This is a genomic window from Clostridium bowmanii, from assembly GCF_018861315.1.
GTDB classification, from domain to species: Bacteria; Bacillota; Clostridia; order Clostridiales; family Clostridiaceae; genus Clostridium_AD; species Clostridium_AD bowmanii.
Genome location: NZ_JAHLDL010000006.1, coordinates 1 through 57671, shown reverse-complemented (window position 1 = coordinate 57671; position 57671 = coordinate 1). Strand labels below are relative to the sequence as shown.

Sequence of the window (57671 nt, the reverse complement as noted above, 5' to 3'; positions counted from 1 at the left end):
CCCTTAGTAGTTGTGGATTTTTCAGAGGAACATTTCACCATGCTAAAGGACCCAAAACATGGATATGGTAAAAATATGAACCCATGTATAGACTGCCATGCTATGATGATGAGACATTGTGGAGACTTACTAGAGAAATTTCATGCGAACTTTATTATAACCGGAGAGGTTTTAAATCAAAGACCCATGTCCCAAAATAGGTCAGCACTAGATATAGTAAAAAATGAATCTGGTATAGGTCAAAAGATTCTAAGGCCACTATCAGCAAAGAATCTTAATCCAACTGAAATGGAGATAGAAGGCTTAATAGATAGAGAAGCTCTTCTGGATATAAAAGGGAGAAACAGGAAAGTTCAAATGGAACTAGCAGAAAAATGGGGTATTCTAGATTACCCGTCACCTGCTGGTGGATGTAAACTTACGGAACCTAGTTATTCTGTAAGACTTAAGGAATTGCTAGAGCATAAAGAAGACACATCTAAAAAAGATCTTGAATTACTTAAAATAGGAAGGCATTTTAGAATAACTAAAGATGCAAAGATTATATCGTCCAGAACAGAAGAAGAGGGAGAGTTATTAGAACAATTTTTAACAGAAGAAGATCTAATGTTTTTACCTGTGGACTATAATGGATCTACTATTGTTATAATAGGAAAAGCCACAGATAAAGATATAGAATTTGCAGCTAAAGTTTCTGGGAGATATTGTAAGGGAAAAGATGATAAGCTTATATCTATTAAATATGGAACATATGGCACGTCTTTAGATAAATCTATAGACGTGCAACCAGCAACTGGCGAAGAAATAAATAAATATATTTTAAATTAGTGAGGAGTAGGGTTATGAAGAAAAATGCAGTGATTTCAATTGTTAGCAAACAAGCTGACGGTGAAGATGATGGTGATGCAATTGAGGTGGTGACACCCGGAGAATTTTATAAAAAAGATAATTGTTACTATGCAGTATATGAAGAGACAGAAATTTCAGGAATGAAGGGGACTACCACTACATTAAAAATTGATGAAGAACATTTTACACTTATAAGGACGGGAACTACTAATACAGAAATGAAATTTAAGAAATATGGTAGAGACTTAACTTTATATAATACACCTCATGGTGCATTAGACCTAACTGTGGACACTAGGGAGCTAAAAATGAATGTAGATAATAATGGTGGGGATGTATTTATAGATTATGATATGATAATCGGCAATCAACAAATTTTAAGTACAACTTTAAAAATCAGTATTAAAGCGCAGTAGTTATAAAGGCCATGTTCTATATATAGAACATGGCCTTTATTTAAGTTATTATAGGGTTTGAAATGTTTAGATATAACTAGGCAGGAGTTATAATAGAAAATAATAAAATTAAAGGATAAATTAGACCTATAAGTATAAATATAAGAAATATTACAAAATAAAATTCTCCAAAAAAAAGAAAACCACAAAAAACACTGGTTAATGACAAAAAAGTGTGATAAGATGTTAATATTGTTTTTGAAAATAATAATACCATTATACTTTACGATCCTATTTATAGGGTAATTTCTATTATAGATTTAAAAATAACATCTGTCAACATGTTTTTAGAAAATATTCATAAAAGTTTTAAAAAGCTAGGTATTAGCAACGTTAACCATGTAATAGACATAAAATTTGCAATAAGAAATAAAGAAGTAAGATATAGGAGGAATAATTATGAGTACTAAGTACGTATTTGTTACAGGTGGAGTAGTTTCATCTTTGGGAAAAGGTATAACAGCAGCATCACTAGGTAGGCTTTTAAAGAATAGGGGGTTAAAGGTTTCTATACAAAAATTTGATCCGTATTTAAATGTAGATCCAGGAACCATGAGTCCTTATCAACATGGAGAAGTTTTTGTTACAGATGATGGTGCAGAAACAGACTTAGATTTAGGACATTATGAGAGATTTATTGATGAAAATTTAAGTAAAAGTAGTAATGTAACTACAGGTAAAGTATATTGGTCAGTTATATCAAAAGAGAGAAGAGGAGACTATTTAGGAGGCACGGTACAAGTAATACCTCATATAACTAATGAGATAAAAGAAAGAGTCTATAGAGTAGCTAAAGAAAAAAATATAGATGTTGTTATAACTGAAATTGGTGGAACCGTTGGAGATATTGAGTCATTACCGTTTTTAGAGGCTATAAGACAGGTCAAATATGAGGTAGGAGTAGAGAATGTTTGCTTTGTCCATGTTACATTAGTGCCATATTTAAAGATGGCAGGAGAACTTAAAACAAAACCTACTCAACATTCCGTAAAAGAACTTAGAACTATTGGAATTCAACCAGATATTATAGTATGCCGCTCTGAGAAGGAAATATCTGATGACTTAAAGGCTAAGATAGGTCTTTTCTGTAATTTAGAAGCAAACTCAGTAATTCAAAACTTAGATGCTGAGAATTTATATGAAGTACCGCTTATGCTTCACAAAGAAGGCTTAGATACTCTAGTATGTAAAAAATTAAAACTAAACTGTCATGAAATAGATAATGCTGCTTGGGCTTCCATGGTAGATAAATTAAAGAACTTATCTGGAAATGTGAAAATAGCACTAGTTGGAAAATATGTGGAACTTCATGATGCCTATATTTCTGTTGTTGAGGCATTAAGCCATGGAGGCCTTTATAATGACTCTAATGTAGAGATCAAATGGGTAGATGCTTGCGATGTAACTGAAGACAATGCACGCGAAATACTCGGAGATGTTGATGGTATATTAGTTCCAGGAGGATTTGGTGACAGAGGAATAGAAGGGAAAATAGAGGCAACAAGATATGCTAGAGAAAATAAAGTGCCATTCTTCGGAATATGTCTTGGAATGCAGTGTGCCGTTATAGAATATGCAAGAAACGTGGCAGGACTCAAAACTGCAAATAGTTCAGAAATTAATGCTGATACGGAATATCCTGTAATAGACCTGATGCCAGATCAAAAGGATATAGATGAAAAAGGTGGTACTATGAGACTAGGATTATACCCATGTAAATTAACAAAAGATTCTAATGCTTATGAAGCCTATAATGATGAAGTTATATATGAAAGACATAGACATAGATATGAATTTAACAACCAGTATAGAAAAGTAATAACTGATGCAGGACTTATGTGTGTGGGAACAAGCCCTGATGAAAGATTAGTAGAAATAGTTGAAATTAAAGATCATCCTTGGTTTGTTGGAGTTCAGTTTCATCCAGAACTTAAATCTAGACCTAATAAACCACACCAGCTATTTAAGCAATTTATTAAAGCATCAATAGAATATAAAAAATAGTAATAAAAAAATATCCTATATCGTGGACAAATGAAAAAAAGTCTACACTGTAGGATATTTTTATTTGCAATAAAATAAATTACCAATAAATTCAATTATAATTTAGCAGGAATTTCATGAAATATATAGAATTTAGTATTAAAGAACATAATGAAGCAAAATGAATTTGATGCTAATAGCTATTAGTTATTATAAGACAAATTTAATAAAAAATATAAAACATTGAGGTGAGAAAATTGACATTCGATACTAATATTGCTATGGCTTTAAAAGATTGTAATGGTCAATATAATGTGGTAGAAATGACTATATTTGAGTTAGAGAGCATGAACTCTAAATTCTCCTCCTTAAACGTTGAGTTGCATAGGGGTAATGAAATGCTGATTCAGGTTAAGTGCTGCCTGTGTGGAGAAAATCATTCCTATCATTATAATATTAAGGAGCTATTGAAAACAAATATGGTTATAGGGGGATGCGAGCAATTAGCCTTGCCTATATTTTTCATTGGCAAGAATGAAAAGGTTATAGAAAAAGTAAATAAACATAGACAAACTATAGAGAAACTATATGCTATGATATAGAAAAAAATCATAAAATACACATAAACCACTAGTGGCTTTGTGTATTTTTAATATAGTGGATTAAAATTATGAAATAGGATATAATTAGAAAAGTATATCATTTCAAAAAAATTCATTGGATAGTTAACACATTTTTAAATTCCTATGGTATTTATTAAATAGATATTATATGTCAACTGCCAACTACCCTAAAGGGTAGTGGCTTGTAGGAGCATTCCAAACAAGTCGGTTGAATAGCCTAAGTCTTAACAGACTACGTTAACTAAGAATATACAGGTACTTCAAGATACTTCTCTAGTGTTGAACACTACGGTCTAATTTTAAACATCTCTGATGGTAGGAGAAGTGAGTTAGATATTCAAAACCTTAATTAACATTGGCGAAGAGAACCTACGAGTTTAGTAATTCTCGAATAGATTATTTGTATCTATTACAAAAATTACTATTAAAAACTAAGACAAAGCTTACATCCACTACCCTAAAGGGATAGCGGTTTTACACTTAAATTTATAAAATACCCTTTGGAGGTGCAGATTTTTGATAAACAAAGATTTTGAAAATATGACGGTAGTTGAACTACGGGAACGTTGTAAAGAGCTTGGTGTTAAAAACATTTCTAAATTTAAAAAAAGTGAGTTAATTGAGGAAATAAAGAAAATAACACCAGTTTCATTGCAAAGGGATGGAGTTATTTTAAAAGAAAAAATAAGTCCTAAAATCATTTCTAAAGTTCAAGATAATATTGTAGAAAATTCAGAAACGCAAATCACAAGCAGTCCAATTCAAACTGAGAAAACTCCTGATAATGAAAATATTGATACAGGCTTTAAAAACCAAAATGAAAATAAAAAAGAAAAATTACAAGAAATGATAAATGAATCAGGCTCAGCAAGAGGAGTTCTAGAAATAATTGAAAATAATAGTTATGGTTTTTTAAGAGGACATAATTATTTATCAGGTGAGGATGATATTTATGTTTCACCATCTCAAATTAGAAGATTTAATTTGCAAACAGGTGATGAAGTAGAAGGTAAAGTTAGGACACCTAAAGAAGGAGAAAAATTTAAAGCACTATTGTATGTACAAGGAGTAAATGGAGAAAATCCAGATAGAGCTGTAGGTAGAAGACCGTTTGAAAAATTAACTCCTATTTACCCAACACAAAGGCTTACACTAGAAACTACTCCAACAGATTTGTCTTCAAGAATGATGGACATTATTTCTCCCATAGGTAAAGGTCAGAGAGGAATAATTGTAGCACAGCCAAAGGCAGGAAAAACAACACTTCTTAAAAAAATCGCTAACAGTATTTCTATAAATCACCCAGAAGTAAAATTAATTGTTGTACTAATAGATGAGAGGCCAGAAGAAGTTACTGATATGCAGAGATCTATTAAAGGCGAAGTTATTTATTCAACTTTTGATGAAGAACCAGATCATCATACAAAAGTTGCTTATATGGTACTTGAAAGAGCTAAAAGAATGGTGGAACAAGGTCAAGATGTAGTTATCCTACTAGATAGTCTAACTAGACTTGCTAGAGCTTACAATTTAACTATAACACCTTCTGGAAGGACTTTATCTGGAGGCCTGGACCCTAGTGCGCTTTTAATGCCAAAAAAATTCTTTGGAGCGGCTAGAAACATTGAAGAGGGTGGAAGTTTGACAATTCTTGCTACTGCACTTATAGAAACGGGAAGCAGAATGGATGATATGATTTTTGAGGAATTTAAGGGCACGGGCAATATGGAAGTTCACTTAGATAGAAAACTTCAAGAAAGAAGAATATTCCCTGCCATTGATATTTATAAGTCAGGAACAAGAAGAGAAGATTTATTGCTTACGAAGATTGAAATGGAAACTATATATAACTTAAGAAAGATAATGTATAGAGAAGGGAATGCTACGGGAGTAACAGAAAAACTCTTAAACTTAATAGCTAAAACTAAGAATAATAGAGAATTTTTAGAAATGTTAAATAAGAACTTTGAAGTATTAGCTAGATAATATGATATAAATTAAAAAATGGAAAAGATAATTAAATCTTTTCCATTAATATATTATTCTGCGTCATCTTCTACTTCAGCTTTTAAGTTGAATTTTTTCATGAATCTGTCTACTCTTCCACCTGCATCAATATTCTTTTGCTTTCCAGTGTAGAATGGATGGCAATTAGAACATACGTCTACTTTAAGTTCTTGTTTAGTAGATCCTGTAGTAAAAGTGTTTCCACATGCACATTTAACAACTGTATCATGATGGTATTCTGGATGTATTCCTTCTTGCATATTTTTCACCTCTTTCAAAAAATAAATATATACCCGTATTGTCAACTATTCAAGTTTATCATATAATTGATTATTAAGTCAATAAGAATAAAATTAAATTTGACTTTATTATATAGTATATATTTGATAAAATACATGTAGTAAGTTTTTTTTATAAAATTGGAGGTAAAATTATGTACGGACCAAAAAATCATGGTTGGGTGGAAGTCATTATAGGACCTATGTATAGTGGGAAGTCTGAAGAGCTTATACGTAGAATAAGAAGAACGAAAATTGCAAAACAGAAATTACAAGTTTTTAAACCAGAAATTGACAATAGATATAGCAAGGTAGATGTGGTATCTCACTGCGGAGAGAAGGAAGAGGCAGTTCCAGTTAAGGATAGCGCAGAACTGCTAAGCCTATTAGATGAAGATACACAAGTTGTTGCTATCGATGAGGTTCAATTTTTTGATAAAGGAATAATTGATGTAATTACTACATTAGCTGATAAAAATAAAAGAGTTATATGTGCGGGACTAGATATGGATTTTAAGGGGGAACCTTTTGGACCTATACCAGCACTTCTGGCTGTAGCGGAATTTGTTGATAAAATTCAAGCTATTTGTGTAGTGTGTGGTAATCCTGCTACTAGAACTCAACGATTGATAAATGGAAAACCAGCTAAATATGAGGATCCTATTGTCTTAATTGGAGCATTGGAATCCTATGAAGCTAGGTGTAGAAAGTGTCATATTGTTCCTAGAGAAGGGGTGTAACTAACTATGGCTAAAAATGTTAATGTTGGTGGTCAGGCTGTAATTGAAGGAGTTATGATGAGAGGAAGCACGGGCATTGCTACTGCCGTGAGAAATGAGCAAGGGGAAATTGTAGTGGAGAAAAAAAACTATACTTCCTACACTAAAAAGAATAAATTTTTAGGACTTCCAATAATAAGAGGATTTGTTTCACTAATTGAGTCCTTAATTATAGGAGTACAAACTTTAAATTATTCCGCTTCTTTTTTTGAAGAAGAGGGGGAACCTTCAAAAGTAGATAAATTTATAAAAAAAATATTTAAAGAAAAAAGTAATGATGTAATTATGGGATTATCCCTTTTTATTTCTCTAGTTATATCCATAGGGTTATTTTTTATTTTACCGACCCTTGTAGCTAATGTTTTTAGTAAAATGGGGACAAGTAACATGGGTATGAATATTGTAGAAGGAATTATTAGAGTTTTACTGTTTTTACTATATGTGTATCTTATAGGCAAAATGGAAGATATTAAAAGAGTATATGAGTATCATGGTGCAGAGCATAAAACCATATTTTGTTATGAAAGCAATGTTGAATTAACCCCAGAGAATGCAGCTAAATTTGGAAGATTACATCCAAGATGTGGTACAAATTTTTTATTCTTAGTTATGATAGTTAGCATAATAGTGTTCTCTTTAACTGGTTGGAATTCCATTGGTCAGAGAATAATGTATAGAATTATATTGCTTCCACTAATTTCAGGGGTAAGCTATGAAATTATTAAATGGATGGGGAAAAGTAGTGGTTCTTTAGCTAAAATTCTTTCTTATCCAGGACTTAAGTTGCAGAAATTAACTACAAGAGAACCTGATTTGTCTCAACTCGAGGTGGCAATAAAAGCGCTTAAGGTAGCTGAGGGAATCGAAGAGTAATAAATATGGCAATTGTTGAAGGGCGATGGAAATCAATGAATATAGGTGAAGCACTAGGTCAGGCATATGGAATTCTAAAAGAGGTTAAGATTGAGAGTTATCTGTTAGATTCACAACTTTTATTAAGTGCGGTTTTAAATAAAGATAAATTGTTCATAATGATTAATAGAGATTTTAATCTTAATGAAAAGCAGGAAGACGAGTTCTCAAGATTAATTCAGCTTAGAAAAAATAAGATGCCTGTAAAATATATTCTTGGTGAATGTGAATTCATGGGTATGAGTTTCATAGTAAAGCCTGGAGTTTTAATACCAAGACCTGATACTGAGATTTTAGTTGAAGAGGTAATTAAGCATTTAAAAGAAAAAGCTTATACTAAAGTATGCGATGTTTGCAGCGGAAGTGGAGCTATTGGTATTGCTATTGCCGAATTTATAGTGGATGCAGAGGTAATGCTATATGATATTTCACCGGATGCAATAGCAGTGTCAAAATTAAATATAGAAAGATTCCATCTATCTAAAAGGGTTAATGCAGAGTGCGGCGATTTATTACAGGATGCCATTGCAGAAAACAAGAAATTTCAAGTCGTAGTGTCTAACCCTCCTTATATAAGAGATGCAGTTATACCTACCTTAATGGAGGATGTAAAAAAATACGAACCCTACATAGCACTTAGTGGTGGGGAAGATGGTTTGGAATTTTATAAGAGAATTACTAAGGAAAGTTTATTGGTTTTAGAAAGTGGTGGACTTTTAGCCTTTGAAATAGGATATGATCAAAAGGAAGAAGTTGTGGATATTCTTTTGAAATCAGGATTTGAGAGCATAGAATGTATTAAAGATTTAGCTGGAAATGATAGGGTTATTAAAGCCATATCAGGAGATTAAGCGCCTATAGACTATGAATATACTTTAGAATGTACTAAGTTAATTTGGAAGTCTAAGCTGTTTAGGCTGCTAAGCTACATTGTGGATTCGCCACTAAAACAGAGTAATTCGTAGTTGGTTTGATTTGTATATTGTTATTAACTATGATATAGTATTAAGATGCGAAAATATATATACGGAGTGATAAAAAATGTTAGATAGGCTTGAGTTTACAGAAAGTAAATATGAAGAAATTACAATGAAAATTGGTGATCCTGAGGTTATTGCTAATCAAAAGGAATGGCAAAAGCTTTGTAAAGAACACGCTAAACTGGAAATAATTGTTACAAAATATAGAACATATAAGAAAGCTAAACAAGATATAGAAACAAACAAAGAAATGCTTAAAGACGAAGATGATAGAGAAATGAAAGAGATGATTCAAGAGGAAATTAAAGACTTAATTCAAATTAAAGAAAGTATGCAGGAAGAATTAAGAATTTTACTTTTGCCTACGGATCCCAATGATGATAAAAATGTATTTATTGAAATTAGAGCAGGTGCTGGTGGAGATGAAGCGGCACTATTTGCAGCAAATTTATTTAGAATGTATACCAGATATGCAGAGCGTAATAAATGGAAAGTTGAAGTAATGAGCGCTAATGAAACTGATATTGGCGGATTTAAAGAAGTGGTATTTATGGTAAAAGGTGACTCTACTTATAGTAAATTCAAATATGAAAGTGGAGTGCATAGAGTTCAAAGAGTGCCAGACACAGAGTCCAGTGGAAGAATTCATACATCTACGGCGACTGTAGCTGTACTACCAGAGGTTGATGATGTAGATATTGAAATTAATGCTAATGATTTAAAGATAGATGTGTTTAGGGCATCTGGTAATGGAGGACAATGTGTCAATACAACAGATTCAGCAGTAAGAATGACACATTTACCTACAGGACTTGTAGTTTCTTGCCAGGATGAGAAATCCCAGTTAAAGAACAAAGAAAAAGCTCTTAAGATACTGAAATCTAGATTGTTTGATAAAGCTGAGGCTGAAAGATCTGCAGGAATAGCTGAAGATAGAAAGAGCCAAGTAGGTACTGGAGATAGAAGTGAAAGAATAAGAACTTATAACTATCCTCAAGGAAGAGTAACAGATCATAGAATAGGGTTAACCTTGTATAGATTAGAAGCTTTTCTTGATGGAGATATAGATGAAATGATGAATACCCTAATAACTGCTGACCAAGCAGAAAAGATGAAAGCAATGGGTAATAATGAATATGAATAAAAAGTCTTATTTTTTATAAGTGAAAGGTGATTTTATGAATATAAATAAAGCCATTAGAAAGCAAAAGAAAACTTATAAAGGGTTTATGCTATCAATGTGCTTTATTTTTGTTTTATTACCAGTTATGTTAATGGTATCAAAAATTATAAATATATTCCTTATAATGTATTTAATTTGCAATGAACTACTTATTGCTTTTGTTGTTTTTCTTAGATTCAATGAAGAATATATTGATATTAAATGCGAAGGATACAAAATAAGCATATGGTGTGGAATTGCAAAAATTAAATTTATTATTATATGCAAAAAAGTTGTGTTTGTTCATACTCAAGATAATGGCAAAGATTTAAAAATTATAACAATAACGAAATCTAAATTTAGAAATAAAAAAATTCAACCTATAGATCTTAATTTTTGCAAGAAATACCCTTATGTAGAACAAATGTATAATAAAATTAAAATAGAAAATCCAGAAGAAAATTATTTCTATTTTATAATTACACAGGGTGGATTCAAAAAATATATTTTACTGGATGATTTATATAAATCGTGTGTTGAAGCAATATTTTCTGATGATGCCATAGAAATGATTAAAGAATATAGAGAAAACAGCATAAACCTCCACTGATGGAATAAAATTAGATAAAGAGAAATAAGTATAGTGAATAATTCTCTATATTTTATTCTCATATGGAATTGTAAGGTGAATAATTACAATTCTAATTAAGTGGGGGTATAAATTTGAGTAATAGAATTGTTTTAATAATCATATTCTCCGGAGTAGTAGCTTTAATTGGTACCATGTTAGGCGCTTTTTTAGGTGTTGCCATGAACAAACCTTCTAAAAGATTTTTAGGAACTATTATAGGATTTGCTTCAGGGCTTATGCTTTCAATTGTAGTTTTTGAACTTATTCCTGAGGCTATAGTTAAAACAGGATTTTTAAAAACCTTATTATTTTTAGTTTTAGGAATTATCGTTGTTGTAATAATAGATAAAATAAGTAATTTAGGCAGTAATGTAAATTCTCAATATACAAAAGTAGCTTTTATGGTTGCTATAGGAATAATGCTTCATAATTTTCCAGAAGGGCTGATAATGGGATTTGGTTTTGTTAATGGCGAAAACTTAGGACTTAAAATGAGCGTAATAATAGCAATACATGATGTGCCAGAGGGACTGGCGGTGGCGGCACCTCTCATGCTTTTAGGGACAAACAGTAAACGAATATTATTTTATGCTTTCTTAACAGCACTACCCACTGCAATTGGTGCTTGGATTGGAATTTATATTGGTAGCATATCTGTAAACATATTAGGCAGTGCTTTAGCATTTGCATCTGGTGTTATGTTATATGTTATCTACGGAGAGATGATTCCTCAGTCCAAAAAACTTTGGCCTGGTACGATAAATACTTTGGGGATACTACTGGGAATAATAGTTGGTTTGATAATGACTAATGTGATATAGCATATTTTAAGTTAAGAGGTGTAAGGATGAATACTAAGATTGCAATTTTAGACGAAAATAATATTGTGCAGAATATAATTGATGAGGCAGGACTTGTTATAGCTCAAGGCGGACTGGTGGCTTTTCCTACAGAAACAGTTTATGGACTCGGTGCCAATGCCTTAGATGAGATAGCTGTAGAAAAAATTTTTAAGGCCAAAGGAAGACCTCAGGATAATCCACTTATTGTGCATGTAGCTGACTTTAATATTGAACCTCTGGTAAAAGAAATACCTTCTATAGCAAGGCAAATTATGAAGAGATATTGGCCTGGACCAATAACATTGATTTTTAATAAGTCTGATTTAATTCCGAGTGCTACAAGTGCTGGGCTAGACACTGTAGGAATAAGGATGCCTTCAAATATAATTGCGAGGAAGCTTATTGAGGCAGCTGGAACACCTATTGCAGCTCCTTCAGCTAATATATCTGGTAGACCAAGCCCCACGGATGTAGAGAGTTGTATAGAGGATTTAAGTGGAAAGATAGAGTATATCATAGGTGGAGATAAAAGTAAGGTAGGACTTGAGTCAACAATAGTTGATTGTACTTGTACTCCGCTGTGCATACTAAGGCCAGGAGCCATAACCATTGAAATGCTAAGAGAAATTGATAATAGGGTATATATTGATAAAAATATAATGTGTAAACCAAAAAAAGATTTTAAGCCTAAAGCACCTGGTATGAAGTATAGACATTATGCACCAAAAGCCCCAGTAAAAATTATATGTGGAGATTTAGAAAAAACTGTTGCTAAAATCAATGAAATAGTGCAGAATAGTATGGGCAAGAAAAAAATAGGCATTATGGCAACAGATGAAACCAAAGAAAAATATCCTAAGGGCACTGTTATTTCTTTAGGTAGTAGAGAAAATCTAGATAGTATAGGAAGAAATCTTTTTGAAATTTTAAGAGGGTTTGATGTTATAGATGTAGATTTAATATTATCAGAAGCTTTTGAAGAAAAAGGCTTAGGTGTTGCTATAATGAATAGGCTTAAGAAATCAGCAGGTTTTGATATAACTTTCGTATAAGTAGATACTAATTTATAATTAGAATCTACTTCAAAGGAATACCAGGGGTATAACAATAATTATTGTTATCTACCCCAGAGGAATATTAGGAGGGACTATGGATATATTGTATGTTTGTAATGAAAAAATGCGAAAAAGCTATAATTTAGAAGCTATTTTCAATAAAATATTTACTAAAAATAATATTGACTCATATGTCCAGTATATTCCGACTTATTCAAAGATTCCTGGTGGATTAAAAAACAATGTATTCTTATTATTAGATAAGATAATGAAGATAATGGTATTTAAATATGTTATTTAAATGCTGATATCTTCTTTTTTTGTAATTTACTATCGTATAATAGGAAAATATTTCTTGGAGGTGTTTTATAATGAAAATAGCATTAGGTAGTGATCATGGTGGTTTCAGTTTAAAAAAAGAGATAATTATGTTTCTTGAGAGTAAACATATTGAGGTATCAGACTTTGGTACTTATACTGAGGAGTCTTGTGATTATCCAGATTATGCATTAAAAGTTGCCAAGGAAGTAGTGGCAGAAAATTTTGAATTAGGAATACTTATATGTGGTACAGGGATAGGTATAGGAATTGCTGCAAATAAAGTACCTGGAATAAGAGCCGCATTATGCAGTGATACTTTTAGTGCTCATGCCTCGAGAGAACATAATAATGCTAACATTCTTACTTTAGGTGCGCGAGTTATTGGCACTGGTTTAGCGCTAGATATTGTAGATGCTTTTATCAATGCTAAATTTCAAGGAGATAGACATCAAAAAAGAATTAATAAAATTACTGAAATTGAGAAAAAATATTCTAAATAAACATTAAAAAATTGGAGGAATTATTTATGAGTAAAGTAACACAAATAACACATCCACTTATACAACACAAATTGGCATACATAAGAGATAAAAATACAGGTTCAAAGGATTTTAGAGATCTAGTTGAAGAAGTTGCAATGCTTATGGCTTATGAAGTTACGCGTGACATACAATTAGAAGAAGTAGATATTGAGACTCCTATTTGTACTACTAAATGTAATGTTTTAGCTGGTAAGAAAATGGCTATAGTTCCAATACTAAGAGCGGGCCTTGGAATGGTTGATGGTATGCTGAAAATTATACCTGCAGCTAAGGTTGGCCACATAGGGATGTATAGAAATGAGGAAACATTGCAACCAGTTGAATATTTCTGTAAATTACCTCAAGATATCAATGAAAGAGATGTAATTATTACTGATCCTATGATTGCGACAGGAGGTTCTGCAATAGATGCAATTTCAGCGCTTAAGAAAAGAGGGGCAATAAATATAAGAATTATGTGCCTTATAGCTGCACCAGAGGGAATTGAGGCTATTCAAGAGGAGCATCCAGACGTGGATATATATGTAGCTTCAATTGATGAGAAATTAAATGAAAAAGGATATATTGTACCAGGTCTTGGTGATGCTGGAGATAGATTATTTGGAACAAAATAATTAATTATTATAATTTATCATGAGAAATTAAAAAGCAACTTACAGAAAATTATCTGTAAGTTGCTTTTAATTTTACTTAATCCAATATTATTTAAAATATCTATTAAGTAAACCCTTGAATGCTGAGCCATGACGAGCTTCATCTTTACACATTTCATGTACTGTATCATGGATTGCATCATAGTTAAGCTTTTTAGCTAAAGTAGCTAAGTCTTTCTTACCTTGGCAAGCTCCATGCTCTGCATCGACTCTCATTTCAAGGTTTTTCTTAGTATCAGCTGTCACTACTTCTCCAAGCATTTCAGCGAATTTTGAAGCATGATCTGCTTCTTCAAAAGCGATTCGCGTGTAAGCTTCTGCAACTTCTGGGAAACCCTCTCTATCAGCTTGACGACTCATTGCTAAATACATACCAACTTCAGTGCATTCTCCAACAAAGTTAGCTCTTAATCCTTCTAAAATTTCTGGATTAACATCTTTGGCAACTCCTATTACATGTTCATCGGCCCAAGTCATATCATTTTCATCTTTTTCTACAAATTTATCACTTTTTGCACCACAAACTGGGCATTTATCTGGTGCGTTATCACCTTCGTGGATATATCCACATACTGTACAAACAAATTTTTTCATATTAAATTTTCCCCCTCATATTTCTCTGGGGTAGATAACAACTACTAATTGTTATCCCCCTCGTAGTTTTCTGGAGTAACAATTAATAATTGTTAGTCCACTTGCATTCTATATAATAAGATAACAATTACTATACGTAAAATAATTAACTAGACATAATTTGGTTACCTATAACAGTAACTATACACTAACGGATAATAATTATCAAGTAAAATTTAATATTTACGATAAAATTATACTGTCGTATACAATAACATCAAATTAGTATGGTTTCAATGCCGTCTAAATCTTTTAATTGAACTAAATTTTTATTGAAATCTATTAGGCCATCTTGCTTCATATTAACAAATTCTCTTGAAAGGGATGGTCTCTGAACGCCTAGATGCTCAGCGAGAGTTTTTCTAGACATAGGAAGTATTAGTGAAGTTGTTTTTTGAATTTCGTATTGAGAAAGTAAGTAATTACAAATTTTCTGTCGTAAGGTTTCAAAAGAGAGCTCTTTAATTTTTCCGTTTAACAATAAAATTTTACTTGAGAGAAGTTGCATGAAATTATTCAATACCTTAGGGTAGGAACTACACATAGCTATGATATCTTTTTTTGAGATATAAAGTATTATTGATCCTTTAGATGATACTATAGTAGCAGGGTATATATTTGTCTCTGAAAAAGCGATAGCTTCCCCAAAAATTTTCCCTCTGTTTAATTTTGCTAGGGTAACAACTTTGCCACTAGCATAATGTTTTTGAACTTCTAGTTCACCTTGGATTACAATGCCTAAAGAATTGCATATATCACCTTCTAGTGCAACTATGCAGGTGTGGCATTCAATGCAGTTTTTACAGTTATCAGAAATAGAATAGTTAATATTCGTAATTAAATCTTGTAGTTCCTGGGAAGTTAAACCTTTAAATAAAATGCAATACTTTAAGTAATCTGTTAGTTTATCCATGAAATCACCTTCAAATTTGTAATTTGGTAACATGGGTTACATATTATCATAAGTAATTCTAATATACTTAGCACATACAGTCAATTAAATAATTAATTAGGCTTTTTAAAGTAAATATAAAACATATTGAATTGTTGTTTATTTTAATGCGTCTCAAGGTGAATATATATATAAAATTATAGGAGGAGTTAAAATGAAAAGGAATATTATTAGTATCGATGAAAATAAATGTAATGGTTGTGGAATATGTATAAGTGGATGTCATGAAGGAGCCATTGAGTTAGTGGATGGTAAGGCTAAATTAATAAGTGACGAATATTGTGATGGACTGGGAGATTGTTTGCCACAGTGCCCCACAGATGCAATTAAAATAGTGGAAAGAGATGCTGTAGAATATGACCTCCAAGCTGTGGAATTAAAAAAACAGAAAATTAGTGTAAAACCTAATCTACCTTGTGGATGTCCTGGCACAATGGAAAAGTCCATAAAGAGGAATGTTGATTTAAATGTAAAAAAAGTAGCTACTAAAATAAATAACTCAGAAGAAACATCTGGATCTTCAGAATTAAACCAATGGCCAATTCAATTGAAGTTAACTAATACTAAGGCGGCATTTTTAAATGGTGCAGATATATTAATTGCTGCAGATTGCACCGCTTATGCTTATGGAAATTTTCATAAAGAGTTTATTAAGGGAAGGGTAACATTAATAGGGTGTCCAAAGTTGGACGATAATGATTATTATAGAGAAAAAATTGCAGAAATATTAAAAAATAACGACATTAAGAGCATTACAGTGGTTAGAATGGAAGTACCTTGTTGTGCAGGTATTGTTAGTTCTGTGAAGGCAGCAATGCTTCAGGCGGGAATAATAGTATCGTATAAAGAGGTGACTATTGGTATAAACGGAGAAATAATTTAGTCGAAAAATATAGGCGAAGAGAAATCTTTGTCTATATTTTTTTGTTAAAGTAAAATGTAGTTATAATGGTACATGTTTTTTAAAATTTATAGTAAATTTATATATATGACACATTAAACACTTTAAATTATCATTTTTATAGTGTAAAATAATAGAGATTGATTATTAGATTATAAACTTGGCTTTTAATTTTGCATCTACATAATTAATAATTAATAATTAAAATATATTTATGAGAGGTATAATTGTGGGAAGAATTGACAAGCATAATTATTATTTGGATATATGTGAAACAATATCTGAGCGAGGAACTTGTATGCGTAGGAATTTTGCAGCTATAATAGTAAAAAATGATGAAATTATGTCTACTGGATATTCTGGTGCACCTAGGGGAAGAATGAACTGTTGTGATTTAGGTGTCTGTAGGAGAGAAGAATTAAAAGTTCCCAGGGGCACAAGATATGAGCTTTGCAGATCAGTACATGCAGAACAAAATGCAATTATTTCAGCTCGAAGAAATGATATGTTAGGAGCAACTTTGTATTTAGTAGGGAAAGAGGTAAATAGCGGTGAATTAGTAGAGAATGCTTCGCCATGCTCCTTATGCAAGAGATTCATAATTAATTCAGGTATAGAGAAAGTAATAATTAGAGAAGATAAAATTCAATATAAAACCGTATATGTAGAGGAATGGATAGAAAATGATGACTCACTTCAAGGTGATGGTGGATATTAATTATGGAATTCTGTAAATTACAATTGTTTATTAATTTCATAATTTTAAACCTATATTTATCAAATAAAAACACTGCTTTTGTGAAAGAAAGGTTTTTTTATGAGTAATTTTTATATTTTAGCGATAATTACAGCATTAGTTTCTTTTATAATTACTCCTTTAGTTAAGAAGTTTGCAATAAGGATTAATGCAATTGATGTTCCTAAAGATGAAAGGAGAGTTCATTGTAAGCCTGTTCCAGTCATGGGAGGACTTGCCATATACATTTCTTTTGTTATAGGTGTAATTTTATATAATGGTATCTTAACCACTTCTCAACTAGGTATAATTATTGGAGCGACTATAATAGTTATGGGTGGCATGATAGATGATATTAAGGATTTGAGTCCTAAGTATAAGCTTCTAATACAAATTATGGGTGCTGTTTGCCTTTTATTATCAGGTGTAAGGATATCAATTCTAACAAATCCTTTTAGAGAATTCTATCCTTATTTAAACATAGGATGGATTAATATACCTGTAACCATAATATGGATTGTAGCTGTGACTAATGCATTTAACTTAATAGATGGACTAGATGGACTCGCAGCAGGAGTAGCATTTATAGCCTGTGTTACTTTAATGATAGTTTCTATAATTAATGGAAGATTGGAGGCTGCATTTTTAACAGCTGTTTTAAGTGGTGCAATTTTAGGGTTTATACCATATAACTTTAACCCAGCTTCTATTTTTATGGGGGATACGGGCTCTCAATTATTAGGATTTCTACTAGCCGCAATTTCAATTGAGACCGCCATTAAATCTGCAACAGCATTTGTTATTGCAGTACCAATTTTAGCCTTTGGATTACCTATTTATGATACCCTTTTTGCTATGATCAGAAGGAAAGCTAATGGGAAACCCATTATGCAAGCAGATAGAGGTCATTTGCATCATAGGCTTTTGGATATGGGACTTAATCAAAAACAAGCTGTTATCATTATGTATTTTATAAGTGCTGCTTTAGGCGGAGCCTCAATTCTTGCAATGCAAATAAGTAACCAAAGGGCATACTTTTTGTTAGGAGTTACATCAGTTATAACTGTTTTCATAGCATGGAAATATGGAATCTTTAGGCATAAAGAGTAATTTGAATATGTTTTAAATTAATAATTAAGTTAAGTTAAATTAGGAGGTTATCTGGTGGAAAATATTAAAGTTATAGTAATATTTGGTACAAGACCTGAGGCTATAAAAATGGCACCTCTAATTAAGGAATTGGAAAAATATCCTCAAATACAGTGCATAGTATGTGTCACTGGCCAGCATAGAGAAATGTTGGATCAAGTTTTGGAGATTTTCAATATAGTGCCTCAGTATGATTTAAACATAATGAAAGAAAAACAGAGTTTAACAGGAATAACCTGCTCGGTACTTAAAGGGTTAGAGAACATTTTTGATAAAGAACAACCGGACATAGTACTGGTACATGGAGATACTACTACAACATTTGCTTCATCTCTTGCAGCTTTTTATAGAAAAATACTTGTTGGACATGTAGAAGCAGGGCTTAGAACCCATAATAAGTTTTTACCTTATCCAGAAGAAATTAATAGGAGATTAACTGGAGTTTTAGCAGATTTACATTTTGCACCAACTAATACATCTAAAGAAAACCTATTAAGAGAGGGAATAGATGAGGGCAGAATTTTTGTTACAGGGAACACAGTTATAGATGCTATGAAGTATACCATTAAAGATGATTATATTTTTGACAATAGTAAGCTAAAAGAGATTGACTATAAAAACAAAAAAGTAATAATGGTTACAGCTCATAGAAGAGAAAATTGGGGAATTGGTATTGAAAATATCTGCAATGCGCTGAAAATTGTTGTTTCTGAAAATAGTGATGTAGAAGTGGTGTATTTAGTTCATCCAAATCCGGTAGTGAAAGATATGGTGGAAGGCATTTTAAAAGGTGCAGATAGAATACATTTAATCCAATTCATCGATATCAAAGAAAGCCATAATTTAATGGAAAAATGTTATCTAGTAATGACTGATTCAGGCGGAATTCAAGAAGAAGCTCCTCATTTAGGCAAACCGGTTTTAGTGCTTAGAAAAGTCACTGAGAGAGTAGAGGCAGAGAGTGCTGGTACGGTCAGGCTCGTTGGAACAGATACACAGAAGATTGTATTTGAGGCAAATAAGCTTCTTAGAAATCCAGACGAGTATAATCAAATGAGTAAATCAATTAATCCTTATGGCGATGGAAATGCTTCTTATAAAATAGTGAATTCACTATTAAATTATTTTAATAATAATAGAAATTGAGATTTATATAGAAATTCACTTAACAAGTATTAGAAATTAGTTTTCTAATACTTTTTTTCTTTTTTTTTTGTTCGTTTTTACAAGTAATATTGTCTAAAATAACGGTTTGAAATATGAAAAAAATCATAAGCGGGAGAAATAATTAAAGGGGGTTTAATGTATTGATTATCCTGATATGAGTTATTTAAAAGCCTATGCCCATTAAAATGTTAAAAAAACTAGGTATATTATAAAGCATTAAAGATAAAAATAACCTGAATAGTAAAGAAATTATAAATAAAAATGACTTAATAAAAAATAATTTATTGCAATTGTTTATAAAAAATAAAAGATTAGTTATGATTGTATTATTTTTTATTTTTTTTGTAAATGTTTAACTAAATAAAAATTATGTTGTAAAGTTCACAAAGGCCAATGAAATCGCTGTTATTGAAATCCACGGTATGAGTATTGTGAATATTTTGAATATTGAGCATATTAAAAGAAATAGATTAATTGAATAATGGAAGCATGGATTATTTGCATAGACGCAATATATCATAATATAGAGCAATTTAGAAGAAACATAGGATATTCTATACCAAATCAACTCATAGAGGCATATACCTTGAAAAAATGAGAAATTCTAGGTTTTATTTATGAAAATTAGTAGACTATAATTGATTTTATTAGTTAAGAGCGAGGGGAATAAAAACGTGAATATTAAGTCGACGCAGATGTATAAGAAAATTAACTATTTTAATTTTTTTATTGCACTCATTGGAACTACTGTAACTTATTTTATTAATAGAGAATATGCAGTGTTTTTTTTATTGGGTCTAGTATTAGCAAGTATTAGTTTATTATGTAATTTAATATCTGTTAACTTTATATTAGGCAAAGCAAACAGTAAATATGGGGTTATTACCTTTTTTGGACTTTTTTTTAGGGTGATTATAGTGTGCACAGTAGGCTTAATGGTTTTTAATTATCTTCATTTTGCTATAATTGCGTTTATATTAGGGTATACTTCACAATTTATTTCTCTAGTACTTTACGGAATTAATATTAAAGAGTGTGAAGGGAAGTGAGTAAGTGGGACAAATTACACAATTACCTAGTGTGAATTTATTTGGGTATAATTTTCAAATTACTCTTAGTTTAATAGTGCAGTGGGTAATAGTTTTGGGACTGAGCTTACTAATAGCATTTATTAATTTAAATCTTAAAAAAATTCCAGACAAAAAGCAAAGCATAGTTGAAATTCTTGTAGAATTTGTTGGGAAAACAGTAGAAGATACTATGGGTAAAGATTTTAAAAGTTTTGTTCCATTTATAGGTACTCTAGGAATTTATCTTATAGCAATGAATTTCGTAGGGCTATTTGGAATAAAGCCACCCACTACAGATTTCAGTACAACTTTGGGAATGGGCCTTATTACATTTATGGTAATACAGGGCTATACAATCAAAAAAGTTGGTATTTTGCATTATTTTACTGGATATGCGAAACCAGTAGCTGTATTACTTCCCATAAATATAATGGAGAGAATTATGTTACCAATATCTTTAAGTTTAAGATTATTTGGAAATATGTTTGCGTCAACTATAATTATGGAATTGGCTTATAGTTCACTTAGTAAAATTACTTGGGTGGCTCAGCTGGGAATACCAATACCATTACATATGTATTTTGATTTATTTGATGGTACTATCCAAATGGTTATTTTTGTAATGTTAACAATGATTAATATTGTAATAATTTCAGAACACTAAAATAAAAATGAATAGGAGGAATTTTTTATGGATTCAGCAGGATTTATAGCAGGAATGTCAGCAATCGGAGCAGGAATAGCAGCTATTGGAGTTATAGGTGGTGGTATAGGAACGGGAAATGCTACAGCAAAAGCTGTAGAAGGTATTGCAAAACAGCCAGAAGCTAGTGATAAAATAATTAGAGCATTAGTTATAGGTGGTGCGTTATCTGAAGCAACAGCTATCTATGGTTTCTTAATAGCGTTATTACTAATTTTACTTGGTGTAAAAGGTTAAAGTGAAATAGTAAAAGGAAGGTAGGTGAAAGTCTCGGTTTGCATAAGGATAAAAGAATCTTATAAGCCGTGATTTTATATGATAGAGATGGATTTAGGTAATATTATAGCTGCGATGATAAATTTCCTCATACTACTTTTCATTGCTAAACGTTATCTGTTTAAACCAGTAAATAAGATTTTGAATACAAGAAAACAGGAATTAGATTCTTCTTTTGAAAAAGCAAGGATGGATAAAGAGGAAGCTAATAAATTAAAAATAGAAAATGGTGAAAAACTAAAGTTAGCGAAAAAAGAAGGCAAGGAAATAGTCGAAATATATAAGCAAAAGGCAGAAAAAATGTCTAGCGAATTAATTGAAGATGCAAGGCAAGAAGCTACACTTATCATTGAAAGATCTAGAGTGGAAATTGAAAGAGAAGCAGAAAAAGCACAAAGTGAAATTAAAAAGCAAGTTATAGATTTATCTTTAATATTGTCCGAAAAAGCTCTTGAACAGCATATTGATGAAAAAGAACATAGAAGATTGATTGAGGACTTTATTTCTAAGGTAGGTAGCTGATATGTATGAATACTTAGACAAAAGATATGCATTGGCACTATATACAGTTGCTGAGGAAAAAGGAAAAGTAGAAGAATACTTAACTGATCTTAGAGAAATTGTTTCACTTATGAAGAATGATGCTGAGTTTTTAAAAGTCATTAAATATCCACAAATAAGTACTTCCCAAAAGAAGAAGATGTTTATTAGGATTTTTAAGGGCAGAATTGATGAGGACCTTTTATCTTTTTTACTTATTCTTATAGAAAAAGATAGAATATTATTTACTGAGCAAAAACTTAAAGAAATGGAAAAAATCAATCTAGAACGTAATAATACTCTATTGGTAGAGGTTAAAACAGTAATACCCCTTTTGGACTTAGAAAGAGAAACTTTGCGCATGAAATTATACAAGATGTATGATAAAAAAATTATATTTGATGAAAAATTAGATAAAAATGTTATTGGTGGAGTATATATAAGAGTTGGCGATGACGTTATTGATGGCACAATAAAAAGTAGACTAGAAGATATGAAAAAACTAATGTTGAAATAGGAATAGAGGTGAGTTTATGAATATAAAACCAGAAGAAATAACATCCATAATAAAGAAAGAAATAGAAAGATATGAAAAGAAAATTGACACTGTTGACTCAGGAACTATAATTCAAATAGGTGATGGAATTGCCAGAGTGTATGGGCTAGATGAATGTATGGAAAATGAACTTTTAGAATTTCCTAACGGGATATTTGGTATGGCACTAAATTTAGAGCAAGACAATGTTGGTTGCGTACTTTTGGGACCTGAAAAGGGAATCAAAGAAGGCGATATAGTAAAAAGAACTGGTAAAGTAGTGGAAGTACCTGTAGGGGAAGCATTGCTGGGAAGAGTTGTAAATGCTTTAGGTGTACCAATAGACGGTAAAGGCCCAGTTAAGACTACAGAGTCAAGGCCAGTAGAAGTAGAAGCCCCTGGAGTTATTGAAAGGCAATCGGTTAAAGTACCTCTTCAAACGGGAATAAAGTCGATAGACTCTATGGTACCAATTGGAAGAGGTCAAAGGGAACTTATAATTGGAGATAGACAAACAGGTAAAACGGCACTAACTATAGATACTATTTTAAATCAAAAGGGTAAAGATGTTGTGTGCATATATGTAGCCATTGGTCAAAAGCAATCTACTGTTGCCCATATTGTTAATACATTATCTGAAATGGGGGCATTGGATTATACAATAGTTGTAGCATCTACAGCATCTCACTCAGCGCCACTTCAATATTTGGCACCTTATGCCGGATGTAGTATGGGTGAATACTTTATGCATAATGGTAAGAATGTATTAATAGTATATGATGATTTATCTAAACATGCAGTAGCCTATAGAGCTATGTCATTATTACTCCGTAGACCACCGGGCAGAGAAGCTTATCCAGGAGATATATTTTATATTCATTCAAGACTACTGGAAAGAGCAGCAAAACTTTCAGATAAATTGGGCGGGGGATCATTAACTGCCCTTCCTATAATAGAAACTCTTGCAGGTGATGTTACCGCTTATATACCAACTAATGTTATTTCTATAACAGATGGGCAAATATTTCTTGAGGCTGAATTATTTCATTCAGGACAAAGACCAGCTGTTAATGCGGGAATATCTGTATCAAGAGTTGGTGGAAATGCTCAAATAAAAGCCATGAAACAAGTTACCGGAACTTTAAGACTAGAACTAGCTCAATATAGGGAGCTTGCAGCTTTTGCTCAATTCGGTACGGATCTTGATAAAGATGCGAAAATGAGACTTGAAAAAGGTAAAAGATTAATCGAAATTTTAAAGCAAGATCAATATACGCCAATGCCAGTAGAAAAGCAAGTTATGATTTTCTTTGCTGGAACTAATAACTATCTTACGGATATTCCAGTACATCAAATAACTAGATTCGAAAGTGAATTTTTGGAGTACATGGATACACATCACAGAGATGTAGGCAAAACAATAGTAGACAATGGTAAGCTAGATGATAAACTAAAGGAGCAACTTATTGATGCTATAGAAGAGTTTAAGAAAATATTTTCAATTGAAAAGTATTAACCTTATTTCACAAGGAAATAGTTAACACAGCACCTTTAGGTGATAATTAATTTGCCTTCATATATTGTTTATGAAGGCTAAGGAGAGGTGAAACATGGCAGGTATGGGGCTTGTTGCAATTAAGAGAAGAATAAAATCCATAACAAACACTACAAAAATCACCAGAGCCATGGGACTCGTTGCCACATCCAAATATAAAAAAATAAAAGATAAAGTAGATATTAGCAATAATTATTTAGACGGGCTTTGCGAAACTATAATGCAAGTTAAAGATAATTATGAAGGTGATAATTTTTATATACGAGGAAATGATAGCAGCAAAAAGCTGTATGTTGTATTGACCTCAGACACAGGTCTTTGTGGTGGCTTTAATTGGTCAGTAGTAAATGAAATCATAGATACTTTAAAAGCTAATAAAGAAGAGTGTAGTGTAATTGTTGTTGGCCAAAAGGGAAGAGCTATATTTAAAAAGCTTGACATCGAAACTGTGGCTGAATACGTAGAAATATTAGAACCACCTAGCCTAAAGGAAGCTACAACTATTATTAATCATGCACTTAATATGTATACAAGTGGTGAAATAGGCGAAATTTATATTGTTTATAAAAAACTTATTTCAGCCCTTAAAAATGAAGTTAAAATCGAAAAGATACTTCCTTTAAATTCTCATAATGAAGAGAATACTAAAGATTATGTAGATATTGGAGCATTAGATAAAAAAGCAATATATGAAATTACGAACTTATATTTAAGTGGCAAGATGCTGAATTCATTGCTACATTCGAAAGCAAGTGAACACAGGGCTAGGATGGAGTCTATGGGATCAGCTACGAGCAACGCTAATGATATACTTGATAAACTTAATTTAAGTTATAATAGAATTAGACAAAGTGCAATTACACAAGAAATTTCGGAAATAGTTGGAGGAGCGGAAGCTCAAAAGTAATTTGAGATAAGGAAGCTCAAAAGTAATTTGAGATAAGGAAGCTCAAAAGTAATTTGAGATAAGGAAGCTCAAAGGTAAAAAGGAGTGAGGGAAGTGCCAGGACACATAGGAAAAGTAGTGCAAATAATAGGACCTGTTATAGATATAAAATTTGACTCTGATAGTTTGCCTAACATTTACAACTGTATTGAGATCCAAATGGATGATAGAGTTGTTGTTGCTGAGGTTGAACAACATATTGGTGATGATATTATAAGATCAATAGCTATGGAAAGCACGGAAGGTTTAAGGCGAGGACTTGAGGCTGTTGACACAGGAAATCCAATAACAGTACCAGTTGGGAATGTAGTACTAGGAAGGTTATTTAATGTTCTTGGAAAGCCTATTGATGAAATGGGAGAAGTTAAGGTTGATACATATATGCCTATACACAGGCTAGCCCCAACTTTTGAAGAACAATCCGTTGAACCGGAAGTGTTTGAAACAGGTATTAAGGTAATCGACTTAATAGCGCCATATCAAAAGGGCGGAAAAATCGGCCTTTTTGGTGGTGCGGGAGTTGGTAAAACAGTCCTTATTCAAGAACTTATGAATAATATTGCAAAAGAACATAACGGACTTTCAGTATTTACTGGAGTTGGTGAGAGAACTAGAGAAGGTAATGATCTTTATAATGAAATGAAAGAGTCAGGAGTCATATCTAAAACGGCACTGGTTTTTGGGCAGATGAATGAACCACCTGGAGCTAGAATGAGAGTTGCACTAACTGGACTTACCATGTCAGAGTATTTTAGAGATCAAGGTCAAGATGTATTGTTATTCATAGATAATATATTTAGATTTACACAAGCGGGATCAGAGGTGTCTGCACTTCTTGGTAGAATACCAAGTGCGGTTGGGTATCAACCAACACTTGCTACGGAAATGGGACAATTACAAGAGAGAATTACATCTACAAAACAAGGCTCTATTACATCTGTGCAGGCTGTATATGTGCCAGCAGATGATTTAACAGATCCAGCTCCAGCTACTACATTCAGTCATCTTGATGCTACTACGGTGCTTTCTAGAGGGATAGTTGAACTTGGTATTTATCCAGCAGTAGACCCACTAGAATCTACTTCAACTATGCTTGATCCTAGAATAATAGGTAGAGAGCATTATGATGTTACAATAAGAGTTAGACATATACTTGAGAGGTATAAAGAACTTCAAGATATTATTGCAATACTAGGAATAGATGAATTATCTGAAGAAGATAAGACAGTAGTATTAAGAGCCAGAAAGGTTCAAAGATTTTTATCTCAACCATTTACAGTAGCTGAGCAATTTACTGGAATGAAAGGTAAATTTGTTCCAGTAAAAGAAACGGTAAGAGGATTTAAAGAAATACTTGAAGGCAAGCATGATAAATTACCTGAAGCAGCCTTTATGTTTGTTGGGTCTATAGAAGAAGCAGTAGAAAAAGCAAAAACCATGGCTACAGAATAAGGTATCTTTAAGAATATGTAATATGAAAGGTCAAGGTATTTATATGGAAAATCATATGAAACTTACTATACTTACTCCTGAAAAGGAGTTTTATAGTGGTGAAATCCTAAGTTTAAATACAGAGAGTGATGATGGTAGATTTGGTATTCTTGCGAATCACGTTCCTATGGTAGCTCCACTTAAACCCACAGTTACAACGTTTATAGATTTAAGTGGGAAAGAGCTAAAAGCCTTTACCTCTACTGGGGTTTTAAGAGTACAAAAGGGTGAGGTAGAAATGTTATGCAGTGCTTGTGAATGGCCAGAGGATATAGATATGGAAAGAGCAAGACTTGCTAAAGAAAGAGCAGAAGAGAGATTGCTTCATGGAGATAGAATTGGGTTTAAAAGAACAGAGAATGCTATTCTAAGATCAATTATGAGAATGAAGACAAAAGGCTAGATATTCTAAAATGGAGATATTAATTTATCTCCATTTTTTTGCGTCTAAATTCTTTTGTGCACGTTTCTAATAAAATTTTATATATTAATAATATAGTGAAATGATATATTGTTAAATGTTTTACGAAAATACCCCTATTTATAATAAATCAAATAGCCCTCTTCACATTTGTGCTGAGGGATGATTTTATTAATAACAAATTATTAATAAGCCATAGTTTTAGAATAAAAAGATAAATTATGGTCAACAATTTAATTGAAGGGTAGGGGGATAAAATGAAAAGAAAAAACATTACGCTTTTGTGTATAGTATTGTGCCTAATTATTTTGCAAATAAATGTTAGATTATCAAATGCAAAGGATGGAGTTAATTTATTTGATGAAATATTAATCCAAACTAAAAGTAAAACTGTAGAATATGGATTAAAGGCAACATTTAAAAACCATGAGAATCCAAAAGAAGTTTGTAACAATTTAATAGATGAGTTAGAACTTAATAACAGTGAAATAAAATTAAATATTGTTGAAAATGATAATTCCTATTGTATAGATTTTTTAGGTGAAAATATTAAGGGATATATAGAATCATTAAAATACAATAATGAGGAGGTTGTAACTATAAACATAAGCAAGATAGGAAGTGAAAATGGTTTACAATCGCTTAAAAATAAGGTTAGTAATTGTATTGGTTATAGAGATGGAAATATTAAATATTTTCAATACTTAAAGGCGAAAATTCCATACAGTGCTACAAATTCAGGGGTAGAAGATATAAATGCTGTGAATGAAAAAATACTAAAAATTTTAAAATCTCATGGAACTGAAAATATTGAAACTGTAAAAATAAATAATGGATTAAGTACTGTGGCATATACCAAAAGATATGATGAAAAGTTAAACAATAACAAATTAACTGATTTTAATTATGCTGTATGTAATTATTCATCTGGAAACTACATTATTATAGGAACACCTGAAATAATTATAACTTATTAAACATTAACAATTTAATGGAGGAAAAATATGGAAAAGTTAATCATAAAAGGTGGTAAAAAATTAGAAGGTGAAGTGAATATTAGTGCAGCTAAAAATTCAGTTCTGCCTATACTTGCGGCAACAATACTAAACGGTAATAATTGTACCATTGAAAATATGCCTATGCTTGAAGATGTATTTGTAATTTGTGAGGTGCTTAAATCTCTTAAAGCAAATGTTATTATAGATAAATTGAATAATAGGGTGAAAATTAATACTGCCAATCTATTTGATAATGAGTCAAATGATGAATTAGTAAGGAAAATGAGGGCATCTTTTTTAATAATGGGTCCTATGCTTGGAAGGTTTGGAAACTTTAAAATATCTTTACCTGGAGGCTGTAATATTGGAACTAGGCCAATTGACCTTCATTTAAAAGGATTATCAGCCTTGGGGGCAGAAATAACGGTAGGCCACGGATATGTGGAAGCAAATGCAAAAAAATTAATAGGTAGCAACATATATTTAGACTATCCTTCAGTGGGTGCTACAGAAAATATAATGATGGCGGCAGCTCTTGCAGAGGGTGAGACAGTAATAGGAAATGCTGCTGAAGAACCAGAAATTGTAGATTTGGCAATGTTCTTAAAGGCTATGGGAGCACAAATAAGTGGTGAAGGAACAGATACTATAAGAATTTTAGGCGTTAAAGATTTTAAAGAAGTTGTTCATAAACCTATATATGACAGGATAGAAGCAGGCACATTTATGATAACTGCTGCAATAACAAAGAGTTTATTTAAAATTAATGGTGTTAATGAGGTTCATTTAAAACCAATAATAGCAAAGCTCACAGAAATGGGAGTAGCCGTAGAAATCAACAAGAATAGCATAATAGTTGATGGTAGGAAAAAGCTAAACCCGATAGATATAAAAACTATGCCATATCCAGGATTTCCCACTGATATGCAAGCTCAGATGATGAGTTTACTATGTACTGTAAAAGGTACAAGTATAATTACAGAGACTGTTTTTGAAAATAGATTTATGCAGGCAGTAGAATTAAAGAGAATGGGAGCAAATATAAAAATAGATGGTAGGAGTGCTGTAATAGAAGGTATAGATACTTTTACAGGCTCAGAAGTTAAAGCTACAGATTTACGAGCAGGAGCGGCATTAATATTGGCAGGTCTTACAGCTGAGGGGACAACTGTTATAGAGGATATCTATCATATTGATAGAGGTTATGTTTCAATTGAAGAAAAATTAAAGAGGTTAGGCGCAGACATAGAAAGAGTGAGTTATTGTAAGTAATAAAAAAAATGATGAAATTTACAATTATAATATAAATTTAAGAATTGGAATATATGAGTTATTAGTATATTTCAATTCTTTTAGTTTTGTATATTTTCTTTCCTGATTGAAATTAGACTTTGAAAAAAGTAATATTCTATATAATTATTTAATATGTATAAAGTAATGTTTATTTTATAAGGAGAGGAGAAAAGGATGAAAAGAGTTTTTATTACAGTGCATTTGAAGAGCATCCTTATATTAATCACTGCATTTATTGTATTTATAGTTTTAACTTCTGTTTTAATAGTGGGCATAGGAGATAATAAAATCTTAAATAAAAATAAAAACTCTGCAATTAAATCAGAGGAGTATGATATTTCAATTAAAAATATTATTAAATTTGAGTCACTCCCCAAAATTTCTAAGGTTAAAGTGTTTATATCAAAAGAAAATAAAATTAAAGAACTTACTTTAGAAGAATATGTTACTGGAGTTGTAGCTGCAGAAATGCCTGCTGCATTCGGCCTGGAAGCTTTAAAAGCACAAGCAGTGGCTTCTAGAACCTATGCATTAGCTCATGTTACTGAATTAGGTGGAATTACATGTAAAAATGCTAATGGGGCTAATTTATGCGATACAGTGCACTGTCAAGTTTATATGACTAAAGAGGAACGCATAAAATCATGGGATAAGAGTTCAGCGCAAAAAAATTGGGCTAAAATTGAAACGACTGTAAAGAGTACGGAGGGGCAAGTATTAACCTATAACAATGCTTTAGTAATGGAACCTTATTACTTTGCAACTAGCAGTGGTAAAACAGAAAATTCTGAGGAGGTATTTAGTAGTAGTATACCTTATTTAAGGAGTGTAGATAGCGGGGGCGAGGAAAGAGCACCAAATTTTAAGAGCAGTAAAACTTTTGGATACAAAGAGCTAAGTCAAATTATAAATAACAATTATAATACGGCTAAGATAACCTCATCTATCATAAAAAAACAAATAACAATAATTGACAGAACCCAGGCAGGAAGTGTTAAAAATATTAAGGTGGGAGGTATAACTATGACAGGCAGTAAGTTTAGAACTATGTTAGGACTTAAATCATCCAATTTTGAAATAGCATTTAATGCAACTAATGTAGAAATAGATTGCAGTGGATATGGTCATGGTGTGGGAATGAGTCAATGGGGTGCAGATGCCATGGCTAAAGAGGGTAAAAATTATATCCAAATATTAAGTCATTACTATCAGGGAACTGTTATATCCAAATGAGAAATTGTGTGTATTGAGTCGGTTTACCCTTTGTTTGTAGAGGATAGCCGGCTTAATTTTTTATAAAAATAAATTTATATAATTAAAATTAAATATAAAAGGTCTAAAACTTAAGTTGTAAATGATAAATATATATATATAAATTTGATTATTTAAAAATAAATAAAATAAATTTTAGGAAATATGTATGTTTTAATACAATATGGACAAAAATACAAATGGAGGTGTTTGTATGGATAATAAATCAAACAACAAAACAATAAACTTTTTCAAAAGGGAAGGCTTCTATGTAATTCTATTTATTTGTTTATGTATAGTAGCAACAGTTGCAACTATAACGGCAAGTAATAATAAAAAAGTAGCAAGCAACCAAGAATCAATAAAAAATGAACAAGCAAAGGCAAAAGTTATTTTAGAAGAGCAAGAAAAACAATACCAGGGTGCTCTTCAAGTAAAAAAAGAAAATCTAGCTAAGACTGGGGTGCTTAAAGCAGTACCAAATATTAAAAAGGTTACAACTGGAAATGTAACAGCACCAGTATCTAAATCAGTTAATCCTACATTTGTAAAACCTGTAGTTAATGGATTACTGGCAAGAGCATATTCAAAAGATATTGACCCGGTAATGTGGAAAACTGATGGAACATATAGAACAAACTTGGGTATTGATATTCAAGCAAAGATAGGTGAGTCAGTTGTAGCAGTTATGGATGGAACAGTTAAAGAAGTCGGTACTGACGTCGCTGGTCAAAATGGTCAGATGATTGTAATAGATCATGGAAATGGATTTATTACTAAATATTCTAATTTAGAAGAAAAAACATTAGTAAAAGTAAATGATAAAGTTACTAAAAAACAACAGATAGCAACAGTAGGAAATACTTCTTTAAACTCATTTAAAGAAGTCTATGGATCTCATTTGCATTTTGAAGTTTTACAAAGTAATAAGGCTATTGATCCTGCTAGATATGTAAAATATGATAAATACCAACCTGTAGTAACAAAACAATAACTAATAAACATTCCAATTAGTCAACTTTCCGAAATATATGGTTAAATGGCTAATTGGAATGGAATTTAAAAGCAAGGTATTGCATATTTATAATTAGAGAAGGGTTAAGGAGGTAACACTTTGAAAGACTATATTGAAGATCGAGTACTGGAAGTTGCTAAGTATATTATTGAGTCAAAAGCTACTATAAGAAGAACTGCCAAAGTGTTTGGAGTTAGCAAGAGCACTATACACAAGGATATGACAGAAAGATTGCCTACAATAAATCCCCAGATTGCTAACCAAGCAAAAACAATTTTGGATTTAAATAAATCTGAGCGACATATCAGGGGAGGAAGAGCAACACAACTTAAATATAAGGCAGTAGAAGGATAAAAACATCTCAAGTTAAAAAACAATAAAATTATTAAAGTTAAAAAAAGAGGATTTCTTTATAGCTTTATAGAATAGAGTTTAGTATAATTTAAATATTGAATATACTAAAGAGCGGAGTGAGTTTTGAGATGTTTTTTTTTAGAATGGGTACGGATATGGGAATAGATTTAGGAACAGCCACGGTACTTGTATATATTAAAGGTAAAGGTGTTATCTTAAAAGAGCCCTCTGTCGTTGCTATAGATAGAAATAATAATAGGGTATTGGCAGTAGGAGAAGAAGCTAGGCAAATGATAGGAAGAACACCAGGAAATATTGTGGCCATACGTCCTATGAGGGACGGTGTTATTTCAGATTATGATATAACAGAAAAAATGTTAAAGCATTTTATAAGTAAGGCTTGTGGAAAAAGAAGGCTATCGGCTCCAAGAGTTGTAATTTGTGTCCCTTGTGAAGCAACTGAAGTGGAACGAAGAGCGGTAGAAGATGCTGCTAAAAATGCCGGAGCTAAGAAGGTTTATCTTATAGAGGAACCAGTAGCAGCTGCAATTGGAGCGGGGCTTGATATTACTCGCGCAAGCGGTAATATGGTTATTGATATTGGTGGAGGGACTACCGATGTTGCAGTTATTTCTTTAGGTGGTATGGTTGTTCGTGAATCAATCAAAGTAGCCGGAGATAAGTTTGATGACGATATTATTAAGTATATTAGAAAAAAGCATAAGTTAATGATTGGTGAAAGAACTGCAGAGAATTTAAAAATCAACATAGGGTGTGCTTATAAACAAGAAGAAGAGACCAGCATGGAGATAAGAGGAAGAGATTTAATTACAGGTCTTCCTAAAAATTTAGCAGTGACATCAGAAGAAATGCGAGAAGCTTTAAAAGAGGCGGTAGGTTTAATAGCAGAATGCACGCATTCAGTTCTAGAGAAAACACCACCGGAGCTTTCAGCAGATATAGCTGATAAAGGTATAGTTATGACAGGTGGAGGTTCACTTTTAAAAGGATTAGATAAGCTTATACAAGAAATTACTAAAGTTCCAGTATATCTAGCTGAGGATCCCGTTTCATGTGTAGCACTGGGAACAGGTAAAGTACTGGACTATATGGATAAGCTAGGGAATTCATTTAGTGGAGGAGAACAATACTTGGCAGACTAGAAAGTGTAAACAAGCTATATGAATAAGCAATGCAATTATTAGATTAATTGTATTGCTTATTTTTATATTATTTAGAGTTCCTAAATTTATAAAGACAACTAAATTAAAATTAGGGATAATTATTTACATTAAGTTAATTTGAGTATCTTAAACAGGATTTGGATTATTTTTTTCATTATCTAGGGAATATAAATAATATGAGTGCAAAAGTGCTCTGCTCAAAACACTAGCAATTTCCATTACTAAACTAAGTCTTATGTTTCTATTAGTGAACAGTTCACTATCATCACTTGAATCTACTATACCTATCAATGAAACATTACCTACCTTAGGAAGCGTTTTTCCTACTCCTTTACCAGGATGAATGGGATAATTTCTAGCTTGAATTTCACCAATATTTGATATGTCTCCTAAACATGCATCCACGCCTATTATGGTGCAATTTGGGTGTAGTGCGTTTATTTTGGATAATTTACTATCAATGTTTAAGGCATGAATTGGATCATCTATAGTGCCATATACAGGTAATGGAAAGGAACTATCTTTTAAGAATGTACCCACGAGTGGGCCTAGGCAATCGCCTATACATCTGTCAGTTCCTATACAAACAATTAAAGCATTTTCGTCAATATAGTCTTTTAGAAAATTAGAAATTGTATAGTAGGCTAAAGGGTCTTTATAATGGGTTTTAGCTTTACTCAAGAAATATACCTCCTTGTATTAGGCTGGGGGATTATTTTTTTTCCAATCAATAATTTATATGAAAAAAATTTGTTTATTATTAATATAAAAGTATAAAAAAACAATTAATTGGAAAATAATCTATATATACTAATTTTTTGAGGTGATGTTTACATGAAGAAAATAAATTCGTTATTCATTATTATATTCTCAACTGTAGTAACTGTGATTACTATGGTGTATTACAGTTACTATATAAATGATTTAAATAATTATGAAGGAAATAAGTTATCTGAAAAGGTGTTATCCCAGGATAGCAAAAGGTATTTGCCTAAAGACATTATAATTAGTGAAAATCAGAGCAAGGTGGTGAAAAAAAATGATGAAGCAATTCCTAATACAAATGATTATTTAGAAAACGTTGATCTATCTAAGGGAGGATTAGTAGATACACAGAAAAGCGAAGATAAAAAGAGAACGGACAATATAAATATAAAATCATCAAACATATCTATGGAAAAAGCTAATGAACATAAAAATAGTGAAGAAAATTCTAGCGACTATACTAAAGAGGAGGAGCAATCGGTATTTAAAGTGTCTACTGGTAAAATACAAGAAAATCTGACTACTGCTGATAAAATAAAATTATTATATGTAAGTTTTAAGTTGGGTAAAGAGAGTTATAAAAAAATGGAAGAATATTTATATGCAGAGGATGCTGAACGTGGCGTAATAAAAGCACTGAAGTTATTAAAAGAAGATCTATCAATAAAAGAGTATGAAAAAGTGAGGAAAATTGCTGGAAAGTTTATAGATATGGATGCTGCAGAGAGGTTATATTAGTTGATTTTTTTGGATTGTACACGAATATACAACTACTTTTTTTATTTAAAATAATAATTTATATTAATGCTTAATATTGAGCAAATATGAGAAAAGTATAGCAATATAGAGAAGAAGTGGTTAATTCAAAATAAATGAACTTGATATTAATTATTTAAAGTTATATAATAATTCTTGTCGACAGGATAATGACATAAAAAATATAATAGGCTGGCATGGCTCAACGGTAGAGCAGCTGACTTGTAATCAGCAGGTTGTAGGTTCAATTCCTATTGCCAGCTCCATATGTGGAGGAGTTCCCGAGTGGCCAAAGGGGGCAGACTGTAAATCTGTTACGTAATGTTTCGATGGTTCGAATCCGTCCTCCTCCACCATTTATCACAATTGCAACGATTATCATAGTTATGGGAGCATAGCTCAGCTGGGAGAGCATCTGCCTTACAAGCAGAGGGTCACAGGTTCGAACCCTGTTGTTCCCACCATAACAATCTTTTTAAAATAGAACAAAAAAATGCTGGCATGGCTCAACGGTAGAGCAGCTGACTTGTAATCAGCAGGTTGTAGGTTCAATTCCTATTGCCAGCTCCAAACATGGAGGAGTTCCCGAGTGGCCAAAGGGGGCAGACTGTAAATCTGTTACGTAATGTTTCGATGGTTCGAATCCGTCCTCCTCCACCAAAAGACATCTGTAGATGTCTTTTTTATTGTTTGATTTATAAGTCAATAGGACATATTGACACTGAAAATATTATATGGTATTATTGTTAAAACTTAATATTTATAACTCTTATCAAGAGAGGTGGAGGGAAAAAGGCCCTATGAAACCCGGCAACCGGTGTAATACACCATGGTGCCAATTCCTGCAGATATACTCTGCGAGATAAGAAAGATGTTTAAAACACCTCTTCTTATATTTAGAAGGGGTTTTATTTTTTAAAAATAAAATTTTTCAGCATTAGAAAGGAGAATTATAATGAAAAGACTATTTACATCAGAATCAGTTACAGAGGGACATCCAGATAAAATTTGTGACCAAATTTCAGATGCTATACTTGATGCTATTTTAGAACAAGATCCTTATGCTAGAGTTGCTTGTGAAACAGCAGTTACTACAGGAATGGTTTTAGTTATGGGCGAGATAACAACTAATTGTTATGTAGATGTTCCGAAAGTTGTTAGAAGTACCATTGAAGGTATAGGATACACTAGAGCAAAATATGGATTTGATGCCAGCACATGTGCAGTAATTACATCTATTGGTGAACAATCAGCGGACATAGCTATGGGAGTTAATGAAGCACTAGAATCTAAGGCCGGCAAGCAGGATAAGACGGATTCGATAGGTGCTGGAGACCAAGGCATGATGTTTGGATTTGCTACTAATGAGACACCAGAGTACATGCCACTTCCAATTTCTATGGCTCATAGACTGGCAAGAAGATTAAGTGAAGTAAGAAAAGATGGTACACTTAATTATCTAAGACCAGACGGAAAGACTCAAGTTACTGTAGAGTATGAAGACAATAAACCGGTAAGAATAGATACTATTGTTATTTCAACTCAACATGGAGAAGAAGTAATGCATGATCAAATAGAAAGTGACTTAATAGAACATGTAATAAAACCAATAGTTCCAAGTGAATTATTAGATGGAAACACTAAATATTATATAAATCCTACAGGTAGATTTGTAATTGGAGGACCTCAGGGCGACTCTGGACTAACAGGAAGAAAAATAATAGTAGATACTTATGGAGGATACGCAAGACATGGCGGTGGTGCCTTCTCTGGTAAAGATGCAACAAAGGTTGATAGATCTGCTGCATATGCTGCAAGATGGGTTGCTAAAAATCTAGTAGCAGCAGGTGTGGCAGATAAATTAGAAATTCAGCTAGCTTATGCTATAGGTGTAGCAAAACCAGTATCTATAGAGGCTGAAACTTTTGGAACAGGAAAAATATCAGATGATAAGATTGTTGAAATAATTGAAAAAGTATTTGATTTAAGACCGGCTGTTATTATAAGAGAATTAGAACTCCGAAAACCTGTTTATAAGCAGACAGCAGCTTATGGACATTTCGGAAGACCTGATTTAGATCTGAGCTGGGAAAGATTAAACAAGGTTGAAGAAATAAAAAAATATTTATAAATAAAAGGGATAACAATTATTAATTGTTATCCCTTTTGCGTTGCAAATTACATATTTAACTTTAATACTATTTAAATAATTGATATTATTGTATAATATAGAATTTTTATTCATTAGGTGGATTATTAATTGCTATTTTGATAAAACTTAATATAGAGGTATACTAAAAATACTAAAGATAAAAACGTAATATACATATGATATAATAGCAGTAATACTACTAATATTATTTAATATTAATATTAGTAGTATTGCTACTATATAAATTTATTAATAGGAGAGATTTTATGCCAGAAATACAAGGAATCATCGACGATATCGTATTTCAAAATGAAGAAAATGGGTATATAATTGCGCATTTGAATGATAAAAAAGAAAAGACAACTATTGTAGGAATTGTACCCTACATAAGTGAAGGACAGAATTTAAAATTAACGGGGGAATGGGTTAACCATCCTCAATTTGGAAAGCAATTTAAAATAACACACTGTGAGGAAGTAATGCCAAGTTCTATTGCAGGTATAGAAAAATACTTAGCTTCGGGAGTTATTCAAGGAATAGGGCCAGTAACTGCTAAAAAAATTGTTCATCACTTTGGTGAAAATACTATGAATGTACTAGACAATGAAATAGAAAGATTAAAGGAAATAGATGGTGTAGGTGAAAAAAAAATTAAGCTAATTTTAGAATCTTACTCTAAACAAAGAGAAGTTAAGAATATAATGATATTTCTTCAAACCTACGGAGTAACTCCTAACCAATGTGTGAAAATATATAAAAAGTATGGAGCAGACTCTATAAAGGTAGTACAAGACAATCCCTATGTATTAACTGAAACCATTTCAGGAGTAGGATTTAAAATTGCTGATAAGATAGCACGAAGTTTAGGTATTGACAAAGAGTCACCTTTTAGAATACAAAGTGGAATTAATTATGTGGTTAATGAATTTTGCGCTATGGGAAATACTTATATGCCCTTAGAAAGATTGCAGAGGGAAGCTAAAAATATTCTTGAAGTTTCTGAGGTTGAAATTGAAAACAATATCTTTGATAGTGTAGTACAGGGAAAATTGAAAATCGAAAATATTGATGAACAAAAATGTGTTTTTACTATGCCTTTCTACTATTGTGAATTAAGTATTACTAAAAAAATTATAACTCTAGCTGTAGCTAGTTATGATTCATTAGAAATAGACATAGATGAAGAAATTGAAAAATTTGAAAATGAAAAAAACATACAATTTGCTGTGTCCCAAAAGGCTGCTATTTGTGGTGCGGTAGAAAATGGTATGGAGGTAATAACCGGAGGGCCTGGTACTGGTAAAACTACTATAATCAATTGTATTATAGACCTATTTGAAAAAGCTGGAATGAAAGTTAATATGGCTGCACCTACTGGACGCGCCGCTAAAAGAATGACAGAAGCTACTGGTAGGGAAGCTAAAACTATACATAGGTTATTAGAACTCGGAATGGGTGGAGATGATGGGTCTCAGTTTTTTAAAAGTGAGGAAGCTCCTTTAGATTGTGATGTAATTATTATTGATGAAGCATCTATGATAGATATAATGCTTATGAACAGTTTATTAAAAGCTATAAGCATAGGGACTAGGCTTATAATTGTTGGAGATGTTGATCAATTACCCTCTGTTGGGCCTGGAAATGTATTAAGAGACGTTATTGAGAGTAATTGCGTTAAAGTAGTTAAGCTTAAGGAAATCTTTAGGCAAGCAAGGGAAAGCATGATCATTGTGAATGCTCATAAAATTAACAATGGTGAAATGCCTATTTTGAATAAAAAAGATAAGGATTTTTATTTTATTGAAAGAAATGAGCCAGACAAAATTTTAGACAGTATAATTACTTTAATCAATACAAGACTTCCAAAATTTAATAAAGAGTGGGATAAAATGAAAAACATTCAAATTCTCTCACCTATGAGAAAAGGAATATTGGGTATAGAAAATTTAAATGAAAAGCTTCAAGAAATATTGAATCCCAAGTCTATTCATAAAAAAGAAAAAGAATATAGGAATACTATATTTAGAGTTGGGGACAAGGTTATGCAAATTAAAAACAATTATGCTATGAAGTGGAATAAAATGGGCGAAAAACATGACGAGGATGGTGTTGGAATTTTCAATGGGGACGTTGGGTATGTTGAAGATATTGATGAAGATAATGAAAATGTTATTGTGATTTTTGATGATGATAAACGTGTAGAATATGAAGGCATATTCTTAGATGAATTAACTTTAGCTTATGCAATTACAATACATAAAAGCCAAGGCAGTGAGTTTGAAGTTGTAATTATGCCTATGTTTATGGGACCGCCGCTTTTAATGAATAGGAATTTACTTTATACAGGAATAACTAGAGCAAAGAATATGGTTGTTTTAGTTGGGAAGACAAAAGCTATAAATTTTATGAAAGACAATAATAGAAGTTTTGAAAGATATTCTGCGCTGGGCTGGAGAATAAGACAAATAGTAGATGCGAATTTGAGCCATGATGAAAATTAGCTGAATTAAATTAAACAAATCTTTAATTGAAGAGGAGAAATTATATGTTTTTCACCGAAAAATTAAATCTTAGTGAGGAAAAAGATGAAATAAGCAAAGAAATTTTAAGATGTTCTTTAAGTGGCAAAAAAAGAATTGATGTTGTATCTGTGTTTTATAATTCCTCTGACCTATTGTTAGAAACTATAATTGCACATGCTAATGAAAAGAAAAATATATTGTATATAACTAATGAAGACCAGCACAGTATAGATATTGTTTCATTTATAAATAAATTTAGTAATATGGGCGAATATGTACATTCGCCTGAAAAGAATTTTAGTAGTGTAAATGAATATTTTCATATATGTAATTATGAAAAGGCATTAAAACTTGGGGAAAAATTTGATTTGGTAATTTATAATGATATTAGAAGTTTTCCCAAATATAATAAACAGCAGATAAAAAAAATATTGTTAAGGGCATGCAAATCTGATGGAATAGCACTAGCTTATTCAGTGGAGAATGTTTTAAGTGAAGGCTCTCCCATTATATTTCCATTAAAAAACAATAGAATTCCTATTATAGAGCCTAGAATCATAACTACAAGAATAAATCTTAATATTGATATACCTTTGGTAGTTTATGAATATTTAAATTGGTCAATTATATCTAATAGAAAGGTAATAATTTTTACACCAGATGAAGAAAAAGCTAAAGTAGTATTTCAGTATCTAAGTAATTTTAAAGAAAAGTTAAGTGAAGACTTATTTTTATATATTAGCAATAAAAGTGATGATAATATTCCACTAGAGTTTATGCATAAAGATGAGGGTATAATAGTAACTAATGATTTTGAAGAGAGTTATTTAAAGTTCAATGCGGTTGATGTTATAGTTTACTTTGCTGATAATACTAAATTTACTTATAAGCAATTATTATATTTATCAAGTAAGGTTGGAAGATATGAAACTATGCAGAGGGGCGAAGCTATATTTTTAGGTAATGTGGAAACGGTACAAATGGATAAAGCTAGAAGTATAGCTAGAAAATTTAATAAGAAAGCGTGGGAAAAAGGATTATTAAATATATAAAAAACATACTTTATTGTCTGGCTTCACTAATATATTCAGGTGATGAGTGTTGTGTTATTTGCAATGAATATAGCCAGGAGAGTGAAGCATTGTGTACTGAGTGCAGGAAAAAATTGAGGCCATGCACTGAAAGCTTTTATATAAGCCATAATGAAGAAAAATATCTGGTTTGGTCTGTATTTTATTATTCAAATATAGTAAAAGAGTTAATTATCAGGCTTAAATATAGGAATGATTTTATATGTGGAGAAATTTTAGCTAAGTATATGTTAGAGCTTGTAAAAAGCAAGGAATTACGGTTTGATTTAATAGCTTATGTACCTATGACTAAAAAGGCACTGAAAAAGAGAGGATATAATCAAAGTGAGTACTTGGCTAACTATATATCAAGGGCATTAAATATTACCTTGATCTACAATTTGATTAAAACTATGGATACTAAAGATCAAATAGGTTTAAGCGGCGAAGAAAGATGGAACAATATGGAGAAATGTTTTAGCATTGAGGATTGTAAGTTTATAAAAAATAAAAATATCTTACTGCTTGATGATGTTATAACCACTGGGGCCACGGCATTTCATTGCGCTCATACTTTGAAAGAAAGTGGAAATAACAATGTTTGCATATTGACTATAGCCAAAAGTAAGGTATAATATTTATTGTAGTAAGTTAGGTTTGTGGTTGAAAGTCGATGCCAGTCGCAGGCGAAACGATCCACGTAAGTTAAACAAAGTTTAGCGAGCATGGTGCGGCTTAGAGGTTAGTCCTGCCGTCTTAACGGGCGAGAGTGTAAGTAGTGAGAGGGTAATTCCGGGTAGCAAAAGCTCCAGCAGGCGAGTGTGGGGTCAAAGACCAGGTCAACTAACTTAATATATAAAAACTTCTAATATTATATTAGGAGTTTTTATTTTTTAGTTTATAAACTTAGGTCTGTATATACAGACCTAAGTTTGATTTTTAAACCCGTGTACTATACACTATATCATAAGAGATTGCTATAAACAATGTACAACGAATGTAAGTAAACGGTGGAATAACAAGCAATATTAAGATAAATAACTTTAAAATGAGTTAATATTGTGTAAATTCTGATTTTAGTGGTTGCTATTTAGTGCTAAAAGTAATAATATAGAAATACAACTATAATACATGCTTTATAAGAAGCGGTATATAGATATTAGAAAGGGGCTGGACGTAATGAAAGTTAAAATAATAGGTAAAAACATAGAGATAACAGAGGCCTTGAAAAATATTTTGGAAAAGAAAATATCAAGATTTGATAAATATTTTAATCCGGATGTGGAAGCTCAGATAACTTTAGTGGTTCACAAGAATAGACACACTATAGAAATTACAATCCCTTTTAATGAAGTTGTTTTAAGAGCAGAAGAACAAAATGATGATATGTATACTTCGTTAGACCTTGTTGTTGATAAATTAGAAGGACAAATTAGAAAACACAAAACAAAATTAGAAAAAAGAAATCGTGGAACTTCTCTTAAATTTAAAGGCATACCACTATATACTAATAATAATGAAGAAGATATGGAGCCTAAAATAGTAAAGACAAAGAAATTTGCATTTAAGCCTATGTCAGCAGAGGAAGCAGTGCTTCAAATGGAATTAGTTGGACATAGTTTTTTCGTATATATGAGTGATGAAACATCAGAAGTACATGTAGTATATAAAAGAAAAGATGGGAATTATGGATTGATAGAGCCAGAATTTTAATAAGATTTATCAAAAGGACTAAAGTAAGATTATCTTTACTTTAGTCCTTTTTTATCTTTGAGGATAAAATTTGTATTCTAGACAATATGACAATAGATGATTATTCATAATTAACTTGATAATTAACAAATCATATAAGTTGAATAGCGACAAATTAAGTGGTATACTTTATATTGTATATTTAGGAATTATTAAATTGTATATTAAGAATTATTAAAACGAATAGTGAGGATGAAAAATATGAAATTTTTTGATAAAATGTTTGGTAGTTATAGTGATAGAGAAATAAAAAGAATAATTTCAACTGTGGATAAGATAGAAGAATTAGACCCTAAAATGACTAGTTTAAGTGATGAGGAACTTAAGGCTAAAACAGAGGAATTTAAGGCTAGGCTAAATAAGGGAGAGACTTTGGATGATATATTACCTGAAGCCTTTGCAGTAGTTAGAGAAGCTTCATGGAGAGTTCTTAACATGAAGCATTTTAGAGTACAACTAATAGGTGGTATAATACTACACCAAGGAAGAATAACGGAAATGAAAACTGGTGAAGGAAAGACCTTAGTGGCTACTCTTCCATCATATTTGAATGCACTATCAGGAGAAGGTGTTCACGTAGTTACAGTTAATGACTATCTTGCAAAAAGAGATAGCATAGAGATGGGGAAAATACACGAATTTTTAGGCCTTTCTGTGGGTGTAATTATTCATGATATAGATCAAACTCAAAGACATGCGGCTTATGATTCAGATATAACCTACGGAACAAATAATGAATTTGGATTTGATTATTTAAGAGATAACATGTGCGTTTATAAAGAGGAGAGAGTTCAAAGAAAATTAAACTTTGTAATCGTGGATGAGGTTGATTCCATATTAATAGATGAAGCGAGAACTCCACTTATAATATCTGGAGAAGGAGAAAAATCTACAGATTTTTATAAAGTAGCAGATTATTTTGTTAAGGGACTAGTGAAAGAAGAAGATTATACTATAGATGAAAAAGCGAGTGCTGTTATAATGTCTGATGCTGGTATTGATAAGGCAGAAAAATATTTTCATTTAGAAAATTATGCTGATGCAGCAAATATGACTGTACAGCACCATGTAGTTCAAGCACTAAAAGCAAACTATATTATGAGAAAAGATAAAGACTATATGGATAAAGATGGAGAGGTTATAATTGTAGATGAGTTTACTGGAAGACTTATGGAAGGAAGAAGATATAGTGATGGGCTTCATCAAGCTATTGAAGCAAAAGAGGGCGTGAAAATTGAAAAAGAATCAAAAACTCTTGCTACAATTACCTTCCAAAACTATTTTAGAATGTATAATAAATTATCAGGTATGACTGGTACCGCACTTACAGAAGAAAATGAATTTAGAGAAATATACGGACTAGATGTATTAGTAATCCCTACAAATAGACCACTTACAAGGCTTGATAATGCAGATTTAGTATATAAAACTGTTAAGGGAAAATATAAAGCTATAGTGGATGAAATAGTTGAGACTTATAAGGTTAAGCAACCGGTTCTTGTAGGTACTGTTAGTATAGAAAAATCAGAATTATTATCTGAGATGCTTAAAAGAAAAGGAATTCCCCATCAAGTACTTAATGCTAAATATCATGAAAAAGAAGCAGAAATAATAGCTCATGCTGGCGCACTTGGTATGGTTACCATTGCAACTAATATGGCGGGTCGTGGTACAGATATTAAGCTTGAAGAAGGCGTTGTTGAATCTGGAGGACTTAAGATAATTGGAACTGAAAGACATGAATCTAGGCGTATTGATAATCAGCTGAGAGGACGTTCTGGTCGTCAAGGTGACATAGGAAGCTCAAGATTTTACATATCACTGGAAGATGACTTAATGAGAATATTTGGTTCTGAAAGGCTTCAAGGAGTGGTAGAAAAATTAGGATTAACTGATGAGGATGCTATTGAAAGTAAAATGGTAAGTGGAGCTATAGAAAGTGCTCAAAAGAAAGTTGAAGGAAATAACTTTGATATAAGAAAAAATGTTGTTCAATATGATGATGTAATGAACCAACAAAGGGAAATAATTTATAGACAAAGAACAGAAGTTCTTCAGGGAGAAAATATAAAAGGTCAAGTTGAAGAGATGATGAAAGATGTTATTTTTTCTGCAGTTGCGTCTCACATTAGTGGTGCAGAGGAAACTTTTGATGAGGAATTAGTAAAACTTATAAATTATCTTGAACCAATATACCTTCCAAAGGGTATGGTTTCAATAGAAGAACTTTCTAAAACATCTAATGAGGAAATTAAAACTACTCTTTTAGATATAGCCGAAAAAATGTATGCACAGAAAGAAGAACACTTTGGTGAGGAACAAATGAGAGAAGTTGAAAGGGTTATTCTTTTAAGAGTTGTAGATAGCAAATGGATGGACCATATTGATGATATGGAGCATTTAAAGCAAGGTATAGGACTTAGAGCATATAAGCAACAGGATCCTTCACAAGCTTACCAAATGGAAGGTAGCGATATGTTTGCTGAAATGATTGATAATATAAAGACAGAAACTGTTAAATACTTATTCCACGTGCAAATAGAAAAAGCTCCTGAAAGAGAAATGGTTGCAAAAATTACATCAACTAATCATGATGATTCCGTTAAACAAGAGCCAACTACAAAAGAAGTTAAACCAGGAAGAAATGATGATTGCCCTTGTGGTTCAGGGAAAAAATATAAAAACTGCTGCGGTAGGGGTTAATAATTATTAGTCGCCCCAGAGAAGGTTAAAGGGGATAACAATTAATAATTGTTATCTGACCCAGAGAATGGCAAATGGGTTAATAATTTAAAGGGGTGGCAATTAATTCTTGCGTGCCCCTTTTTAAGTATAATGAAAGAGGTGTAATAATTGATAGTACAAATGGAAGAAATAACAAGTGAACTAAATGTAATAAAAGTTAATGCGGAAGAAATAAGGGTGTCTCTTTGACCTAGCAACACTAGAAAAAGAGTTAAAAGAGTTTGAGTTTAAAATGCAGGAACCTAGCTTTTGGGAGGATACTTACCTAGCACAAGAAATATCTCAGAAATCTAAGGGAATTAAAGATAGAATTGATAGGTTTAATTTAGTGGTTAGTAAGATAGAGGATTTAGAAGTACTCGCTTTATTAAGTGAGGAGGAAGATGATGATTCCTCTGTAGAAGAAATAAAAAGCGAATTAAAAGATTTAGCCCATGATACTGATAGGTTCAGGATAGAAATTTTACTGTCTGGAAAATATGACATAAATAATGCCATTCTAACACTTCACACCGGTGCAGGTGGAAGTGATGCTCAAGATTGGACAGAAATGCTTTATAGGATGTACTCAAGGTGGTGCGAAAAGAAGGGATATAATGTAGAAGTTTTAGATTATCAACCCTCTGATGAAGCAGGTATTAAAGCGGTTACATTAAAAATAACTGGCGAGTTTGCCTATGGATATTTAAAGGCTGAAAAGGGTGTGCACAGGCTTGTAAGAATTTCACCCTTTAATGCAAATGGTAAGAGGCAAACTTCTTTTGCTTCTTGTGAAGTGCTACCAGAGCTAACGGAAAGTCAAGATATTGATATAAGGCCTGATGACCTTAGGATAGATACATTTAGGTCGGGTGGTGCTGGAGGACAACATGTAAATAAAACTGAGTCAGCCATAAGAATTACTCATATACCTACTGGTATAGTAGTTCAATGTCAAAATGAGAGAAGTCAGCATAGCAATAAACAAACTGCAATGAAGATGCTTATGGCAAAACTTCTAGATTTAAAGGAAAGAGCTCATAAGGATAGAATTGAAGACTTAACTGGAGATCTAAAAGATAATGGCTGGGGAAGTCAAATCAGATCTTATGTATTTCATCCATATAACTTAGTTAAAGACCATAGGACTAATACAGAAATGGGAAATGTAGATGCAGTTATGGACGGTGATATTGATATTTTCATTGAGGAGTATCTTAGGAAAAGTAATAAATAGCTCTAGGTACCTTTAGATAAAGCAAACAAAAAATCCAATAGAATAATTTTCTGTTGGATTTTTTTGTTTGCTTTATATGAAACCCTTAGCAACTTTAAATATTTTACATTTGCTTTGTTATAACTTGCACAGCTATACTAATAATTGCAACTGTAAACCAGACTATAAGACCAAGAAAGATAGGCTTAACACCATTTTTCATCATCTTTTTAAAGTCTGAAGAGAGTCCAATAGCGGAAAGAGCCATTACTATCATAAATTTACCTAGTGTATTTATGTATGAAATGCTGTTTCCTTTAAATAGTCCTAAAGTATTTAATAGTGAAGCTACTAAAAACCATAATATAAACCAAGGGAATATTTTTTTAAAACTAAAGTTAACTGTTGTATCCACTTTTGATTCTTTCTTCTTTTTTATAGCGACCACAATACTAAATATAATTGATATGGGTATAATTAAAGTAGCTCTTGTAAGTTTAACTATGGTAGCATATGCTCCCGCCGCATTGCTGAAAGCATACCCCGCAGCCACTACAGAAGAAGTGTCATTAATAGCAGTACCGGCCCAAAGCCCAAAGGCTTTATCAGAGAAATGAAGTAAATGGCCAAGGGGTGGGAAAATAAGAACTGCAATAATATTAAATAGGAATATAGTAGAAATGGAGTATGCTATTTCCATTTCGTCGGCTTCTATTATAGGAGCAATTGCAGCAATTGCTGATCCTCCACATATGGCAGTACCTACACCGATTAAGGTTTTTAGCTTTGAGGGAATGCCTAATAATTTTCCAAAGCCATAAGCTGATATAAAAGCTGCAGATAAGGTAAAAACTGTGACAGATAATGAGTCTATGCCTGTTTGTAACACCGTAGTTAAACTTAATCCCGCACCAAGCACAATTATTGACCATTGAAGTATTTTTTTAGAAGTAAATCCTATTCCTTTTAAAGTATTTTTTGGCTTCCCAAATACATTATTTATAATAATTCCAATGATGATACCAAATACAGGACCGCCAACTATTGGTAGAAGATTTCCTAGCAATGTAGCAATAAATGCTAGAATAAATGAAAATAATATTCCTTGAATATTTTGTTTAAACCAATTCATAATAAAGTCTCCTCATCTTTTATGTTTGTCACTAGGATTTTGTTTTAATGATATTTCATCTCCAAAGACGATGATTTAATTGCTTGTATTAATTTCCGCAGTGTTAATATTAGGCTTTTTATTATACTATAATGAAGAGGAGTAGTCCTGCTATTAATGGATATCCAAGAAATATACCTTTAAGAACACTAAAAATTAAAAGCGCAAATGTACCAATAAGAGCTATAATTAAGTCCAAAAGACATCACCTACTTAAAATTATTTTATTTCAAGTCTTTAAATATATCATCTACTATTATACCAAAAATAGACTTAAAAAGATTATATCAAAAATAATTTGATACAATCTTTTAGTCAGCCTATAATAATTATGTTTAATTTTTTTTGTGATAAGTAGAATACCTGGTTAAAGCACCTAACATACTGCCTTCAACCATATCATTTAAATCACCTACTACTTTTTTTGGGGGCTCTTTCATGTTATTTTTTATCCATTGTATGGTTATACCTACAAAAGCATAAGTATAAAAATCTGCAATAAAGTTTTTATCTGTGTCTGAAACTTTTATTCCAGTGGAAATATCATTTATAACTCCCATAATAAGATCGTAGGTTTTTTCAAAAAGAAATCCATCGAATGCATTTTGGCCTGGGGTACTAAGGGCATTAATATAAAAGGATTTATTATCCATAAAATATATCAAGGTTTTATACATCTCATCAGTCCAGTGACCATACTTTATAGAATTATCTATATTTTCTATAGCCTCAGTATAATAAATCCAGTTTACAAGATCGAATTTATCTTTGAAATGGTAGTAAAAAGTTTGTCTATTAATGCCACAGTTATCCACAATTTGATGAATTGACAGTTTAGCTAAGGGGATTGTTTCCATTAATTTCTTAATTGATTGAGCGAGAGCTTTTTTTGTTATCTGTGATTCTGACATTAAATTCACCTACAAACATAATTATTAATAAAAGATAATAGTAGAAAGGCTATTTTAAGTGTATTAACTTTTATTAATACGATTATAACAAAAAGTGTAATAGCATTCAACAGAAAGGATAAATGAATCCATAAAGTAAAAGATTATATCCACATCTTGTGTTTTATTTATATTGAGAAGGAATTTTATACTATTGTGTAGAAGAAATAGATTAGGAAGAAAGTTGTTATCTTATTATGATATTTTAGTGATGACAAAATAATTAATAAAAGAATAAAAATGTAACACGGGGGGATTAATAATGAAAAGAAAAACAGTAGGGTTAAGTATATTATTTTTTCTATTTTTTGCTACAATTTTCAATGTGATATTTTCAAATTTAGCATCCAAATCGTTTAAGAGAGTCTTTTTACAGGCCAATATACCTAGTAAGGACTTGGAAATTATTTCGTCAAATATAAATAGCATTTATACAAAATATAATGTAGGATTGAGTTTGGTCTTTAGCATTGTGCTATTTTGTACTATTTTAATATTGATTGTAAATATATCCCGGTCGATGAAAACTATAAATAAGCAAACTAAAAAATTAGCTGAAGGTCAATTTACTGTTAAGGTAAAAGCCAATGGAATGGGTGAAGCCATTGCTACGAATATTAATGAAATAGTGAAAAATACAAGGAAGGTTTTGTGCGAAGTTATGGGGGTTTCTCAGATAAATAGAGATCTGGCGGATACACTTCATAGTAGTGCAGAACAAACAGAAGTAACAGCAAATGAAATAGCAAATGCTATTGGAGAGGTAGCAATTGGAGCTACTACTCAATCAGAAGCTTCCATTTCTACGAAAGAAAATACTGAAAATATGTGGAAAAATGCAGATAAGATCTCTAAATTTTCAGAAAATACAAAGGATATTGCTAAAAATATGATTCAGGCAATTGAGGAAAATACTGAGATATTCGCGAAATTCAGCAGTAAAATGGGGGATACAGCCGAGTCTAATTCCAAATTAGCTTATACAATTCAGACATTGCAAGATGAGGTTCATAAGATTAATACTATTATTCAAGTTGTTACAGATATTAGTGAGAGAACAAATTTGCTTGCATTAAACGCTGCAATAGAAGCGGCTAGAGCGGGAGAGCAAGGTAGAGGATTTGCGGTAGTGGCCGATGAAGTTCGAAAACTTGCAGAGCAATCCTCAAGTTCGGTTGGTGATATAGGGAAAATAACCACAAACCTTATTGATAAAATTTCTGTGATAAGTATAGAAGCTAAAGAAGAAGTAAAGAAAATCGCAGAAAACATTGGACTTATAGAACAAGCAAAGGGGTCGTTTGACAAAGTAATTCATTCAACAAAATTAACATATGATGCAGTAGATGAGATATCTATACTAGCAGTAGAGACTGCAAAAGAAGCAGAGAATGTAAATGAACTTATGGATAAGATAAGTTCAATTACACAACAGTCTTTAGCTATAACTGAGGAAGTTTCAGCAGCAGCGCAAGAACAAACTGCAACAATGCATAATATGTCTAATGTAGTAGAGAAAATGAATAGAACTGCAGATGAAATTGATGGTCAATTAAAGAATTTTACTAATAAAATTACTTTAGGAGAAAAAGAAAAAGATATAATAAAAGAAGGGATAGATATATTGAATTCAATTGCGAAAGAATTAAGTACAAAGGGTTATTCAATCGAGCATACTTCTGAACTATTGAAGGATAGAAAAAAATCACATAATGGATTTGAGTATATTGGGGTTATAGATTCGGAAGGAAATATGAAATTTGCTACAGAACCTATATCTAAGGATAACAATAATTACTCCTTTAGGCCATATTTTAGGGCGTCAGTAGCGGGGAGTGAATTTAGTAGCGAACCCTATATATCTAATGTTTCTTATAATTATTGTATTGCTATATCTGTACCGTTTAAAGATAGTAATGGTAGAATAAATGGAGTTGTTATGGCTGACATTTGTATATAAAATTAATATAAAATGTAATTTGGTTATAAAGAAATGTAAATAAAAATCGCCTCGCTTTTTTACAAGTGAGGCGATTTTTACTCAAAATTTAGTTTCTGTACCAATTCCGAGTGAAACTGCTTTTTTATAAATAGCATCTGCGGTAATTATGTCTTGTATTGCAATGCCCACGGTTTTGAAAATAATAATTTCTTCTTCGTTTTTTCTGCCCTTGAGTTTTCCTAAAAGGACGTCTCCAAGCTCACCAGAAATTTTGTCTTTTCCAATAAGACCTTTGTCAAGGGGTATAATTAAATCACCAGCTTCAACTAAAACGGAATCTAGTGAATCTACAAAAATAGAATTTGCATTGCATACGGTGAATTCGTCTATTTCTTGCATAAATGGTGTATAGGACCCTACTCCACTTATTAGAGCACCCTTTTTTACAAGTGTACCATCAAAAACAGGTGTCTTTGAAGAAGTAACTACAGTAATGATATCTGCGTCCACTACTGCTTCATTAGGATGCTCTACCGCAATAATATTTGTTCCAAAATGACCATATAGCTTTCGCATATTTTCCGCAAATATAATTGTTTTTTTGTAATTTAATCCAGAGATTTTTAAAACTTCTAAATGCCTTGAAGTAAGCATCGCCTCTAATTGAGAAGATGCTTGACCTCCAGTTCCTACTAAAGCACCGATCTTTGCACCTTTTCTAGCTAATAAATCACAGGCTGCACCTGTAGCTGCTCCAGTGCGAAGTTGGGTTAGGTAAGTTCCATCAAGCAGGCAACATACTTCACCAGTGATAGCATCTAGAAGAATCATAGTTGCAGAAACAACACTCTTATTTTTCTCAACATTTTTGGGGAATACAGAAACAATTTTTATTCCTAAACTATTCATAACCTCACAATAGGCTGGCATAAATAAGGTTTGACCTTGCACAGGAGGTACGTTTATATTTGTTCTTAAAGGTACCGTGCTTTTTCCACTAGAATACATGGAAAAAGCCAATTTGACTGCCTCTATTGCATTTTTCATGGAAAAGCTGTTTATGATATCTTCTTTTGTTAATGATAAAATAGCACACACACCCTTTAACTAATTTTAATAAGCTCTTCCCCAAGTAACCATAGATTTAGCTGGTTTTCCACAACATAAACAAACTCCTTTGTCCTCTGGTTGTTCGAAAGGTATACATCTAGAAGATGCACCGGCAACTTCTTTAACTTTTTCTTCACAAGTGAGTTCCCCGCACCATGGAGCATTAACAAAGCCTAAAGTCTTATCTAGGATTTCTTTTACTTCTTCAACGGTGTTTGCACTAAAGGTTTTCTTGTTTTGTATACTTCTAGCTTTTTCAAGTAAGGATTTTTGAATATCTGCTAAAATCTCTGTAACCTTTGTTTCTAGTTCAATCATTGGAACAATAATTTTTTCTCTAGTATCACGTCTAACTAAAACTACTTGATTCTTTTCTATATCTTTTGGTCCAACTTCAAGCCTTAGTGGAACACCTTTCATTTCATATTGACTAAATTTCCAACCGGCCATTTTGTCGCTGGTATCCATTTTTACCCTAGCTATTTTTGACAATGTGTTTTTAAGTTCTGTAGCTTTTTCAATTACACCTTCCTTATGCTGTGCAATTGGAATTATGATAAGTTGAATAGGAGCGATAGCTGGTGGTAATACTAAACCACTATCATCACCATGAACCATGATTATAGCACCTATAATTCTAGTGCTCATTCCCCAAGAAGTTTGGTGAACATATTCAAGTTTACCTGTTTTATCAGTATATTGAATGTTGAAGGCTCTAGCAAAGCCATCTCCAAAGTTATGAGAAGTTCCACATTGCAGTGCCTTCCCATCATGCATTAGACTTTCAATTGTGTAAGTGTGTTTTGCACCAGCAAATTTTTCCTTATCTGTCTTTTGACCTTTTATAACTGGAATTGCAAGGGTATCTTCACAAAAAGTTGCATATACATTAAGCATTTTAAGGGTTTCTTCTTGAGAACCTTCCGCAGTTGCATGAGCGGTATGTCCTTCTTGCCATAAAAACTCTAAAGTTCTAAGAAAAGGTCTTGTAGTTTTTTCCCATCTTACTACAGAACACCATTGATTATATAATTTAGGAAGGTCATTGTAAGATTGAATTATCTTCGCATAATGATCGCAAAATAATGTTTCAGAAGTAGGTCTAACGCATAGTCTTTCTTGTAATAGTTCGTCACCACCATGTGTTACCCAAGCAACCTCTGGTGCAAAGCCTTTAACGTGGTCTGCTTCTTTTTGTAGAAGACTTTCAGGAATGAACATTGGCATATATACATTTTCGTGGTCTGTGTCTTTAAACATTTGATCTAATGTTTTTTGAATGTTTTCCCAGATAGCATAACCGTAAGGTCTAATTACCATGCAACCTCTAGTGCTTGCATAATCTGCAAGTTCGGCTTTTTTTACAATGTCTGTATACCACTGTGCAAAGTCCTCGTCCATAGCTGTAATAGATTCTACTAATTTCTTATTTTTTTCCATAATTATTCTCCTCTCATTTGATAAAATTTATAAAATTGAATACAAAAAAAACTCCATCCCGAAAAGGGACCGAGCATTATCGGTGGTACCACCCTAGTTGATATAGTAAAATATCCACTCAGTTTCTATATAACGGTAGAAAGCCGCTGTAACTTACTGCAAAAAAACATTTCGTACAGAACTCCAAGGTGGGTTCAAAATGATCTTTTAAAAATCTTACACCAATGATTTTCTCGCTGTGAAAAGACTCCATTTTTACTAATCCTTTTCTTTGAATTGGGTATATTCACTTTTAATGACAGTTTAATTTATACTTTAAAATTAATCATAGAATAAAAATAATAATATGTCAAGACTATTTTTATATTAATTAGAAATTTTAAAATTTAAGTATAAATTTTATTAAAATATATTTAAATAAGCGTATGTAAAGCTAAAAATAGAGAAAAATATTTAGAAAAAGAGAGAACAAGGATATTTTATATATAATTAAAGGGTTCTCTTTGTTATTTAAAAAAAAGCAAGTATAATGAAATTAGTAGAGAAATAATAAAGAAGGTGAAAAATTGGTAATTGCAGAATTATTCTATAATGTTAAAGAAATAATGAATAAAAAGTTTATAAAAATTAAGGCAAATGAAAGCATTAATGATGCTTTAAATAAAATGATCGAAGCAAACAAAGATGAAGTTCTATTAGTAGACCAGGCAGGGATTCTAATTGGAGTTTTTACTAAAAAAGATATAGCTAAAATTAAAAAAAATAAAAATGTATCTTTTGAAGAAAAAGTAATAAAATATGTGAACAGAAATGTGGTTACAATAGATATGAATGCTTCTGCTAGAGCTGCAAGAAATTTAATGATAGAAAATGGAATAGGAAGATTGCCAGTAATTGAAAATAATGTAATTAGAGGCATAATTACTAGCAATAATATAAGAGATACTTTTTATCTCAAGCTAGATGAAATGTTCGATCTTCAAAATAATATAATCGATAATTTACATGAAGCAGTATGTATTTGTAGTGATGTGGGAATAGTAAACTATTGGAATAAAAGTGCGGAACAACTCTATGGTGTAAAGGCTGAAAAAATAATTGGAAAACATATTGATTATTATTTTCCTAATGCATTAATTATAAAAACTTTAAAGGATGGTAAAAGAAGGGATAATATAGAAAATGAGCCTGTTAGAGGTAAATTTGTTATTTTAAGCACGGTGCCAATATATAATGGGGCCGGGAAATTAGTAGCTGTAGTATCTACAGATAGAGACGTGACGGAAGTGACAAGACTGGCAAATCAATTAGAAACAGAAAGAAAGAAAGTTAAATTATTGGAGCTTGCTTATAAAAGGGAAATTGCTGCAAACTATAATTTCTCTTCCGTTGTAGGCAAAAATAAAAAGATTATTGAAGCTATTGCAATGTCACAAAAGGTAGCACAAAGTTCTGCTAGTATACTAATTACTGGTGAAAGTGGTACCGGAAAAGAGGTTTTTGCAAAAGCAATTCATGAGGCTAGCGGGAGAACGGGGAATTTTGTAGCAGTTAATTGTAGTGCAATTCCAGAACAATTGATTGAAAGTGAAGTTTTTGGATATGTGGAGGGCGCTTTTACAGGAGCTATTAGAAGGGGTAAAATAGGAAAATTCGAATTAGCTAACAATGGCACATTGTTTTTAGATGAAATTGGGGATATGCCACTAGAAATGCAAGTGAAGTTTCTAAGGGTACTGCAAGATGGCATAGTATACCGATTAGGAAGTGAGAAGGGGGTTATTACAGATACAAGGATTATAGCGGCTACCAATAGGAATTTAAATGATTTAATTAAAGAAAAAAAATTTAGAGATGATTTATATTATAGGTTCGCTGTTGTTCAAATTGAATTACCACCACTTAGAGAGCGAAAAGAAGATATAAAAGAATTGGCGGATTTATTTATAAATCAAATAGCTAAAAAAGAAAATATAGACATAAATAGTATAGATGAAAGAATATATCCACTACTTTTTAAGTGCAAATGGGAAGGGAATATTCGAGAACTGAAAAACGTAATACAAAGGATGATCGTACTTTCAAATGAAGGGGAAATAACATTAGATACTCTTCCAGAATATATTTTGAATAATGGAGAGGTCAAAAAGGAGGTTCCCTTAGAGGGAAAAGATAATGAAGTTTTAGAGCAAGATCAAAATAAATATGATTTGGTGAAAATTTTGCAACGCGTAGAAAAAAGTACCATAGTAGAAGTGTTATTATCCGTGGGTGGAAACAAACAGAAGGCTGCAAAGATATTGAATTTAAAGCGAAGCACTTTGTATTATAAATTAAATCAATATGGCCTTTTAGAAAAATAAAACCACAGTGTCAGAAAGTTGACTATTTTGTCTAATTTCTGACACTAATAGTGTGCCTGTAAACCTTACCAATGGTTATTTATAGTAATAAAATAAAAAAATGGTGTCAAAAAAGCATACACATTTTTGGTTTTAAAAAACAAGAATGTGTATTGAAAATAGATATAGACTGGCAAAGCAGTATTTGCAACATCTATAGATGAATTGTGATAACAGTAAGAAATTGGCACGAAAATTGCGTATATTTAAAGTAAGAGAAATAACATGGAGGTGGTTTTATGTCAACGACCTATAAATTTCCTCTTAAAATGCATGTAGGTGCACCTTCTACTGCAATTGTAAAAGAAGGGCAAATTATAAAAAGAGGAGAATGTATTGCAAACCCAGAGGGATGTGGTGCTAAAATTCATTCTAGTGTTACTGGGAAAGTATCTAAAATTACAGAAAATGAAATCTTTATTTTAGCCGATGACAATCAAAGTATGGAATACATAAAAATCAAAAAATGTTTAAAGATAGAAGACACAGCATATGAAGCAGGTATCGTTGGTGCAGGTGGGGCTGGATTTCCTACTCATATTAAATTAAAATCACAGATTCCAGACGGATATGTAATTGCAAATTGTGTTGAATGTGAACCAGCTTTACATCACAATATGAAAGTATTAGAAAATAACCCACAAATTGTAATTAAAGGACTAAGATATGCTATGAGTGCAATAGGAGCTCAAAAGGGCTATATTGCGATTAAAGCAAAAAATAAAAATGCCATTGCATCACTTAAAAAAGCACTCTCTACAGCTTTAGATATAGAAGTGAAAGAGTTAAGAGACATGTATCCAATGGGCGAGGAAAGAGCAATGATTCATGAAATATTTGGGACCTGGCTTAATCCTGACCAGTTACCTTTGGAGGCAAAATGTGTTGTTTTAAATGGAGAAACTTTAGAAAATCTAACAAATGCTATAGAAGAAGGAAAACCAGTAATAGATAAAGATGTTACAATAGTTGGAAAGCTAAAAGGTGGAAATGGAAGTCATGTTTTCTTACAAGTGCCTGTAGGAACTTCAGTTAAAGAATTAATTGAAAAAGCTGGCGGTATTGATGGAGCATATGGGGAAATAATAATTGGTGGACCTTATACAGGTAAATCTGAAGATATAGAAAGTGCAGTAGTTACAAAGACTTCAGGCGGTGCAATTGTTACCATACCACTTCCCAAATATGAAGGGCCAATAGGAGTACTTGTATGTGCTTGTGCTGCAGATGAAGCGAGACTTAGAGATGTTGCAGAAAAAATGCATTCAAAAGTAGTTGGAGTAGCAAATTGCAAGAATATAGTTAAGGTAAGAGGTTTAAATAAATGCTTAACCCCGGGACATTGTCCAGGTCAAGCAGAGGCTATTCTTTACCTTAAAAAACAAGGTTCCAAAAGAATATTAATAGCAAATTGTAGTGACTGCTCAAATACAGTAATGTGTATTGCTCCGAAAATGGGCATTCCAGTATACCATCATACAGATCATGTATTTAGAACTATAGATTATCCGCTTACAAGAAGACTACCAATGGAAGAAAAATAAAAATACTAGGAGGAAAACAATTAATGATTGTTTTCTACTCCAGAGAAATACGAGGAGGTTATGTTCATGTCAATGAGTGATGAACACGCAGCAGAATTTAAAAATGAAGTCGCAGTTGTATGTTGTAGAACAGAAGAAGGAACAATTCTTACTGCAGCTAATTTAGAAGATCCAACAATATTTCCAGATTTAGTGGATTCAGGGTTATTAAAAATACCTGCAAATTGTTTAAAGGTAGGCCAGGTTATAGGGGCAAAACTTACTAAGACAATTGATTCATTAGTACCACTAACACCAGAAATAGTAGAGGGTGTAATTGCTATTGCAGAGGACAAGAAAGCAGTAGAATTAACCCAGGGCGATGAAAAGGCAGTATTAAAAGATAATAAAAGTGCAGGAGATGTTATTGCCGCTGAAGATTTAGAAAACCCAATGAATTTTGACAAATTACAAGACTCTTTGCTTATAAAATTGGATGAAACAGTTTTAAGTAGAAGCGAAGTAGTTGGAGCAACTTTAAAAGTAGAAGCAGTTGCTTTAACTCCTATAACGAAAGGTATGTTAGAAGGATTTAAGGAGGAAGTATCTAAGAAGACTGAAGTGCCAGTAATGTCATCTGTTGTAAATGGTGGAATATTAAAGATTAAAATAGCAGAAGGTAAAGGGATTGATATAGAAATTCCTCTTAATTCATTTAATCAAAATACAGCTCAAGCTGTGGAAACAGTAAAAACAGCAACTGCTGGAATGGCTGTAGCTAAAGAAGCTATAAAAGAAAATAACATTCCAGAAGTAAAATTTGAAGACAAAGTTGTAAGAGAGCTTGTGAAAAAGCACTTTAAGATAGAAGAAGTTAAATTTGGACCTGAAACGAAAATTGAAGGAACAGTGCTTTATATTAGAGAAAATATCT

At 31.9% G+C, this 57671-nt stretch carries 53 protein-coding genes, 5 tRNA genes, 1 pseudogene, 1 riboswitch and 1 other annotated feature (1 of these 61 running past the window's edge); of the genes and pseudogenes, 51 read left to right on the top strand and 8 right to left on the bottom strand.

The features are described from left to right. The 5 genes from KPL51_RS05620 to rho all read left to right on the top strand — a co-directional run. A protein-coding gene (locus KPL51_RS05620; protein ID WP_216158321.1) for a tRNA 4-thiouridine(8) synthase ThiI crosses the window boundary here: on the top strand, nucleotides 1-828 show its 3' portion. The gene continues 156 nt to the left of window position 1, outside the view; 828 of the gene's 984 nt are visible here — the last part of the coding sequence; its start codon lies beyond the left edge, outside the window; it ends in the stop codon at nucleotides 826-828. A 14-nt stretch (nucleotides 829-842) separates the two neighbouring features. Further along, nucleotides 843-1265: a YwiB family protein gene (locus tag KPL51_RS05615; RefSeq protein ID WP_216158319.1), complete on the top strand. Its 423-nt coding sequence runs from the start codon at nucleotides 843-845 to the stop codon at nucleotides 1263-1265. A gap of 438 nt (nucleotides 1266-1703) precedes the next feature. Continuing rightward, nucleotides 1704-3308, top strand: a complete 1605-nt coding sequence (pyrG, locus tag KPL51_RS05610; protein WP_216158317.1) for a CTP synthase — start codon at nucleotides 1704-1706, stop codon at nucleotides 3306-3308. 236 nt (nucleotides 3309-3544) lie between these two features. After that, nucleotides 3545-3889 carry a hypothetical protein gene (locus KPL51_RS05605; RefSeq protein WP_216158316.1) on the top strand — a complete coding sequence of 115 codons (345 nt, stop codon included), beginning with the start codon at nucleotides 3545-3547 and terminating at the stop codon, nucleotides 3887-3889. 537 nt (nucleotides 3890-4426) lie between these two features. Continuing rightward, nucleotides 4427-5896 carry a transcription termination factor Rho gene (gene rho / locus KPL51_RS05600; protein ID WP_216158314.1) on the top strand — a complete coding sequence of 490 codons (1470 nt, stop codon included), beginning with the start codon at nucleotides 4427-4429 and terminating at the stop codon, nucleotides 5894-5896. Between the two features lie 53 nt (nucleotides 5897-5949). Here the strand turns inward: rho and rpmE are convergent, their stop codons facing one another. After that, complete coding sequence (gene rpmE, locus KPL51_RS05595) at nucleotides 5950-6177, bottom strand: 50S ribosomal protein L31 (RefSeq protein WP_216158312.1); 228 nt, start codon at nucleotides 6175-6177, stop codon at nucleotides 5950-5952. Between the two features lie 173 nt (nucleotides 6178-6350). On the opposite strand from rpmE, the gene KPL51_RS05590 reads away from it, so the two are divergent. The 10 genes from KPL51_RS05590 (at nucleotide 6351) to upp (ending at nucleotide 14033) form a co-directional block, all read left to right on the top strand. Next, entirely contained in the window at nucleotides 6351-6935 is a 585-nt protein-coding gene (locus KPL51_RS05590; protein WP_216158310.1) for a thymidine kinase, read from the top strand. Between the two features lie 6 nt (nucleotides 6936-6941). Then, the gene (locus KPL51_RS05585; protein WP_216158307.1) at nucleotides 6942-7847 is read left to right on the top strand and encodes a DUF1385 domain-containing protein; all 906 of its coding nucleotides are present in this window, start codon (nucleotides 6942-6944) and stop codon (nucleotides 7845-7847) included. 35 nt (nucleotides 7848-7882) lie between these two features. After that, nucleotides 7883-8737 (top strand): peptide chain release factor N(5)-glutamine methyltransferase, encoded by an 855-nt coding sequence (gene prmC / locus KPL51_RS05580; protein WP_216158512.1) that lies wholly within the window; start codon nucleotides 7883-7885, stop codon nucleotides 8735-8737. 190 nt (nucleotides 8738-8927) lie between these two features. Further along, the gene (prfA, locus tag KPL51_RS05575) at nucleotides 8928-10010 is read left to right on the top strand and encodes a peptide chain release factor 1 (RefSeq protein ID WP_216158305.1); all 1083 of its coding nucleotides are present in this window, start codon (nucleotides 8928-8930) and stop codon (nucleotides 10008-10010) included. A gap of 34 nt (nucleotides 10011-10044) precedes the next feature. After that, on the top strand, nucleotides 10045-10638 hold the full coding sequence (locus KPL51_RS05570; RefSeq protein WP_216158303.1) for a hypothetical protein: 594 nt from the start codon (nucleotides 10045-10047) through the stop codon (nucleotides 10636-10638). A 113-nt stretch (nucleotides 10639-10751) separates the two neighbouring features. Then, nucleotides 10752-11480 (top strand): ZIP family metal transporter, encoded by a 729-nt coding sequence (locus KPL51_RS05565; protein WP_216158301.1) that lies wholly within the window; start codon nucleotides 10752-10754, stop codon nucleotides 11478-11480. Between the two features lie 26 nt (nucleotides 11481-11506). Next, a complete protein-coding gene (locus tag KPL51_RS05560) occupies nucleotides 11507-12553 on the top strand; it encodes an L-threonylcarbamoyladenylate synthase (protein ID WP_216158299.1) in 1047 nt (348 codons plus the stop codon). 97 nt (nucleotides 12554-12650) lie between these two features. Continuing rightward, nucleotides 12651-12857: a hypothetical protein gene (locus KPL51_RS05555; protein WP_216158297.1), complete on the top strand. Its 207-nt coding sequence runs from the start codon at nucleotides 12651-12653 to the stop codon at nucleotides 12855-12857. 70 nt (nucleotides 12858-12927) lie between these two features. Beyond that, complete coding sequence (gene rpiB, locus KPL51_RS05550) at nucleotides 12928-13377, top strand: ribose 5-phosphate isomerase B (protein ID WP_216158295.1); 450 nt, start codon at nucleotides 12928-12930, stop codon at nucleotides 13375-13377. 26 nt (nucleotides 13378-13403) lie between these two features. Then, nucleotides 13404-14033 carry a uracil phosphoribosyltransferase gene (gene upp / locus KPL51_RS05545; RefSeq protein ID WP_216158293.1) on the top strand — a complete coding sequence of 210 codons (630 nt, stop codon included), beginning with the start codon at nucleotides 13404-13406 and terminating at the stop codon, nucleotides 14031-14033. Nucleotides 14034-14120: 87 nt separating this feature from the next. Here upp and KPL51_RS05540 read toward each other — a convergent pair whose 3' ends face one another. Further along, nucleotides 14121-14666, bottom strand: a complete 546-nt coding sequence (locus tag KPL51_RS05540; RefSeq protein WP_216158291.1) for an NADH peroxidase — start codon at nucleotides 14664-14666, stop codon at nucleotides 14121-14123. 256 nt (nucleotides 14667-14922) lie between these two features. Beyond that, complete coding sequence (locus tag KPL51_RS05535; RefSeq protein WP_216158289.1) at nucleotides 14923-15618, bottom strand: Crp/Fnr family transcriptional regulator; 696 nt, start codon at nucleotides 15616-15618, stop codon at nucleotides 14923-14925. 193 nt (nucleotides 15619-15811) lie between these two features. Here KPL51_RS05535 and KPL51_RS05530 point away from each other — a divergent pair, with 193 nt between their 5' ends. The 19 genes from KPL51_RS05530 (at nucleotide 15812) to KPL51_RS05440 (ending at nucleotide 33221) form a co-directional block, all read left to right on the top strand. Continuing rightward, a complete protein-coding gene (locus KPL51_RS05530) occupies nucleotides 15812-16540 on the top strand; it encodes an ATP-binding protein (RefSeq protein WP_216158287.1) in 729 nt (242 codons plus the stop codon). Between the two features lie 247 nt (nucleotides 16541-16787). Then, on the top strand, nucleotides 16788-17276 hold the full coding sequence (locus KPL51_RS05525; protein WP_216158285.1) for a deoxycytidylate deaminase: 489 nt from the start codon (nucleotides 16788-16790) through the stop codon (nucleotides 17274-17276). Between the two features lie 99 nt (nucleotides 17277-17375). Next, complete coding sequence (locus KPL51_RS05520) at nucleotides 17376-18404, top strand: glycosyltransferase family 4 protein (protein ID WP_216158283.1); 1029 nt, start codon at nucleotides 17376-17378, stop codon at nucleotides 18402-18404. 54 nt (nucleotides 18405-18458) lie between these two features. Continuing rightward, entirely contained in the window at nucleotides 18459-19589 is a 1131-nt protein-coding gene (wecB, locus tag KPL51_RS05515) for a non-hydrolyzing UDP-N-acetylglucosamine 2-epimerase (RefSeq protein WP_216158280.1), read from the top strand. 695 nt (nucleotides 19590-20284) lie between these two features. Then, entirely contained in the window at nucleotides 20285-20659 is a 375-nt protein-coding gene (locus KPL51_RS05510) for a hypothetical protein (RefSeq protein WP_216158278.1), read from the top strand. Between the two features lie 4 nt (nucleotides 20660-20663). After that, the gene (locus KPL51_RS05505; protein ID WP_216158276.1) at nucleotides 20664-21344 is read left to right on the top strand and encodes a F0F1 ATP synthase subunit A; all 681 of its coding nucleotides are present in this window, start codon (nucleotides 20664-20666) and stop codon (nucleotides 21342-21344) included. Nucleotides 21345-21371: 27 nt separating this feature from the next. After that, nucleotides 21372-21620 carry an ATP synthase F0 subunit C gene (gene atpE, locus KPL51_RS05500; RefSeq protein WP_216158274.1) on the top strand — a complete coding sequence of 83 codons (249 nt, stop codon included), beginning with the start codon at nucleotides 21372-21374 and terminating at the stop codon, nucleotides 21618-21620. Nucleotides 21621-21698: 78 nt separating this feature from the next. Beyond that, on the top strand, nucleotides 21699-22181 hold the full coding sequence (locus KPL51_RS05495) for a F0F1 ATP synthase subunit B (RefSeq protein ID WP_224853919.1): 483 nt from the start codon (nucleotides 21699-21701) through the stop codon (nucleotides 22179-22181). A 1-nt stretch (nucleotide 22182) separates the two neighbouring features. Beyond that, nucleotides 22183-22716, top strand: coding sequence for a F0F1 ATP synthase subunit delta (locus KPL51_RS05490; RefSeq protein WP_216158273.1), 534 nt, complete (start codon nucleotides 22183-22185; stop codon nucleotides 22714-22716). 16 nt (nucleotides 22717-22732) lie between these two features. After that, nucleotides 22733-24250: a F0F1 ATP synthase subunit alpha gene (atpA, locus tag KPL51_RS05485; RefSeq protein ID WP_216158271.1), complete on the top strand. Its 1518-nt coding sequence runs from the start codon at nucleotides 22733-22735 to the stop codon at nucleotides 24248-24250. A 94-nt stretch (nucleotides 24251-24344) separates the two neighbouring features. Then, nucleotides 24345-25196 carry an ATP synthase F1 subunit gamma gene (atpG, locus tag KPL51_RS05480; protein WP_216158269.1) on the top strand — a complete coding sequence of 284 codons (852 nt, stop codon included), beginning with the start codon at nucleotides 24345-24347 and terminating at the stop codon, nucleotides 25194-25196. 93 nt (nucleotides 25197-25289) lie between these two features. Next, nucleotides 25290-26687, top strand: a complete 1398-nt coding sequence (atpD, locus tag KPL51_RS05475) for a F0F1 ATP synthase subunit beta (protein ID WP_216158267.1) — start codon at nucleotides 25290-25292, stop codon at nucleotides 26685-26687. Nucleotides 26688-26730: 43 nt separating this feature from the next. Beyond that, a complete protein-coding gene (locus KPL51_RS05470) occupies nucleotides 26731-27129 on the top strand; it encodes a F0F1 ATP synthase subunit epsilon (RefSeq protein WP_216158508.1) in 399 nt (132 codons plus the stop codon). A 275-nt stretch (nucleotides 27130-27404) separates the two neighbouring features. Beyond that, nucleotides 27405-28124 (top strand): YwmB family TATA-box binding protein, encoded by a 720-nt coding sequence (locus KPL51_RS05465; protein WP_216158265.1) that lies wholly within the window; start codon nucleotides 27405-27407, stop codon nucleotides 28122-28124. A gap of 27 nt (nucleotides 28125-28151) precedes the next feature. Continuing rightward, nucleotides 28152-29417 carry a UDP-N-acetylglucosamine 1-carboxyvinyltransferase gene (gene murA / locus KPL51_RS05460; protein WP_216158263.1) on the top strand — a complete coding sequence of 422 codons (1266 nt, stop codon included), beginning with the start codon at nucleotides 28152-28154 and terminating at the stop codon, nucleotides 29415-29417. A gap of 195 nt (nucleotides 29418-29612) precedes the next feature. After that, nucleotides 29613-30671, top strand: coding sequence for a stage II sporulation protein D (spoIID, locus tag KPL51_RS05455; protein ID WP_224853924.1), 1059 nt, complete (start codon nucleotides 29613-29615; stop codon nucleotides 30669-30671). Nucleotides 30672-30903: 232 nt separating this feature from the next. Then, nucleotides 30904-31683 (top strand): M23 family metallopeptidase, encoded by a 780-nt coding sequence (locus KPL51_RS05450; RefSeq protein WP_216158261.1) that lies wholly within the window; start codon nucleotides 30904-30906, stop codon nucleotides 31681-31683. A gap of 120 nt (nucleotides 31684-31803) precedes the next feature. After that, nucleotides 31804-32058, top strand: coding sequence for a sporulation transcriptional regulator SpoIIID (gene spoIIID, locus KPL51_RS05445; protein ID WP_216158258.1), 255 nt, complete (start codon nucleotides 31804-31806; stop codon nucleotides 32056-32058). Nucleotides 32059-32186: 128 nt separating this feature from the next. Then, nucleotides 32187-33221: a rod shape-determining protein gene (locus KPL51_RS05440; RefSeq protein ID WP_216158256.1), complete on the top strand. Its 1035-nt coding sequence runs from the start codon at nucleotides 32187-32189 to the stop codon at nucleotides 33219-33221. A gap of 147 nt (nucleotides 33222-33368) precedes the next feature. Here KPL51_RS05440 and yyaC read toward each other — a convergent pair whose 3' ends face one another. After that, nucleotides 33369-33923 (bottom strand): spore protease YyaC, encoded by a 555-nt coding sequence (gene yyaC / locus KPL51_RS05435; RefSeq protein ID WP_216158254.1) that lies wholly within the window; start codon nucleotides 33921-33923, stop codon nucleotides 33369-33371. A 153-nt stretch (nucleotides 33924-34076) separates the two neighbouring features. Here yyaC and KPL51_RS05430 point away from each other — a divergent pair, with 153 nt between their 5' ends. The 13 genes from KPL51_RS05430 to prfB all read left to right on the top strand — a co-directional run bounded on the left by KPL51_RS05430 (nucleotide 34077) and on the right by prfB (nucleotide 46220). Further along, a complete protein-coding gene (locus KPL51_RS05430; RefSeq protein ID WP_216158252.1) occupies nucleotides 34077-34745 on the top strand; it encodes a hypothetical protein in 669 nt (222 codons plus the stop codon). Nucleotides 34746-34954: 209 nt separating this feature from the next. Further along, nucleotides 34955-35029 (top strand) — tRNA-Thr (locus KPL51_RS05425). A 5-nt stretch (nucleotides 35030-35034) separates the two neighbouring features. After that, a tRNA-Tyr gene (locus KPL51_RS05420) sits at nucleotides 35035-35119 on the top strand. A 32-nt stretch (nucleotides 35120-35151) separates the two neighbouring features. Beyond that, a tRNA-Val gene (locus tag KPL51_RS05415) sits at nucleotides 35152-35227 on the top strand. Between the two features lie 31 nt (nucleotides 35228-35258). Next, nucleotides 35259-35333 (top strand) — tRNA-Thr (locus KPL51_RS05410). Between the two features lie 5 nt (nucleotides 35334-35338). Continuing rightward, a tRNA-Tyr gene (locus tag KPL51_RS05405) sits at nucleotides 35339-35423 on the top strand. A gap of 106 nt (nucleotides 35424-35529) precedes the next feature. After that, a riboswitch (SAM riboswitch) is annotated at nucleotides 35530-35632 on the top strand. 86 nt (nucleotides 35633-35718) lie between these two features. Then, a complete protein-coding gene (metK, locus tag KPL51_RS05400) occupies nucleotides 35719-36894 on the top strand; it encodes a methionine adenosyltransferase (RefSeq protein WP_216158250.1) in 1176 nt (391 codons plus the stop codon). Nucleotides 36895-37181: 287 nt separating this feature from the next. Continuing rightward, the gene (recD2, locus tag KPL51_RS05395; RefSeq protein ID WP_216158248.1) at nucleotides 37182-39416 is read left to right on the top strand and encodes an SF1B family DNA helicase RecD2; all 2235 of its coding nucleotides are present in this window, start codon (nucleotides 37182-37184) and stop codon (nucleotides 39414-39416) included. Nucleotides 39417-39460: 44 nt separating this feature from the next. Next, the gene (locus KPL51_RS05390) at nucleotides 39461-40489 is read left to right on the top strand and encodes a hypothetical protein (RefSeq protein ID WP_216158246.1); all 1029 of its coding nucleotides are present in this window, start codon (nucleotides 39461-39463) and stop codon (nucleotides 40487-40489) included. An 89-nt stretch (nucleotides 40490-40578) separates the two neighbouring features. After that, the gene (locus tag KPL51_RS05385; protein WP_216158244.1) at nucleotides 40579-41142 is read left to right on the top strand and encodes a ComF family protein; all 564 of its coding nucleotides are present in this window, start codon (nucleotides 40579-40581) and stop codon (nucleotides 41140-41142) included. Between the two features lie 544 nt (nucleotides 41143-41686). Continuing rightward, nucleotides 41687-42220, top strand: coding sequence for a ribosome hibernation-promoting factor, HPF/YfiA family (gene hpf / locus KPL51_RS05380; RefSeq protein WP_216158242.1), 534 nt, complete (start codon nucleotides 41687-41689; stop codon nucleotides 42218-42220). A gap of 240 nt (nucleotides 42221-42460) precedes the next feature. Then, entirely contained in the window at nucleotides 42461-44962 is a 2502-nt protein-coding gene (gene secA, locus KPL51_RS05375) for a preprotein translocase subunit SecA (protein WP_216158240.1), read from the top strand. A 150-nt stretch (nucleotides 44963-45112) separates the two neighbouring features. Further along, a protein-coding gene (prfB, locus tag KPL51_RS05370) for a peptide chain release factor 2 (protein ID WP_216158238.1) occupies nucleotides 45113-46220 on the top strand; the annotation gives its coding sequence in 2 pieces (ribosomal slippage) (nucleotides 45113-45190 and nucleotides 45192-46220; 1107 coding nt in all). A gap of 103 nt (nucleotides 46221-46323) precedes the next feature. Here the strand turns inward: prfB and KPL51_RS05365 are convergent. Both KPL51_RS05365 and dhaS read right to left on the bottom strand, forming a co-directional pair. Next, nucleotides 46324-47331 (bottom strand): YeiH family protein, encoded by a 1008-nt coding sequence (locus KPL51_RS05365; RefSeq protein ID WP_216158236.1) that lies wholly within the window; start codon nucleotides 47329-47331, stop codon nucleotides 46324-46326. Between the two features lie 374 nt (nucleotides 47332-47705). Then, nucleotides 47706-48281, bottom strand: a complete 576-nt coding sequence (gene dhaS / locus KPL51_RS05360; RefSeq protein ID WP_216158234.1) for a dihydroxyacetone kinase transcriptional activator DhaS — start codon at nucleotides 48279-48281, stop codon at nucleotides 47706-47708. 301 nt (nucleotides 48282-48582) lie between these two features. Here dhaS and KPL51_RS05355 point away from each other — a divergent pair, with 301 nt between their 5' ends. Further along, a complete protein-coding gene (locus tag KPL51_RS05355; RefSeq protein WP_216158232.1) occupies nucleotides 48583-50280 on the top strand; it encodes a methyl-accepting chemotaxis protein in 1698 nt (565 codons plus the stop codon). An 81-nt stretch (nucleotides 50281-50361) separates the two neighbouring features. On the opposite strand, the gene KPL51_RS05350 is transcribed toward KPL51_RS05355, so the two are convergent. Both KPL51_RS05350 and proS read right to left on the bottom strand, forming a co-directional pair. Beyond that, nucleotides 50362-51360, bottom strand: a complete 999-nt coding sequence (locus KPL51_RS05350) for an ornithine cyclodeaminase family protein (RefSeq protein WP_376770075.1) — start codon at nucleotides 51358-51360, stop codon at nucleotides 50362-50364. A 15-nt stretch (nucleotides 51361-51375) separates the two neighbouring features. Beyond that, on the bottom strand, nucleotides 51376-52812 hold the full coding sequence (gene proS / locus KPL51_RS05345; protein ID WP_216158230.1) for a proline--tRNA ligase: 1437 nt from the start codon (nucleotides 52810-52812) through the stop codon (nucleotides 51376-51378). A gap of 61 nt (nucleotides 52813-52873) precedes the next feature. Continuing rightward, nucleotides 52874-53093, bottom strand: a binding site (T-box leader). Nucleotides 53094-53378: 285 nt separating this feature from the next. Here proS and KPL51_RS05340 point away from each other — a divergent pair. From KPL51_RS05340 to KPL51_RS05330, 3 genes and pseudogenes are all read left to right on the top strand, one after another. Continuing rightward, nucleotides 53379-55175, top strand: a complete 1797-nt coding sequence (locus KPL51_RS05340; protein WP_224853927.1) for a sigma-54-dependent Fis family transcriptional regulator — start codon at nucleotides 53379-53381, stop codon at nucleotides 55173-55175. A 278-nt stretch (nucleotides 55176-55453) separates the two neighbouring features. Next, on the top strand, nucleotides 55454-56758 hold the full coding sequence (gene prdC / locus KPL51_RS05335) for a proline reductase-associated electron transfer protein PrdC (RefSeq protein WP_216158228.1): 1305 nt from the start codon (nucleotides 55454-55456) through the stop codon (nucleotides 56756-56758). 66 nt (nucleotides 56759-56824) lie between these two features. Further along, nucleotides 56825-57671, top strand: a pseudogene (locus KPL51_RS05330) (D-proline reductase (dithiol) proprotein PrdA); the annotation flags it as partial.

Excerpts from the sequence above, each read along its gene's own strand:
- KPL51_RS05615 (WP_216158319.1), top strand. The coding sequence starts at position 843 with ATGAAGAAAAATGCAGTGATTTCAATTGTTAGCAAACAAGCTGACGGT.
- pyrG (WP_216158317.1), top strand. The coding sequence starts at position 1,704 with ATGAGTACTAAGTACGTATTTGTTACAGGTGGAGTAGTTTCATCTTTG.
- rpmE (WP_216158312.1), bottom strand. The coding sequence starts at position 6,177 with ATGCAAGAAGGAATACATCCAGAATACCATCATGATACAGTTGTTAAA.
- KPL51_RS05590 (WP_216158310.1), top strand. The coding sequence starts at position 6,351 with ATGTACGGACCAAAAAATCATGGTTGGGTGGAAGTCATTATAGGACCT.
- KPL51_RS05585 (WP_216158307.1), top strand. The coding sequence starts at position 6,942 with ATGGCTAAAAATGTTAATGTTGGTGGTCAGGCTGTAATTGAAGGAGTT.
- prmC (WP_216158512.1), top strand. The coding sequence starts at position 7,883 with ATGAATATAGGTGAAGCACTAGGTCAGGCATATGGAATTCTAAAAGAG.
- prfA (WP_216158305.1), top strand. The coding sequence starts at position 8,928 with ATGTTAGATAGGCTTGAGTTTACAGAAAGTAAATATGAAGAAATTACA.
- KPL51_RS05570 (WP_216158303.1), top strand. The coding sequence starts at position 10,045 with ATGAATATAAATAAAGCCATTAGAAAGCAAAAGAAAACTTATAAAGGG.
- KPL51_RS05560 (WP_216158299.1), top strand. The coding sequence starts at position 11,507 with ATGAATACTAAGATTGCAATTTTAGACGAAAATAATATTGTGCAGAAT.
- KPL51_RS05555 (WP_216158297.1), top strand. The coding sequence starts at position 12,651 with ATGGATATATTGTATGTTTGTAATGAAAAAATGCGAAAAAGCTATAAT.
- rpiB (WP_216158295.1), top strand. The coding sequence starts at position 12,928 with ATGAAAATAGCATTAGGTAGTGATCATGGTGGTTTCAGTTTAAAAAAA.
- upp (WP_216158293.1), top strand. The coding sequence starts at position 13,404 with ATGAGTAAAGTAACACAAATAACACATCCACTTATACAACACAAATTG.
- KPL51_RS05540 (WP_216158291.1), bottom strand. The coding sequence starts at position 14,666 with ATGAAAAAATTTGTTTGTACAGTATGTGGATATATCCACGAAGGTGAT.
- KPL51_RS05535 (WP_216158289.1), bottom strand. The coding sequence starts at position 15,618 with ATGGATAAACTAACAGATTACTTAAAGTATTGCATTTTATTTAAAGGT.
- KPL51_RS05530 (WP_216158287.1), top strand. The coding sequence starts at position 15,812 with ATGAAAAGGAATATTATTAGTATCGATGAAAATAAATGTAATGGTTGT.
- KPL51_RS05520 (WP_216158283.1), top strand. The coding sequence starts at position 17,376 with ATGAGTAATTTTTATATTTTAGCGATAATTACAGCATTAGTTTCTTTT.
- atpE (WP_216158274.1), top strand. The coding sequence starts at position 21,372 with ATGGATTCAGCAGGATTTATAGCAGGAATGTCAGCAATCGGAGCAGGA.
- KPL51_RS05495 (WP_224853919.1), top strand. The coding sequence starts at position 21,699 with ATGATAGAGATGGATTTAGGTAATATTATAGCTGCGATGATAAATTTC.
- KPL51_RS05490 (WP_216158273.1), top strand. The coding sequence starts at position 22,183 with ATGTATGAATACTTAGACAAAAGATATGCATTGGCACTATATACAGTT.
- atpA (WP_216158271.1), top strand. The coding sequence starts at position 22,733 with ATGAATATAAAACCAGAAGAAATAACATCCATAATAAAGAAAGAAATA.
- atpG (WP_216158269.1), top strand. The coding sequence starts at position 24,345 with ATGGCAGGTATGGGGCTTGTTGCAATTAAGAGAAGAATAAAATCCATA.
- KPL51_RS05470 (WP_216158508.1), top strand. The coding sequence starts at position 26,731 with ATGGAAAATCATATGAAACTTACTATACTTACTCCTGAAAAGGAGTTT.
- KPL51_RS05465 (WP_216158265.1), top strand. The coding sequence starts at position 27,405 with ATGAAAAGAAAAAACATTACGCTTTTGTGTATAGTATTGTGCCTAATT.
- murA (WP_216158263.1), top strand. The coding sequence starts at position 28,152 with ATGGAAAAGTTAATCATAAAAGGTGGTAAAAAATTAGAAGGTGAAGTG.
- spoIID (WP_224853924.1), top strand. The coding sequence starts at position 29,613 with ATGAAAAGAGTTTTTATTACAGTGCATTTGAAGAGCATCCTTATATTA.
- KPL51_RS05450 (WP_216158261.1), top strand. The coding sequence starts at position 30,904 with ATGGATAATAAATCAAACAACAAAACAATAAACTTTTTCAAAAGGGAA.
- KPL51_RS05440 (WP_216158256.1), top strand. The coding sequence starts at position 32,187 with ATGTTTTTTTTTAGAATGGGTACGGATATGGGAATAGATTTAGGAACA.
- KPL51_RS05430 (WP_216158252.1), top strand. The coding sequence starts at position 34,077 with ATGAAGAAAATAAATTCGTTATTCATTATTATATTCTCAACTGTAGTA.
- metK (WP_216158250.1), top strand. The coding sequence starts at position 35,719 with ATGAAAAGACTATTTACATCAGAATCAGTTACAGAGGGACATCCAGAT.
- recD2 (WP_216158248.1), top strand. The coding sequence starts at position 37,182 with ATGCCAGAAATACAAGGAATCATCGACGATATCGTATTTCAAAATGAA.
- KPL51_RS05390 (WP_216158246.1), top strand. The coding sequence starts at position 39,461 with ATGTTTTTCACCGAAAAATTAAATCTTAGTGAGGAAAAAGATGAAATA.
- hpf (WP_216158242.1), top strand. The coding sequence starts at position 41,687 with ATGAAAGTTAAAATAATAGGTAAAAACATAGAGATAACAGAGGCCTTG.
- secA (WP_216158240.1), top strand. The coding sequence starts at position 42,461 with ATGAAATTTTTTGATAAAATGTTTGGTAGTTATAGTGATAGAGAAATA.
- KPL51_RS05365 (WP_216158236.1), bottom strand. The coding sequence starts at position 47,331 with ATGAATTGGTTTAAACAAAATATTCAAGGAATATTATTTTCATTTATT.
- dhaS (WP_216158234.1), bottom strand. The coding sequence starts at position 48,281 with ATGTCAGAATCACAGATAACAAAAAAAGCTCTCGCTCAATCAATTAAG.
- KPL51_RS05355 (WP_216158232.1), top strand. The coding sequence starts at position 48,583 with ATGAAAAGAAAAACAGTAGGGTTAAGTATATTATTTTTTCTATTTTTT.
- proS (WP_216158230.1), bottom strand. The coding sequence starts at position 52,812 with ATGGAAAAAAATAAGAAATTAGTAGAATCTATTACAGCTATGGACGAG.
- prdC (WP_216158228.1), top strand. The coding sequence starts at position 55,454 with ATGTCAACGACCTATAAATTTCCTCTTAAAATGCATGTAGGTGCACCT.